Raw genomic sequence first — 55,527 nt, forward strand, 5'->3', positions numbered from 1 at the left:
CTTCAGGCTGATGTCGTCGTTGGCCCGCACCTCTTCCCCTCCCAGATAGTATATCTTATGGATATGTCTCAGCTCAATAAGTGTTTCCCTCTGACTGGTATTGTCCATGTGTTCCTGGTTCCTCTCTGTCTTACTTCCGGTTTCTTCCGGGCATACTTTAACGGTTCTGGCGGCCTCCGGAGCCGCCCCGGTTTTGTCCGCCCATGTTTCCGCCTCCGCCCGGAGGGCCGCCCATGCCGCCGTCCATCATCATCATAAAGCTGCTGCTGTTTTTGCTGGATTCAGCCACATAGACCACGTCTCCTTCCGACAGGCCGCTTGTGATTTCCACGTATGTGTCGCTTGCCAGTCCTGTTTCCACCTTCACAGACCGGAAACCGGCAGGCACCGGCCCCTGCTGCTCCGTCACTGTGTCATCCTTCACATAGACCTGGTTTCCCCTCATCAGGGCATCCACCGGGATGGCCAGCACATCATTGGCCTCCTCAAGAGTAATAACTCCGTCCACATTCATGCCGGGCAGCAAATCCCCCATATCATCCAGGGTAACAGTCACCGGGTAGGTGCTGACACCGTTGGAATATGTGCTCTCCAGGCTGACGTTGGTCACTGTGCCTGAGAATGTCTGTCCCTCAAAGGCGTCTGCTGAAACCTCTACCTTCTGGCCTACCTTTACTTTCTTGATATCCAGCTCGTCTATGGACATCTCAAATGTCAGGCTGGACAAATCGTAGATGGTGGCCAGCACCGTGGTGCTGGAGCTGTTTTTGGTGATATTGTCTCCCACCTTGAAATTCTTGGTGATGACCTGGCCGGAGATTGGCGCCTTTATGGTGTAATTATCATAGCTGTCCTGGGTGCTGTCCAGCTTGTTCTGGGCTGATTCCACGCTTTCCTCCGCCTTGTCCAGGGCGTCCTTGTAGCTCTGAATCAGCTTATCCGCCGACTTGTCTGTCATCTTAAAAACAGGGGTTCCTTTTGTAACGTAGTCCCCTACATTTACCAGCAGGGACTCCACCTCCACACTGGTGGACAGGTCCGCATTCATGGTGGTGTCCACCGATGCCTCGAACGCTCCGTCCTCACTGCCTATGAATTCCCCGATCTGGGCCGTGGCTCTTAAGGATGTGGTCAGTCCGCCGGGATTTTGCACCTGTATGGTAACCACACGTACCAGCCGTCCGCCTGTGAGGACGGTTTCCTGGTTAGCCACTGCCTTGACTGTTCCTGCCACCTGCTCTCCTGTATCCGTCAGGGTAACGGCTGCCGGCATCCCGGCTCCTATCATGGCTGCCTCCCCGGACAAAAAAGGAATTCTTATTTCCATCACATCGTCGCTGTAAACATCGGCCAGCTTGGTGTTTCCGCTCACCTTGTCCCCCGCGCTGATATACAGTTCCTTGATATATCCTGTGTCGGTGGCTTTGTAGGTGTTTCCGCTGTAATCGCCCAGGGCGTCATTATAATCTTCCAGGGCGTCTTCATAGGAGGACTGGGATCTGCTCAGGGAATTCACCGAGCTGGTCAGCTGGGACTCCATGCTGGACTTATCAATTTCATAGAGCACCTGGTCCTTTTCCACCTGGTCCCCCTCCTCAAAGCCGGCAGATAACACCTCGCCCTCCACCATGGAAGTAATGCTGTAGGTGTCCTTGGCCTTAAGGGTTCCTGAGGAAGACAGTTCTGAGGAAATGTCCCTGCGCTCCGCCGATGCCGTATTGTGGGACTGTGCCTGGGCAGTGGCTGCCTTTGCCTTCATGCCCCTAAAGGTCATGGCCGCGGCTGCGGCTGCTCCTATTATCAGCAGGATTACCAGGGGCTTTACCCATTTTTTTCTTCCCTTTCTGCCTTTTACTGCCTGTGCCGGGGTGCCGGGTGCTGCTTCCCTCTTATGTCTGCCCGTGGAGAGCTTAAAAAAGCGCTGGACGCCTTTCTTCTTTTCTTCCATACCGCACCTCACCCTTAATATTCTATGGCGTCAACTGCCGTATAGCTGCTGCCGCTCTTATTGCATACCATTACCACCTCATCCCCTACCTCTATGCCGCCGTAAATGGAAAAAAGGTACTGAAGCTCCGAAGAATTCAGATTGATGGTGAGATATCCGTCCTCGTCAATTCCATCCTCCCCAAAGTCCCCGTCCGAATTGTCGTCATCAATCTCCAGACGGATGGAGGTGGGCGTCATCACGTCTGTGGATTTATAATAAATGTTCTTGACCTCGCCCTTTAACAGCACATAGGCGTTGTTTCCCTCCAGATCATCATCGTCCCATCCCCTGGTGGTGTAGGCCCAGATGGTTTTGGACTTCACATTATAGTAGACAACGGCAAAGCCCGCATCCTGCTGGGATGCCTTCACTGCCTCCAGTGTGCTGGCTGTTCCGTTTAAAAATACATTGGCATTTTCCGATCCAAAGGGCACGGACTGGATTACGCTGAAGCCCTTGCGCACCAGTATGGGGCCTTTGCGCTCGTCGTCCAGGATGGTGATGGGATTGATTTCCCCGTCTGAGTTAAGCTCGCAGTCCAGAACAGCCCCGTATATTTCGCTGCTGTCCTTTTTCTTTGTCTTTAACAGGTTGTAAAACAGGTTCATGCAGTCTGTCTGGTTCAGCACTTCCTCCGGCTGGCGGTTCATCTCCTCGTTCAGCTCCAGATAGTTGAACTTGGAAATGCGCGAGGACGCCAGGTCCCCGGTAAAGTCCTCGTCCGAATACCCCAGCATGGTCAGCGCTGCCTTCACAGCGTCCTTATATGTAATATACTCCTCAGGCTTAAAGAGCCCTCCCAGGAAACCGGTCATCCATCCCTGGGAAGCCGCGATACGGATATAGACAGCATCCGGGTGGGTACCCGGCACATCCGCGAACACGGACACGCTGGAAGAAGGCAGGTTTTCCCGGTAGCTGGAGGCATTCACCAGCATTCTGGCAAAATCCCCTCTGGTCACCTGTCCTGTGTAATCCGTCACATTCAGGATTCCGGTCAGGTTCACCACCTGTCTCCTCATGTCAAAGTTTGCAGACGAAGTATTGGCTGCGGCAGTCACAGGCAGAGCCGAGGTCACTGCAGTAATGGCTGCCAGGGAACCGCACACATAACGGCAGGCTGCAAGTGGTCTTTTCATTGCTTTTGCTCCTCTCAAATCAATCGGTATTATCTTTTATTTTTTATACTCTATCACAGTAATGTGTTCATTTTGTGATAAGCGCGCAAAAAAACGCAAAAACAGCCTGTGAATACACGGATGAATTCCGTTTTTCCACAGGCATTTTTTCAGTTTTTCTTTCTCTCCTATTACATCAAAGGGGCAACGAGGCGCATGAGACGTCCCAGCTTCTTTCCCATCCAGCTGTAATTTTTACAGTCCTCCATCGTGATAAGACTGCATTTCTTAAGGGTCTCCTCAAAATCACGCTCCACGTCAAAGACCACCGGATTGCGGTAAATATAGGCCGCGCATTCAAAATGCAGGTAAAGGCTGCGGAAATCCAGGTTAATGGTACCCACCACAGCCTTTTCGTCGTCGCTGACAAAAACCTTGGCGTGGACAAAGCCCGGCGTGTATTCGTAAATTTTCACGCCGGCTCTTGTGAGCTCCGGGTAAAAGGTTCTGGCCAGCATGTAGGCATACTTTTTATCCGGAATATGCGGCATAATAAGCTTTACATCAATCCCGCGTTTGGCGGCATAGCTCAGGGCATTGACCATCTCGTCGTCCAGAATCAGATAGGGCGTCATAATATGGACGTAGCTCCTGGCCTGGTTCAGTATATCCAGATAAACACGCTCTCCCACCTGCTCCCTGTCCATAGGGCTGTCCCCATAGGGCAGGACGAAGCCGGAATGATCTGAGGACTGGGGATGTTCATAGTCTTTTGGGACCGCGTACTTCCCGTAATCCTCCGGCTGCCTCTCCGTCACATTCCACATCTGCAGGAACATCATGGTAAAGCTCTGTACCGCGTCTCCCTTCAGCATGATAGCCGTATCCTTCCAGTGGCCAAAGCGTACCTTGCGGTTGATGTACTCGTCCGCCAGATTTACACCGCCGGTAAAGGCCGTATGGCCGTCTATAACCACAATCTTCCTGTGATCCCTGTTATTCTGATAGGTGGACAGGGTTGGCTTTATAGGCGAAAACATTTTGCAGCGGATTCCCTTTTTCTCCAGCACCCTGGGATAATGGTACGGAAGAAGCATGAGGCAGCACATGCCGTCATACATGACCCTGACCTCCACGCCCTCCTTTACCTTCTCCTCCAGCACCTTCAGGATACTGTCCCACATGTATCCCCGCTCTACAATAAAATATTCCATGAAAATAAAATGCCGGGCCGCCTTAAGCTCCCTCATGAGAGCCTCAAACTTGTCCTCCCCCAGCGGAAAATATTCCACATGGGTGTTGCCGTAGGCAGGATACCCCGCGTGATCTTTCATATAATCAATCAGATGGCTGCTTCTCCTGCTGGCTTCCCTGATTCGCTCCTGTACTTCCCGGTCCTGCTTCAGGTAAGCAGCCGTGTCGCCTATGTTTTTTTTCAGGCGCCGGGCCATAAGCTTTGTCTGGAACTGCATCTGCACAAATATATACAGCAGGACTCCGAACACCGGAATCACCAGAACCGGTACAATCCAGGCCATCTTAAAGCTGGAATTAATAGGTTCATTGAAAATATAAATGATGACTGCCGCGCTCAAAAGGATGGATATGGCGTATACAATGTGCATGTACTCTTCCAGCCACCGGAAGGCGCCAAACAGGATTCCCACCTGTATGGCCATAAACAGCACCACAAAGGCCGTCCTTCCAAATATAATCCGGAATAATCCCCTCAATTTCTTCATCCTGTCCCTTGTCTCCTCTCATGTAACAAATGATGTACTTTATCGTACAGCTTATCATACGGGTTTATACAGCCCAAAAATCCCTGGTGAAAAACCGGCATCCGCCGACCTGATTCACCAGGGTTTATTCACTGTCTTTATATGGCTGTTACAGCCTTCGGGGCGCCCGTGAAGATTCTGCTGTCCAAATCCGCAATGGTGACTTTCTCTAAATATGCCTGGCAGCACTGGTTCAGCTCACCATAGAGCTCGTCCATGATTCCCGCCATGCCTGACGAAATGAGACAGGCCATATGCGGATTGCCGCTTTTCCAGGAGGCAGCCACAAAGGGGGTATCCAGAGCCTCAGCCACCATGGACAGGTTCACGTCCCTGCTGTCACGGTGGAACAGATAACCGCCGTCCACACCTTCCTTTGTTTTCACAAGATCCGCCTTTTTAAGCTTTGCCATGACCTTACGTATCCTGGCAGCATTGGTACAGACATTTGCGGCAAGACCTTCGCTGGAAAACACAGTTCCCTTGTGATTCAAAAAAACCAGCGCATGCACCGCAATGGTAAATTCACTTGTCACTTTTCCAATTCCCCTTTCCTATCTGCAACAGCCTGCTGCTGTCTTTCATTAAATCATACCATTTTTTTCAGAAAAATGCACTTATTTTTTATTTCATAAACCAATTCATAAGCCAGCTTCCAAGCCGGCTCATGAGCCAAAGGGCATTATGGCCTCCCCTTCTGCGGCAGCTTCTTCTGTCTGCCCTTCCTGGAGGTTTTCTCCCCCGTCTGTCTGGGGAAGCTCCTGTGATGGCGGCAGGGCGGCTGAATTGCGCTGTATCTTAGCGGGTTTTGCTTTATAGGTGCTGGTATAAAGGAAGGTCTCTTCCTCCACCTGTCCATTTTTTGTACGGATGCGGTAGGACTTCCAGACCGAGCCCGGCTGGGCCTGCTCCACTATCTTTTCCTCCCCATAAGCCAGCTCAGGGTTTTCCTCGTAAACAGGCGCCGGCGGTTCCAGCTCCCTGATCTTTTCCGAGCGCATGGAAATACGTTCATTCTCTTCCAGCAGGGGAAGGCCTACAATAGAAAGCTTCAGCTGTTTTCCGTCAAAGGAAGCCCTGAGGCCGATGGAAGTGTTCTGGGTGTTGACAAATTTAAGGTCCGGGCCCGCATAGCCGTCAAAGCTCACCATGGCGTCCTGGCCCTTATCAATATAACCGGGCGCAAAACTGTGGAAATTCCGCTCCGTTGTCTTGTATCCTGAGTTGATAATGGCATGGTACAGCGTGGTGGAAACCTGGCACACACCGCCGCCCGGTTCCTCTATGAGGACTCCGTTCCTGTAGGCGCCTGCGGGCTGGTATCCCTTTTCGCTGGTGCGGTTGCCTGTGGCCAGGTTAAAGGAAAATTCCTCTCCCGGCTTTAACACTACGCCGTCTATGGCGTCTGCCGCCAGCCGGATATTCTGGTTTCTGTTCTTATTATCCGTGGTGGTGGTGGAAAAAGTCCCAATCACTTTGTACTGGTCCCTGGCCTGGGCAGCGGTCCGTTTGGGCGCGATGGAATCAAAGGGCGCCTCTGCCTCCGTCGTAAATTCTCCCTTTCTGACTGCCTCCATCAGCTCCTCCACCAGCTGCTCCTGCTTCAGGCTGCGCCCATACCGTTCCTCTGTATAGCGGTAGGTCTTTGTCTCCTTGTCAAAGGATTCCATCTGGGAATCCACTGCCCCTCTGTCCCATTCCTGGGCCAGCTCTGCTGCCTGCTGCGCAAATGCCTGTTCCATCCGTCCATAGTCCAGTTCATAGCTCTGTGGCTTATCCTTATCCCCGTGTTCTATGGTTTCAAGTATCTCCTCCAGCTGAGGGCCTGCCAAATCTTCCAGGGAAACACTCTCTTCCCCGTTTCTGATCCTCATATCCCAGCGGTACGTTTCCCTGACCCTGGATACGGCCTGTTCCATGGTAAGTCCTGACAGATTTAAGGTTCCAACCCGCACATCTTTCAGGAATTCCGTCTCCAAAGCCTCTGGCATCTGCGTGCTGTCCGGTGTCTCTATACTCACCTGGGTGCCTTTGGCCTCCCGCCCTTTTTCCCTGATTACGGCCGCTGCCCCGTAGACGATGACAGCAGCGGCCAGAGCTGACAGGATCCATGCCTTTTGGACCGTTACCCTTGTCCTTCTTTGGTATTTTCTTCTTATCGCTCTGGCTCTGCTTCTGTTCATCTTACTATCTCCGTTTTCCTTCCATTGTCTGTTCTATAATGTTCTTCATCATATCCTCGTTCAGCTGACCGCTGGCATAACCGAATACATTCCCGTCCCTGTCAATCATGAATGTGGTCGGGTAGGAATAAATGCCGTATGCGCTGAACAGCTCGCCCGTTGTATCCATAAGCACCGGATATGTGTATCCGTTCTCATCCAGGAATTCCTTGATTCCTTCTTCTGACTTTTCATTTCCATATCCCGGTCCTGCCACTCCCAGTACGATAAGGGCGTCATCCCCCTCCGTATCATAGGTCTCATATATTTTCTGTATATCCGGCATCTCTGCCCGGCAGGGCGGACACCAGGTGGCCCAGAAGTTCAGGAATATGGTCTTTCCCTTGTAATCTGACAGGGAATGTGTATTGCCGTACTGGTCCTTAAGGGTAAAGTCAATGGCCGGAAGCACCTCCTGTGCTCCTGCTTCGGCCTGGTCTGCCCCTTCTTCCCCGTCCCCGGCTGTTTCCTCCGGTGCATTGGCCTTATCTGCATCCGATGCAGCGGACGTGTTCCCGGCTTCTACCGGATTTGCCGCATCTGCCGTATCTGTTTTTCCGGTTTCAGCTTCCGTGGCTTCTGTCTCTGCCCCGGATTCGCTGTCAGCGGACTCTGGCTCAGTACCTGCCGTCATGGCCGGAGTTTTATCTCCACCCTCTCCCGGCTCTTTGCTGCCCTGGACGGATGACTGGGTCTGGAATCTGGACAGATATCCTGTCACTGCGTTCATCCTTCCGGTAAACATCAGAAGGCCCATGAATATCATCAGAATGCCTCCCACCTTTACCGTGTATTTTACCACATTGCCATGGGTCTTAAAGAATTCCAGCAGGCTGGTGGTGAAAAGTCCCACTGCCAGGAACGGCAGCACGAATCCCAGGGTATAGACCCCAATCAGGCCAAAAGCCAATGCCTTTGTGCTGGCAGAGGCTGCCATCAGCAGGACGCTGGCCAGAGCCGGTCCCACGCAGGGCGTCCACGCAAAGCTGAAGGTGAATCCCATGATTAAGGCTGTTATCGGCGACATGGCCAGCATATCCAGCTTAAAAGGCAGCCTGTGCTCCTTTCCCATGGCTCCGCTCTTACCAAAAAATCCCAGCTGATAAAATCCAAAGAGCACCACCAGAATTCCTCCCACTCTGGCAAAGAGAAGCTGGTTGCTCTTAAAGAAGGTTCCCAATGTGGAGAACCCCAGTCCCAGGAGGAAGAAGGCAAAGCTGACGCCGATGACGAAACAGAGGGTGTGAAGCATTACCTTTCTCCGCTCATAGTGCATGCGGCCGTCCTCACCGCGCTTGCCGGTTCCGCCGGAAAGATACCCGATGTATAAGGGTATGAGGGGCAGGACGCAGGGGGAGAAAAAGCTGACCAGTCCCTGTATGAATACCGTCAGAGCCGGTACACTGATATCTAATGAAAATCCCATAGGTGTGTCTCCTTTTTATGTTTTCTGTGTGATGTTTTTCCTGTGGTTTATATGTGCAGCATGGTATCTTTTTCTATAATGCCTTTCTGTCATGCCTTGTTATCATACCGCAAACAAATCATTGAAAGCCTCGCTCATAGTGGGATGGGTGTAGATTGTATCCCTCAGCACCTGATACGGTACCTTTGCATCCATGGCCAGCTTAACCATATTAATCATCTCATAGGATTCCTGACAGAACAGGTGGGCTCCCAGGATAAGTCCTGTCTCCTCATCAATGACTGCCTTTAACAGCCCGGCCGGCTGTTCCAGTACCTGAGCCTTTGGAATGGCCGCTGCCGCCAGCCTGGCCACCTTCACCTTATACCCCTTTTCCACTGCCTCTTTTTCACTTAAGCCCACTCTGGAGAAAGGCGGTATCAGGAAAACGCTGTAAGGCACTGCCCCTCTCTCCTTCAATGTATAGCTTCCATCCCCCAGGACCTTTGACTTTACGATTCTGAAGTCATCCAGGGAAATGTATGTAAACTGCAGACCGCCCCTCACATCGCCCATAGCATAGATATGGGGCGCCGTAGTGGTGAGGGAATCGTCTGTGACAATCCCGCCTCTGGGCCCAATCTCCACACCGGCTGCTTCCAGATTAAGTCCTGCTGTGTTGGGCCTGCGTCCGGTGGCTACCAGAACAGCCTCGGCTTCCAGCTTTTGAACTTCCTTTCCGTTATCCACTGCCACCAGAGCTTTGCCCCCGGCCTGCTCCAGAGCCTTGACCTTGACCCCGGTCATGACACGGATGCCCCTGGACTCCAGGGACTCCCTGACAGCTCCCGCGATCTCCTCATCTTCCCTGGGAAGGAATATATCTCCATCCTGAAGTATGGTCACTTTTGAGCCAAAACTTGCATAGATGGAAGAAAATTCTACTCCAATGTAACCGCCGCCGATAATAACCAGCCTGGAAGGAAGTTCGGTCAGGTTCAGCAGGCCTTCACTGGTATAAACATAAGGATTCCCTTTTAATCCCTCAATGGGCGGGATGAAGGCGGATGAGCCTGTGTTAATGAATATCTGCTCTCCTTCCACCTGGAAGGTCCTTCCGTCCTTCTCCACCTCCACCACATGAGGCGACTGGAAACTGGCGGTTCCGTCAATCACTGTAATATTGGGATTGCTGTCCAGCTTCTGGTAGTTCTTTCCACGAAGCCTGGCTGTCAGGTCTTCCTTCTGTTCCATAGCGGCTTTATAGGCGGCAGCCTTCTCCTCAAAGGAACCTCCCTTGGCAGCTGCCAGCCCTGCCCTATACACCAGCGATTTGGTAGGAATACATCCCACATTAATACAGGTGCCGCCGTACATCCTGTCAGACTTTTCAATAAGGGCCACTTTTTTGCCGGCCGCCCCAAGGGCTCCCGCCATTGTCTTTCCGCCTTTACCAAACCCAATGATAACTGCGTCATATTTTGTCCTGTTCTCCATCATATTCTCCGCCATAGCGATTCTCCTTATCTATATGTAATATCATTTGTTACAGTTCTTACTGTAACTATACATGATACAGTTATCTTTGTCAAGCATTTTATTTTACTATTTTCCGGGTACTTTTGCAGGCAGGACGCATCCTGACAAATTTTTTAAGAGATCACAAAACAGAGGCAGTCCATATGCTGTTTGCAGAATACAATATGAAAGATGCATTTGTAACTATAAAAGGAGCCGATCCCCCTCACATTTATGTGTACCGTAAGCGGGCGGCTCCTTTTGTCAATTTCTTAATCTTCTAACGCCTGGCGGATATCCTCAATCACGTCGGCGGCGGACTCCAGTCCCACGCTGAAACGAATCATGGACGGGTCCACGCCTGCCTCCACCAGCTGTTCGTCCGTAAGCTGACGGTGGGTATGGCTGGCCGGATGAAGAACAGCTGTCCTGGAATCAGCCACATGGGTTTCGATGGAGCACAGCTCCAGCTTATCCATGAACACGGAAGCTGCCTGACGCCCACCCTTTAAACCAAAGGAGATAACGCCGCAGGTACCCTTTGGCATGTATTTCTGAGCCAGCTCATAGTACTTATCCCCTGGAAGTCCCGGATATTTTACCCAGGCCACATCTTCCCTGGACTGAAGGTAGGAGGCCACCTTAAAGGCACTCTCACAGTGTCTCGGCACCCTTAAATGAAGGGTCTCCAGGCCAATATTAATCAGGAATGCATTCTGAGGGGACTGGATGGAACCCAAATCCCTCATAAGCTGGGCTGTGGCCTTCTGGATATAAGCCAGCCTGCCAAATTTCTGGGTATACACAATGCCGTGATATGACTCATCCGGCTCTGTCAGGCCCTTAAATTTGTCATGATGGGCCTCCCAGTCAAAATTTCCGCTGTCCACAATGCATCCGCCTACTGTGGCCGCATGGCCGTCCATATATTTTGTGGTGCTGTGCGTCACAATGTCTGCGCCCCACTCAAAGGGACGGCAGTTAATAGGGGTTGCAAAGGTATTGTCCACAATCAGAGGTACACCATGGCTGTGCGCCAGACGGGCAAACTTCTCAAAATCAAGTACTGTCAGGGCAGGATTGGCAATGCTCTCTGCAAATACCACTTTGGTGTTAGGCCTGAACGCCTTTGCCAGTTCCGCCTCATCCGCATCCGGATTCACCAGAGTGCACTCCACTCCCATCTTGGGGAAGGTAACGGTAAACAGGTTGGTGGAACCGCCGTATATGGTGGAGGAGCTGATTACATGGTCTCCCGCCTGGCAGATATTCAATATAGCATAAAAGGTAGCTGCCTGTCCCGAAGAAGTGAGCATGGCCCCCACCCCGCCCTCCAGCTGGCAGATCTTTGATGCCACTGCGTCATTGGTTGGGTTGGCCAGCCTGGTATAAAAATAGCCGTTTTCCTCCAGGTCAAAAAGCCGTCCCATCTGCTCACTGGTGGTATATTTAAAGGTAGTGCTCTGGTATATGGGAAGCTGTCTGGGCTCGCCGTTCTTCGGCTCCCAGCCTCCCTGTATGCAGATTGTGTCTAATGATTGTTTGCTCATGTTTCCTGTGTCCTCCTTATGGTCAGGTTCTAAATGGTGATGAGATTATATTCCTTATTGCCAAGTCCCAGCTTCACAGCATGGTCAATACAGGTCTCCCAGTTGGTATCCGGGTGCGTATTGATGAAATGGTCATGGCTGTGATGATCCTGCTCCGCCAGAAAACTTCCGGCAAGCACGGGCTGGCTGTTTACCGCGTCCACACAGGCCATGTCCAGGGCCACCGGGTCAAATGAAGCAAACATACCCACGTTAGGCACAATGGGGGCGTCATTCTCCGAATGACAGTCACAGTTGGGGGATACGTCCACCACAAGACTCACATGGAAATTCGGACGTCCCTTCAGCACTGCCAGGGTGTACTCGGCAATCTTCCGGTTCAGTATATCATTGGCCTCGTCGCACATGGAGTCCACCGCATCCACGGGACAGGCTCCGATACAGCGGCCGCATCCAACACACTTGCTTGTATCAATGGAGGCTTTGCGTTCAAGGACCGTGATGGCGCTGTGGGCGCAGTTTCTCTGACAGGCGCCGCATCCGATACATTTATCCGTATGTACAAAAGGCTTACCAGCGTTGTGCATCTCCATCTTGCCGGCTCTGGAGCCGCTTCCCATGCCCAGGTTCTTAAGTGTGCCTCCAAAACCGGTTGCCTCATGCCCCTTAAAGTGGGTCAGGGAAATAACGATGTCCGCGTCCATAATGGCCCGGCCAATCTTTGCCTCCTTCACGTACTCTCCGTCAATGGGAACCAGGGCTTCATCCGTTCCCTTAAGGCCGTCGGCAATAATCATATGACATCCTGTGGTAAAGGGATTATAGCCATTCTCATAAGCAGCGTCCAGGTGGTCCAATGCATTCTTCCTTCTTCCCACATAAAGGGTATTGCAGTCGGTTAGGAATACTTTGCCGCTTTGGGACCGGATTAAATCCACCAGGACCTTGGAGTAGTTGGCACGCAGGTAAGCCAGGTTTCCGGGCTCGCCAAAGTGAATCTTGATTGCAGTGTATTTGTTGTTAAAGTCAATATCCATCATGCCGGCTTTTTTTACCAGCCTCTCCAGCTTCTGCAGGAGATTTTCCGTAAGTGTAGTCCTCATGTTGGTGTAGTATACATTTGATACTGCCATGATGTCCTCCTTCTAAATCATTATCCCGTTTATTATACTTCAAACCCTGCATTTATTCAATCCTGTATGTGGGGGCAAGGGCACCAAATTTTTTCGGGTAATCTTTTCCCGGGATTCTTCGTACATGTTTTACCGCGGCGCCACAATATCATCGGCACAAACAGAAAAAGACCCTGCGTTAAAGCAGGGCCTTCTGTACGGCTTCATCGTGCCGTGATGATGGAACCGTTTATATTCCTTTCAGCTTTTTCCGGTAAATCAGATAGGAATACACACTTGGAATCAGGACCATTGCCATGAAAACCAGGAAGAACAGGGATGCCAGATGAAAAAATCCCATAATCAGCATCAGTATTCCCCCTGCCGTCCATACATAGCCGGCCATGCGGTGAGTCCTGTTCCAGTTATCCTCATCTGCCAGGGTCCACGGAAGTTTGATTCCCATGGTGTAGTTCTGTCTGCATTTGGGCAGGTAATTGCCTGCCGCCACGAACATCAGTGCAATGGGAATGCTTACCATGCTTCCCACGTTGATATCCACACCGATGCCGGACAGAACAATCACAAACTGGACCATCACCGCCAGCAGCACCACAAACCAGCGGGTAATCTGCTTCAGTTCCCTGGAGCGGCTGATGTTTTCACGTTTGGGGTCAATCCGGTAAATCACATTTACCATCACTGCCATGAGAAACATAAAGGCCGGTATGCCGAAAGCGGCCATATTGCGGCTGGAATAACCATCTGCCACATTGTCCGTCCCCCAGTGGGTGGGAACCAGATCCGGCAGGCGGTTATAAAAACAGACGGAAATGATAAAGGGCACAAGGGCCGTAAGCCAGTACATTATATCCCACTTGGAGATCTTCCTGTTATTTTTTTTCATGTTTGTCTTCCTCCATTAATGAATGCATCCAGGAAAGAACTTCCTGAAATACAGTGGTATTAAGCTCGTAATAAATATATTTGCCCGATTTCCGGTCCTCTATAAGTCCCGCCTGCCTGAGTATATTCAGGTGATGGGAAATAGTTGCTCCTGTTGTGTCAAAATGTTCCACAATCTGTCCCGCGGTCATGCTTCCCTGCTTTAACAGGTTAAGTATCTCGCGGCGGGTGGGGTCGGACAGGGCTTTGAATGTGTCACCGAAGGACATGGACAAAATTCCTCCTTTCGCTTTGCCTGATTTTATGTATTTTTATTGTGAGGCGGGGGCGGCTGTATGGGCGGCTGCAAATCCGGCTTCTTCCCATTTATACATTTAGATGTTTATCAAAACATCTAAATGTATATTAACAAAATTACCGGGATATGTCAAGAGGGAGAAAAGACAAATGCCCGCCGGACATCAGTCCCGGGCATATGTCTTTCCTCCCAAATAATCAGCAGCAGCTCTGCTGTCGTCTTATTTTTCCATTTCAACCGCCAGCTTCAGATTAGCCTTCTCATATTCATTGAACACGCCTGCGTCAAAGGAATCTGCGGGGTATTCCCCTGAATACCAGGTAAATGTGCTGAAAAAATAATTCCAGAAATCACTCTTAAAAATATATCCATGGCGGGCATAAATCTCGTTGCGGAATACCGCTGTCAGTTCCGGCCTCCAGCTAATCTGCTCCATTTCCTCCATGGAATAATATCTGGCATCGGAATCAAATACAGGTGAACCATAGTCATCAGGCACTGCCCCCGCAGGGTATATGCCTGTGCCTCCTTCCTCAACCTCCATTTTGTAAGCCGATATAACGTAATGCAGTGCTTCTGCCGTAGGGGCTTTTGCATCCTCCTTATAGGAGCCATGATAATCCCATATGATTTCATTGGATAAAAACTGATATCCTTTGGACACCTGCTTCAGGGTTACTATGCTTTCCAGATTAAACTGGCTGTATCCGTCGGAAAGACACCGTATCCTGTATATCCCGCCATCCACCTCGCCGCTGGGGCAGAAGAAACTTCTTATGTTGGTATCGCCGTGTTCCGCATAATACCGGTCATAGGGAGCCAGGTAAATCCACCCAATCCCTGTTTTCATCTGTTCCAGCGTCAGTCCGGTTTTCTCTGTGAGAAACCCGTTCATCTGCTCCGTACCCAGCCTCACCAGGTCTGTGTAAAGCTCCGGCTGTCCAACGGTTTTCAGGTACATTTCCCTTTCTTCCTCTGTTAACGGGGACTGTTCCAGGCCGGCTCCGGAATAAAACACTTCATTCAGGTTTATATATTCCGGGCTTTTGTAGTCTGACATAAGAAATCCGTAGTTGCCGATCCGGTTCAGATATTCCTCAAAACCGCGCAGCTCCTCTTGCGTCAGAACCCGCCTTGGTTCATCTGCCCAGGGTTGGTCTGCGTCATGAGCCGGGACAGAGGAACTGTCCGGCTCCCCGTTACCTTCCTGGCTTCCAAAGCTGTCCGGCTCCGCCTTACCTTCCTGGCTGCCCAAGCTCTCCGGTGCGCTGGCATTATCCTGCATCCCATGATTTTCCGCGCCTGCCCCGGTATTACTTATATGGCTCCCTGTATCTGCGCGGCATGCCGCCAGACCCAGCATTGCTGACAGGATAACCATGGCCAGCACGCCTTTTAGGCATATGGTTATGATACGCTGCTTTTTAATCCATTTCATGAAACATTGCCCTCCTTACTGCCTCTGCTCTCATCTTTTTTTCCGACCGACGCTGCCTTATAGGCCCGCTTTGCCTCATACATGGATTCGTCTGCATGTTTTAGCAGGCAGGCTGTATCGGTGCCGTCCTCAGGATAAAAGGCGTATCCGTCCGAAAAACGCACTTGTATGCGTTCTCCGTTATCCAGCTCTGCCGTACATGTTTCCATGGTTTTTCTAAGCCCGGCCTCATATTCCATCAATTGGTTTCGTGAACTGCATTTATATAGGAACAGCGCAAACTCGTCCCCGCTGAGGCGGGCTGCAATACAGTTGCTCCAGCCGCAGCCTTTGAGCAGGCCCGCAATGGCTGTCAGGTAACGGTCCCCATTTTCATGGCCGTACTTGTCATTGACCTGTTTCAGGTTATCCGCGTCAGCCATGAGCATCATGCCATGGTCTAACTGCTCCGGCTCCCTGAGCAGCTGTTCCATATGGCGGTAAAATGCCCTTCTGTTGTACATGCCTGTCAACAGGTCAATGTCCCGCTCACGCTCAATCTGCTTCTTCTCCATAACATCATCTGTCACATCTGCAATCATGCCGAGAACACTGTTCTCCCGCTCAAAGGATTCCAGTCGGATATAGTGCAAATCAGAGCCCTCCAACTGGTAAATTCTCTCTTCCCGCTCCACCGGACGGCTTCTCAGGTCATCCATCTTTTGCTCGAATAAGCAATGGTCTGCCAGAAGCTCCTCTGCTTCCTGGTCCTTAAGCCTGAGGATGCCTGCCAGACGGCTGGTCGCCATGACGCGCTTCATATCCCGGTTATATTCATATACGCCTATGGGAACCCTGACCATCTCCAGAATTTTTGATATCTTGTTGGTGGTATCCAAAAGACTCTCTACCATTTTGTTGATTTGGAAGCTCAGTTCCCTGAATTCCGGCGTGCTGTCCACCTCTACCCTGGTGTCCAGATTTCCCTTGGTTATTTTTACCAGGTTATTGTGTATGGAGGATATTCCTTCCAGAATATAGCGGTCTATGTCTTTGGAAATGAACGTGATCATCAGCAGGGACAGTCCTATGAGATATACTGCCACCATAAGGGTGCTTCTGTTCACTTCCCGGTACAGTGAAGCGCTGGTAGCGGACATGCCCAGTATAACGGAATTGCTCTTTCCAAAAACGCAGTAGCTGTCCTTCTGGTTTAACACTGCCCTGACTGCCCGGTTGGTGACGGAAAGCTGGTCCGGGTGAAGTCCTATCTCCTGGATTTGTTTTCCCACCAGTGTTTCATCTGTGGATCCCAGTATGGTTTCGCTTTCAGGATCTATGGCGTATACGGTGGAGTCCTTTTCTGATGTGACCAGGGAGAATATGTAGGACAGCTCAGTCAGCTTCATGGAATCCAAAACCGTTGTCGGCTCTAAGCCTACCTGTATAATGCCCTTTCGGTCTTCACGCCAGACCGCCGCATACTGCATCAGCTTTCCCTCTGCTGTGTTGGGAGTTATGTCCTGGCACATCTGGAGATCATAGTTCTCTAACATTGGCAGGAAAAACTGCATTTGCTGGCCGGAGTTAAAGTTAAGGCCAAAGTATTTGGGCTCGGATCCGGCGTATAGATTGCCTTTTGTGTCAAATAAGTGGAACTCGTCTACCTGCAGCAGGCGGGCTATCTTTTCCATCTCCTGCTGGTCTCCCGTGACCTGGGGACGGTCCTGCAGGATGTAGGCGATTGCTTTGGCCCGGATGAAACATTGCTCTTTCAGGTTTTCTCTTTCTTTTTCTGCCTCTTTTTCGTTTTGGTCCAGTATCTGGCCTACCTGCCAGAACATTTCCCGGGCGCTGGTATACATTTCGTTTTGGGCATTGTGGATTTCTATGCAATAGTTGATGAGGAGGGTGGTCAGCATGGCTGTCAGGATTACGATGCATAGCCGCTTGCGGATAATCTGCTTCATTTGGGGGGCGCCCTCCGTTTCTTTGGATAGTTGGGATTTGGGGGTGGGGAATGGGGTGGGGGGGATGGGTAGGTGATAGTGCTCTGAGTTATAGGATAGCATATTTTGGGTGGGGGGACAAGAGGGGACGGGGGTTGGGTTGGGTGATAATTATTTTATGGGGGTGGATGAGGGGTGGGGTGGAATGGGGTGGGCTGCCTGGCCGGGGGCCAGGGACGCTTGGGGGCGGAATTAGGTATGGGAGGGAGCGGATCCGCCGGGCGGCAGCCCTGGAAACGCCTCGGCGTTCCCAGGGCTGTGGGGCGTTCGCCCCATAAAAAGCCGGATAAAAAACCAGGGGGGGAAGAGATAATGCATTCTTCCCCCCTGGTTTTTTGTCCGGCTTTTTGCCCGGCTCATTGCTATAGCATTTTTTGCATTTCGTCTGCTACAAACTGTACTTTGGTTCCTACTATTACCTGTACAGATGTCTTGCTGGGCCTCATGACTCCGGCTACGCCTGCGGATTTTATCTTTTTCTCGTCTACTAATGTGTAGTCTTTTATCTCTAATCTCAGCCTTGTAATGCAGTTGTCTAATGTTACTACATTTCCTTTGCCGCCTAATCCTTCTAATATAATGGCTGCTACCTTGGTGAAATCGTCGTTTGCTAATACGGCTGTCATTTCTGCGTCTAAATCTTCTTTCTCACGTCCTGGTGTTGGAAGGTCGAATTTGGTGATGACGGCGCGGAATACTACGTAGTAGATAACTGCGAATACAACACCCTGTACTAACAGCATAAATGGCTGGTTGGCCATTGGAAGCCTGCAGCTGAAGATGAAGTCCGTTACGCCTGCGCTGAAGCAGAAGCCTGCGGTCCAGTGGAATGCGGCTGCTACTGCTACGGAAATACCGGTCAGAACGGCGTGTACAAGGTACAGTCCGGGAGCCAGGAACATGAAGGAGAATTCCAGAGGCTCGGTAACGCCTGATACGAAGGATGCTACTGCTCCTGCAATCAGGATACCTGCCGCATACTGCTTCTTCTCTGGCTTTGCTGTCTGGTACATTGCAAATGCAGCTGCCGGAAGGCCGAACATCATTACCGGGAAGAATCCTGCCTGGTACATACCGGTAACTCCCTTGATTCCGCCTTCTGCGAAGCCCCAGAATTTGTTGATATCAGCAATTCCTGCAATGTCAAACCAGAATACTGCGTTCAGTGCGTGATGCAGTCCGGTCGGAATCAGGAGACGGTTTGCAAATGCATAGAGACCCGCGCCTACAGGACCAAGTCCCATGATATGCTCGCCAACCCATACAAGGGCGTTGAACAGCATCGGCCATACAAAGTACAGGATGGCGGACTCTGCAACCATTACGAAGGATGTAACGATGGGCACACAGCGCTTTCCTGAGAAGAAAGCAAGTGCGGTCGGCAGCTGCGCGCTGCTGAACTTGTTGTAACAAACGGACGCTGTGATACCGGAAATGATACCGATAAACGCGTTGTCAATCTTGGAGAAGGCCAGAGGAGCTTCTTCTGCGCCCATCATTGTGGCAACAACTCCGCTGTTAAGTACTGTGGTGACAGTCAGAAATGCAACCAGACCTGCAAGACCTGCCGCACCGTGCTGGTCCTTTGATAAACCGATTGCCACACCTACTGCAAACAGCATGGGCAGCTTGTCGATTACGGCACTGCCAATCTTCACCAGCGCAAAACCAATAATCTGGATGATACCGGTTACGTCACCGCCCTGCATGGTGGCAGGACACATGGCATAGCCAATACCCATCATAATAGCTGCAACCGGCAGAACGGCAACAGGAAGCATGATGGCCTTACCTAGTTTCTGCAAATACTTCATCATAACATAAATCCCCTTTCTTTTTTAGAGCCTCCTTCTATACTTTTCCCGTAGGAGTACTCTGAATTACATTTTGATAAATACTCTATTCAAACCTGTTTCCAGGCTTAAATCACTGTTACATTTTTTTGGACAGTTTCCGCGCCTGCCCGCCGGTCCCCCGCCAATGTGTCAGGCACCGGTTTCCAGGACAGCTTCCACTTCTTTCATGGCAGCTTCCTCATCGGGTCCGTCGATGCGGAAGATGACCTCATCTCCTGCCGTGGTGTTCATGGCCATGATGCTCATGACATCCTTCCCGTCCGCCCTGCGGTCCCCGCAGATGATTTCCACGGTGGATCTTACATGGAGCATCCTGACCATAAGCATGGCGGCCGGCCTTGCGTGAAGCCCCATTTCGTCTTTTAAGATAAAGCTCCGCTCTGTCAACTCGTCCCCGCCTTTATTCCTTACAGTTTGATGATGGCTGTTTCTCCGGCCCTTACTTCCATTCCGTTCACACATTCCATCTTTGGAAACTGAGGCGTGTTGCAGATAATAACCGGCGTAGTCACATCATAACCAGCTTCCTTAATCTTATCTATGTCAAAGTCTAAAAGGAGGTCGCCCTGCTTTACCTTATCCCCTGCTGCCACATGAGCATCAAAGTACTGCCCCTTAAGCTGTACCGTGTCAAGTCCGATGTGGATAATCAGCTCCGCGCCGTTGTCTGTCTGCATGCTGATGGCATGCTTTGTGTCAAATACCATGGTCACCAGTCCGTCTGCCGGCGCAACCACCCTGCCGTCCGACGGTATGACTGCTGTTCCCTTTCCCAGGATCTCCTGGCTGAAAGTGGGGTCGCTTACCTGGCTCATGGGAATGGCTGTTCCATTGACCGGCGCTGCGATTATCTTCTCTTCCTTTTCTTCTCCCCCGAATAACTTCTTAAGTGATCCAAACATCCTTGCTGCTCTCCTTTCACGTCCCCCAAGGGACCTGCAAAATAATTATTTAGTCCTGATACGTTTAATGTGCAGGGCCAGGTAAGCCACTTCTTCCTCTGTTACCTGGTGCCTGTACTGCAGCTTGATGAGCGCCTGTATTTTCTGGCTGCAGGCATATTCCTCCGGATACAGACGGTCAATGACCTCCTGGAACTCCAGGTTATCCAGATTCATATGCTCCCCTGTAAATACCCGCTGGGCCAGAAAACGCAGATGAGTGATGAACCTCTCATAGCTGAGGGACTGCTCATCCAGCTCTATACTAAAATACTCCCTGACCACCTCCAATACCTGCTGTATCAGATTGGTGATCTTAATTGTATCACCCATAGGTGCATCATACTCCGCATTGACGATGTGAAGGGCAATGGAAGCTGCCTCGTCCACCGGGAGCTTTACTCCCAGGTCCCTTTCAATCATGGCTATGGCATATTCGCCAATGAGATATTCCGCGTGGTAAAAGCTGCGTACCTCCCTGATTAAGGGATTGGAAAACATCATCTTCTGTTTGTACCGCTCCAGTGCAAAGTTTATATGATCCGTAAGGGTGATATACACATTTGGGTTAATAGGCCGGTTAAGAACCTCTTTGGCATAACCAATGATTTCTGCCGATATCTGTACATGCTCCATGGGAAGGTTCTCCAGCAGTTCCTTAAACTTATCCATGGTGTTCTGACTCTCCAGGCGGAATATCTTCTCCACCTTTTCCTCGTCAATGGTATTGCCTTCCTTTGCTTTGAAGCCGACGCCTCTTCCCATGACGATGATCTCCCTGCCCTCTTCATCGCAGGTGCTCACTACATTATTATTGATTATTTTAGCTATTTTCATAATTGCTCCTGATGAAAACAAAAAAACCAACTTTGTTAAAGAGACCCATGTGCGCATACGCACGGGTACACATCATCCCCTTAACAAACTTGGTTTTGCCTGCCGAACAGTAACAATCCTTATTAATTATTTAATTATAACTTCCAAAGATTTACTTCACTAACAGCATCATAGCAAATCTTAAGATAAAAGTCAACAATATTTTATATAATTTTTATATTTGCCCCCACTCCTGTTGTCAGAATTCCCAACACAGCCCTTGTCATGACTTGACATACATGTAAATAATACCTGTAACAGCCAGATAAAACCAGGTGGCAGGATTGGAAAACCAGGTGGTGAAAAATGACAACATCATGTACATGGCAATCTGGGCATAGATTACATGGCCTGCCGGACATGACATCTTCCGCCTGCGCCTTACCAGAAAGTAACATGCTGCTCCCAGGAGCGCGCCCAAAAGCACCATTCCGAAAATGCCGAAATCATAGTAGGCGTCATAGAACAGGGTAAGGGTGGTCAGCTCCTTCTTTGTCACAAAGAGAGGAAAGCTTACCAGGACCGGGAACAGGAATTTAAGTCCCGTAAGAGCCCACACCGGAAACAGCATGCGAAGCCCAAGGCTGTGGGATTCCAGCTGCTCCACCAGACAGTTAAAATTATCGTAGTTATTGGCAATATACATATAGGGCTGTGTGATGAATATTGGCATATGGCTGTTCTTCATCTCAAAAATGCCGTTCAGGTATTCCACGCTGTGGCTGCGCATAACCGTTAAGAGCAGATAGGCCGGAATCATACAGGCCATCAGCACGCCCACATAGACCAGGCTGAAGGTGCCGCTCATGGAAATATAGGTAAATGCGGCCATGCCCACGGCCAGAATCAGCTGGAACCTGGACACGCAAAGCACCGGCACGGCCAGGGACAGCACCACCATAAGCAGTCCCAGCCAGAATCCCTGATCTCTGGTCAGCCCTCTTCCCCTGCGGGATATCATAAGGCTGTACACCACGAACAGACTGGGCACCAGCACGCAGGAAACCGTAAAATAATGGACACCGCTGACATGGAAATAGGAATAGGCATGGGGCACACCGTATGAGAACAGCGGCACAAAACCCAGCTTCCACGCCTCAAAGAAAAAAGCGAGGAAGGATATGACCACCAGCGCAGCCATGGAATGAAGCAGCCGCTTTGCCTGCAGCGGAGATTCAGCCGAGGCATAAAAACGGTATACAGACTGCATGTCCGCCGCGCTCCATCCATCATATATCCTGTGCAGCACCTCAAACACAATCCAGAAGGTGAGCACCGCCAGTCCCAGGCAGACCCATGTCCGGAGGTCCCAATCCGTCTGAAGGCGGCTGAGCTTAAAGCAGGATATTCCCTGCCCGCCCACAAAAAAGAGGCAGAAAAGCCCCCGCAGGTGAATCAGGTTGCCCGTCTCCCTGTAATCCTTTATATACAGCCACAAGGCTGCTGTAATTAAAACCAGCCCAGACAGCATATAAAAATGCTGCCGGGCCAATATGAAGCTTATGATATAACAAACCAGATAAACTGCCATTAATCTGTAACCTTCTCCACAAAATCTCTCATGTATTGTTCTGTTTCTGCTGCTGTGGCAAAGCTCATGGCCTTGTCAGCCACTGCCTGAAGCTCCTCCACACTGTACTGGGTAACCATCTTCCTGGCTTTCAGAATGGCGGATGCGCTCATGCTGAATTCATTGAGTCCAAATGCCAGAAGCAGCGGAATCATCATGGGGTCGCTTGCAGCCTCGCCGCACATGCCTACCATAATGCCCGCCTCACGGCCGCAGGCAATGATATGCTTAATACTTCTGAGCACAGCCGGATTAAAGGTGGAATAAAGATAGGATACCTTTTTATTGCCCCTGTCAACAGACATGGTATACTGGGTCAAATCATTGGTTCCGATGCTGAAGAAGTCCGCTTCCTTTGCAAAGATATCTGCAATCAGGGAAGCTGCTGCTGTCTCCACCATAATGCCCACCTGGATGTCCTTGTTGTATGCAATGCCCTTTTCATCCAGTTCCTTCTTGATTTCCTCCACCAGTGCCTTTGCCTGACGGTACTCTTCAATGCATGTTACTAACGGAACCATAATACGGATGTTGCCGAATGCGCTTGCCCTTAAAAGCGCCCTCAGCTGCGGCTTATACACATCCTCCCTGCGGTCCAGACAGAAACGGATTGCCCGGTAGCCCAGAAATGGATTCTCGTCCTTCTCCAGGCCCATGTATGGAATCTCCTTGTCGCCTCCGATATCCAGGGTACGGATGATAACCGGCTTTCCGTTCATAGCGGCTGCCACCTTCTTATATGCCTCGAACTGCTCTTCCTCTGTAGGCATGGCGTTTCTGTCCATAAACAAAAACTCGGTGCGGAACAATCCGATGCCCTCTCCGTCATACTGGAGCACCTTGTCCACGTCCTCGGGCTTTCCAATGTTAGCCACGATTTCCACCTGCACGCCGTCCTTTGTGACAGAAGGCTTGCCGATATACTTCTCCAGCTCCTTCTTTTCCACCAGGAACTGTTTTCTCTTCTCCTCGTAATCAGCCGTCACAGCCTGGTCCGGGTTCACATACACTTCGCCGGTGCTGCCGTCCAGCACCACCTGGTCCCCGTCCTTGACGCCGTCCATAAAGCCTGTGACAGCCACCACAGCCGGAATCTCCAGAGCCCTAGCCAGGATTGCGCTGTGGGAGGTCTTGCCGCCCAGCTCCGTGACAATACCGGTTACATTGGCGGGATTGATTCCCGCGGTCATGGACGGGGTCAGATCCTTTGCCACTATGATGCTGCCTTCGGGCAGGGAGGAGATGTCCACAGACTGGATTCCCATAAGCATCTGCTGCATACGGGTCTTGATGTCGCGCATGTCCGTGGCTCTCTGCTGCATCAGCTCGTCTCCCATGGAGGCAAACATATCCGCATACATGTTGCACACATTCTCAATGGCGTATTCACTGTTTACGCCGTCATTCCTGACAGAGTTCTCAATCTCTCCTGTCAGCATAGGGTCTGCCAGAAGCATCATATGTCCCTGCATGATTTCCGCTTCCTTCTCTCCCACCCTGGTTGCCAGGTCCTCTGCCAGTTTCTCTGTGGCCTTGATGGTCTCGTCCAGCGCTCCCTTAAAACGCTGCACCTCCTCTTCCACATCGTTTACCGCCTGCCTGGTAATCACCAGCTGGACTTCTTCCACAATCACTGCTTTTCCAATTCCAATTCCTGCAGAAGCGCTTGTTCCCTTGTACATCCTCTTGTACCTCCTTATTAAAAATTCATTTATACTCACAACCTTTGGTTGCCGTCAATCTACTCGCCTAACCCGGCCTCCACGATACCAACCATGGCTTCCAGTGCTTCCTCCTCATCTGGCCCCTCACAGACGAATTCAATCTCGTCTCCAGATTTCACGCAAGCCCCAAGGACGCTTAATACACTCTTGGCATTGGCCGTGGTGGTGCGCACCTTGAAGGATATTTTTGATTTATAACGCAGCGCCTCCTTGCAGAGGACTCCCGCCGGACGCAGGTGCAGACCGGATGGATTCTTGATTACAGTTGTTTTGCTTACCATTATGCCTCTCTCCTTGCTTTTTGTTACTGACCGGGCTCTGCCTTGGACGTACTGGCAGGACCTTCTGATGTCTCACTTTCTGTCCCTTCCTGGCTCTCATCTGTACTGGCCGCAGTACTGTCAGCCGACGGCCCTTTTTCTGTCACAGTCACCTGGATACGGTCGTAGCTCACCAGTTCATAGGCATCGCCCAGCTGGAACGTAATCTCCCCGCTGTTCTCTCCCGGAACCATATCCTCCACATCCATCTCAGCGCCCAGAGCGGCAGCCGAAAGCTGGTCCAGATCTTCCTTCAGGCCTCTTATGACCACATTCACAGAATCCCTGTCATACTGGTATTCATAATCGCTGTGGTATCCCACCCGCTTAATCTGGCTTGTTTTAAGCTCAAATGTCCTGCTCTCCAAAGCCTCCACCTTGATGACAACCTTCACCTCTTTGGATGACTCGTCCGAAAGGTACACTCCCTCCGGCAGATACTGGCTGATATCCAGAGTAACTTCCTTATCCCCTGTGGCTCCGTCCATATTCAGCTCAGAGCTTGGGATGGTAATGGAATTAATATTTGCCAAATCGGATTTCAGACCATTGACAGCCACAGAAGGACGGCTGCTCTCTATCCCCGTATACCGGTATCCATCCGCCACCCTGCCCTCCGGCTCAAAGTTCAGCACCAGGCTCTTGCGCTTGAGAATCGGCATGGTATAATCCACACTGGAGCGGCTGAATGTGATGCGCTCGTCAGTGGGTATTTCATTTTCATTGGCGTCAAAGCACACCACAGGAGCGCTGTCTGACAGGTTGGAGTCAGCGCCGTCCACATTGATCACAATTCCCACCGCGCTGATCTGCCCCACCACGGACATGGGACCACTGACATTTATATAATTCGGTGAAACAGAAGGTGTTCCCTTATCGTATCCTTCGGCAGCTTCCCCTATGACCTTGGCCCTAATCTCAAAGGACTTGCGCTGCAGATCCTCTGTCTTGACGCGGATAACTCCCGGCTTTGCCACCGGAGTGTCCAAAAGACGTCTGTTGTTCTTAACCTCTATCTTCACCGGCACTGCGCCCGTGGGTTCATATATATCGGCCAAATCTATATAGGCCCTGAAATCCGAGGCGCTGATGCCTGCCTTATCCAGTGTCCTTACACGGTAGCTGACGGTAACAGTATCCTTATCCGTCAGCAGCTCATATGTCTTGCCGTTGGATGTCAGGATTCCTTCGTTGACAATATCTAACGGCACCTCCTTTGAATCTGAGTCCTCCGGGTTATTGATATTCACCACTGCCAGCCAAACAAAAAATGCCAGGAAGACAGAAAGTACTTTAAGCCCAATATTGTTAGACAGCTTTTTTTCCATTCTTCAGCCTTCCCTTCCATATTTTCAATCGGTTCAATGAAACAGTCTCCTCTTTCACATTGGAAAGTACCTTTTTGAGGCTTTCTGCATCTGGTATCCTGGACAGCACTCCTCCTTCTGCTACCGATACCCTTCCGGTTTCCTCCGACACCACGATGGTAATACTGTCCGTAGATTCACTTACACCCACAGCGGCCCTGTGGCGCGTGCCCAGGTCCTTGCTGATGCTCATGTTATCAGTCAGCGGCAGATAACAGGTGGCCGCTGTAATGCGGTTGCCCCTGATAACCACTGCCCCGTCGTGAAGAGGTGTGTTGTGTTCAAAAATATTAATCAGCAGCTGGCTGGTGACCAGGCCGTTGATTTCAATTCCCGTCCTCTCTATCTCCTTAAGGGAAGAACCGCGCTCAATCACCATCAGGGCGCCTGTCTTTACCTTGGCCATCTCAAAAGTGGCCCGTACCAGCTCGTTGATGGTCTTGTCGTTAAAGCCCTGGTTATCCTTGCCCTCGTCAAAAGAAAAGAGATAGGACATGTAATTGCGGCTTCCCAGCTGTTCCAGAGCCTTGCGAAGCTCAGGCTGGAATATAACCAGAAGGGCCGTCACCGCAATGGTAGTGGTATTCTCCAGAATCCACAATATGGTAGTCAGATGAAGCACGGCGGCAAACAGCACAAACACCAGGATAACCAGAAGTCCTTTTAACAGGTTCCAGGCCCTGGTGTTCTTAATCCACACCAGAAGTTCATAGACCAGAAAGGAAATAATCACGATTTCCAGAATATTCCCCACTGATATCCTTGGCAGCAGCGACAGCCAGGATGTCACTTTTACCAGTATTTCCGCCATACTCTCACCTCCTTACGTTCACTTTTTTTCATTAATAAGAATTTCTCTCCCTTGTGCCGCGTTTATGGGTACTGATTTTCTGTACCTTCACATCCGGGGTGCTCACGGTCATCTTGGGCACCGCCTTCACATAATAATAATAATCATCGTCCTCGAACTGCACATATTCGGTCCGGGTATAATCCACAGACAGGACAAAAAAATTGAACACAGCCGCTATGGCTGCCGATAAAACAAGTCCCAGAATCATCTGACCCACGGGAACAGATACCCCAAACACGAAATCTCCCACAAATATGGCCAGAAGCTCCGCCACGGCACCTGCCACAATGGCAACCACCCATGCGTAATCCATGGACAGCCTGCGTATGAGATACACCACAATGATTCCCACCGCGCAGGTGGCAATCATAACCATCATGGTCTGGTTAAAGAGCACGGATTTAAGAATCTGGCTGTATTTCTGTACAATATCCACGGAGCCGTCGCTGGCAGCCAGGATGCCCGCATTCTGCTTCACATATATGAGCAGGTAATACAGGAACACGCCGCATCCGACGGGAATCACAGATGCCAGGCTTCCACCCAGTCCAACCAGCAAAGGAACCACATAGGGAATCTTAAACAGGAAGGCAAGGGGTGTCAGAACCATCAGATAACTGTCCCCGGGCTTGAATCCGTAGTAAAGAATGGCAATGGTCAGTATGAGCACAATGGCAATCAGGGCCATCTCCAGTGAAACCGCATATACATGGGCAATCATCAGGCAGCCCGCCAGGAACACGATGGCGCCGTAAGGCAGGAATGCGCTGACCAGACAGACCGGAAGAATAACCAAAGGACTTTTAAGCTTTGCCATATATCCGATATTCGTGTTAAGGCTTACCATGGTGCAGAGCGCAAACAGGAAGCGCACTACCGGCTGTATTCCGTAACTGTAGCGGTTGTAAAATCGTTTCAGATGTTCTTTCCATAGCAGAAGACTTGTCATCGAACCCTTCCTCCTCTGTTGTCCTTGGTCCTGTCGGTCCTGTCTTTGTTGTCGTACTTCTTGACCAGGTGTCTCAGTCTGGAGGCATACATGGTCTGGGAACGGGACGCGTAGTCGTACCTTTTGGAATATACTATCCAGGTCACAAACAGGTAAAACGCCAGTCCCCCCACATAAAGGATGCCCCAGTTCCTGCCGCACTCAAGCAGTTCTTCTATGCTCATGCCGCCCAACAGCACGTCCAGTTTGTAGAGGATCCACAGAAGCAGCATCAGCAGGTAGCAGAAGGTATAACCGAAAAAGGAGCGGAACATCTGTCCGCCGACATAATCCTTTTTAAAATAACGGTTAATGGGAAATATCTTCCTGCCCTCATTCTTTTCAAATATGGCCAGCCCAGTCATATATCTGACCTTTTCTTCGTTCAGCATACAGGTACCTCTTAGGCTTTTTCATAACATATCAATTTAGTATACCACAACTTTATCAGATTTGCGACACTATAAATCAATTTTTATGATTTTGTAAGGAACTGGAATTTGCCTTAAGAAACCGCCCTATTTTCCCACCAGCACCACCACGGTTCTGGGACGAATCCTGAATCCGTCTGCCCCCAGGGGACCCGGACAAGGCGTATCCTCCCAGGTGTCTGCCGCCAGCTCCCATTTCATTCCGTCCGGTAGTACAGGCAGCTCCACATCAAGCTCCTCCCAATATGCATTGGACGCAATGTACACGGTCTGAGGGCCTTTTCCCTCCTCCCGGCCGGCAAACATGACTCCCACATAGCGCTCGTACTCCGCAAAGGAACTGCACCAGGGCTTTACTCCGTGAAAGCTCACATCCGGGAAACCGCAGGCCCCGCCGCTCACATTGGCGCGCACCAGGCGGTGGGTCTTACGGAACCGTATCATATATTGGAAGAAACTAAATATATCCCTATACTTCCCCAGCCGTCCCCAGTCCAGCCATGAAATTTCATTGTCCTGGCAATAGGCATTATTATTGCCGAACTGGGTGTTGCAGAACTCATCTCCCGCCAGAAACATAGGGATTCCCCTGCTGCACATGAGAAGGGCGCAGGCGTTTCGCACCATGCGCCGCCTCAGGGCTTCCACCTGAGGATCGTCTGTTTCCCCCTCTGTGCCGCAGTTCCAGCTGTTGTTGTCATTGGCACCGTCCGTGTTGTTCCATCCGTTTGATTCGTTGTGCTTTACATTGTAGGAAAACAGATCGTAAAGGGTAAAACCGTCATGGCAGGTAATGAAATTCACGGATGCGTTCTTCCTGTCATGGTCCGCATATATATCCCTGGAGCCGGCGATTCGCAGGGCAGCCGCCTGCGCCATGCCCTGGTCCCCCTTGATATGGCGGCGCATATCGTCCCTGTACCTGCCGTTCCACTCTGCCCAGCGGTTCCAGGACGGGAAGGTCCCCACCTGATAAAGACCGTCCGCATCCCACGCCTCGGCTATGAGCTTGACATCGCCCAGAATGGGGTCAAAGGCAAGACTCTGAAGCAGGGGCGGCTTGCTCATGGGCGTGCCGTCCTCGTTGCGCCCCATGATGGAGGCCAGATCAAAGCGGAACCCGTCAATCCGGTACGCCGTAACCCAATAGCGCAGGCAGTTGAGAATCATCTGCTGGACAATGGGATGATTGCAGTTTAATGTATTGCCGCAGCCGCTGAAATTGTAGTAGTATCCCTCAGGAGTCAGCAGATAATATATATTATTGTCAAATCCTTTAAATGAAAAGAAGGGCCCGTTTTCATTCCCTTCCGCCGTATGGTTGAATACCACATCCAGATAGACCTCTATCCCGTGCTGGTTGAACACCTGTATCAGGTTTTTAAGTTCATTGCCCTCCCGGTTGTACTCTGTACCGGCCGCGTAGCTGGTATTGGGCGAAAAAAAGCTTACGGTGTTGTATCCCCAGTAATTATAAAGCTTACGGCCGTCCACCTCCCGGTAATCCTGCATCTCGTCGAATTCAAATATGGGCATCAGCTCCACCACGTTCACACCCAGCTCCAGCAGATAGGGAAGCTTTTCCACCAATCCCTCAAAGGTTCCCGGATGAAGTACGGCTGAGGATCCATGCATGGTAAATCCCCTTACATGAAGTTCATAAATGATTAAATCCTCCATGGGGGTCAGGGGCTGGGCCATATCCGCCCAGTCAAAGTCATCCCTGACCACCCTGGCCTTATAGTGCTGGCATCCCGGCAGCGGTTCCCCCCACCGGCTCTGTCCGGTAACCGCCTTGGCATAGGGGTCCAGCAGATACCTGGTCTTATCAAATATAAGCCCTTTTTCCGGTTCATATGGACCGTCCACCCGGTACGCATACTCAAATTCACCGATATCCAGCCGGAACACAATCATGGAGTACACATTGCCGATGCGGTAATGCTTTGGAAAGGGCAGGACCGCATAAGGCTCCTCCTCTGTCCGCCGAAACAGCAAAAGCTCAATATCTGTGGCTCCATGGGAATACACTGTAAAATTGACTCCCCCGGGTATGGCGGTGGCTCCGTTGATCTCATAGAATCCCGGCCTGACCGCGTATCCTCCCACGTAATCCATGGGTACCAGGTGAATGGTGCCGGGCAGGGCCAGATGGTCGATACAGTTTGTTTTTTTGTCCCATGTTATGCCGTCTGCGGGGCCGGCAGCTTTCTTTCCCTTATCCTCCATACATTCCTCCTATATGCGCCCTTGTCAGGCTGTTTCAGGTTCAGGCACTGTATTAACAATATACAACATCCCAGGGTATATTACAAGACTTGGAAAAAGCCGCCGGACCCAAACTGGTCCGGCGGCTTCTTCCTTCTGTCTGTTTACACGCTGACAGCTCATCTTATTCTATTTCTAATATCTTTCCCACTTTATCTTTTCCATGGGCAGCTCATCCAATTGATGGGCAGGCGCCTCTGCATCCGGCATTCCAAGGGTAAGGATGGCTTCCAGCTTATAATTTTCCGGAAATCCCAGGCGTTCCCTTACATATTCCTCCGTGGTTATCTCATCCGCGTTCCTGAGCCTGCCCTGGACCCAGCAGCTGCCGATCCCCAGGCTGGATGCCATCAGATGCATGTTTGCCATGGCAACGGAACAGTCCTCAATCCACACGTCCTGCTCCTTTTCGTCGCCAATGACAACGATAGCGCACTGTGCTTCCTTCAGCATTTTCACGCCTCCCGCCCTGCATCCGGAGAGATCATCCAAGGTCTTTCTCTGGCGCACCACGATAAACTCCCACGGGCGTTTTGCCTTTCCCGACGCCGACAAAAGGCCTGCCTGAAGCACTTTCGTAAGACTTTCCTCCGGAATCTCCTCACCGCTGTAGTTCCTGATGCTGCGCCTTCTTCTCATAATCTCTAATAAATCCATGGTCTTCTTCCTTTCTGCTGCTGCATCCATATGATGCCGGCTTACAGTTTCAGATACGCTTCCAGCACATCCTTCATATCGCAGGTCATACCGTAATCCGCGATATTAAAGATCGGCGCGCTTTCATCCTGGTTGATTGCCACAAAGAGCTTGGTATCCTTAATGCCCTCCGTGTGCTGGATGGCGCCGGATACACCCAGGGAAATGCATACCTTTGGCCGTATCGTAAACCCGGTCTGTCCAATCTGATGCTCAAACGGTATAAATCCGGTGTCTGCCAGAGGCCTGGTGCCTCCGATTGCTGCTTCCAGCTTTTCAGCAAACGCTTTTAAGAGTGTAAAGTTTTCCTCGCTCTCAGCGCCGCGTCCGCCCACTACCACCACCTCTGCCGCAAGGATACTGTCCGTATCATTCATTGCAGGGGCGCTTGACATCACCTGAATCCCTGATTCAGGAAGGGTGATATCTTTGTAATATGTGACATCTGCCCTTCTGCCCTCCTGGGCCTCACAGGGGGTGTACACACCCGGCCTTACCGTCATCATCTGGGGATAAACCCCTTCCTTTGTCACGATGGTGACAAATACGTTTTCCCCAAAAGAAGGTTTGTTCTGCTTGATGAAAAAGGTCCCGTCCTCCCTGGTATCCACGGCTAATTCCGTACAGTCCGCAGTCATTCCGCAGCCAAGGCGGGCAGCCACTCTGGAAAAAACGGAGCGGCCCGTGGGGGTAGCCGGAATCAGAACACTGGACGGGTCTATGCGCTTCAGCATTTCCGCCATAGCCTGGCTTACCGCATCGTCCTGGAACAGGCAGTTCCTGTCTGTCTCAACGGCATATATCTCGTCAAACCCAAGCTGTTCCAGCTGGGACACCAAAGCCTTGCAGTCCTCAGCCAGGACAGCGGCCTGTATCTTTTCTCCGGTGGTCTCTTTGATACAATGAGCTGCGCGGACCAGTTCTGCCACAACGGGTTCTAAGTTCCCATTATAATTCTCTGCAAAAACACAAATTCCGTTCGCCATCTATTCCTTTCCTTTCTCAATCTCAATCAGTTCCTTGAGCTTGGCTGCCAGTTCCTCCGGAGTACCGGAAAGCATCTGGGCTCTCCTGGTACTCTCAGGCTGAAATGAATCCGTCACCATTGTGGGAGATCCCGGAAGTCCAATCTCATCCGCCGCCATCTTAAGGTCTGCATTGGTATATACCTCCAGGGGCTTGTTTTTGGCAGCCCTCTTGGAGCGCAGGGTCGCCAGACGCGGTTCATTGCTTCCGAAGCACACGCTCACCAGCGCGGGCAGGGCCGCCTTAATCTTCCACTCCATACCCTGGTACTTTTTCACAGCCGTGATACAGTCCTTGTCATCCTCATCATATGAGAGTCCCTGTATTTCAGCCACATGTGGGATGCCCATGTATTCCGCCACCATGGCTCCCACCTGTCCGGTGGCGCCGTCAGCAGACAATGCGCCGCTTAAAATCAGGTCGAATTTCCCGTATTTCTCAATGCTTCTTGCCAGCACCTTGGCTGTGGCAATGGTATCTCCTCCGGCAAGGCACCGGTCTGTGATGAGACAGCTCTCATCACAGCCCAGGGCCATAGCGTCCCTTAATGCTTTCTCCGCGTCAGTGGGGCCCATGGTGAACACGGCCACCTTACCGCCGGTCTGCTCCTTTAAGACCATGGCGGCCTCTATGGCGTTCAGGTCCGCAGGATTGATCATGCCTTCTGAACTGGAACGGATCAGGGCATGGGTTTCTGGGTCAACGGAAACATCGTTGGAAACAGGAACCTGTTTTATAAGAACCGCTATATCCATATTTTCTCCTCTCCGCCGCTTTCTTATTTTAACAGACGCTCAAACGCCCAGTCTTCCAATAATGGTGTCTTTTCTCCGCGCATAATGAATTTTGCAAGGTCTCTGCTGGCGGCAGGTGCCTCGATAACGCCGTTCCCGCCGTAACCGGTTGCCAGGATATAGCCCTCCACCGGTGTCTCTCCCAGAATCGGAAGGAAATCCTTTGGCTCCGCACGGTATGAAAGCCAGGATGATACCAGTCCGCTGTCCACGATTCCCGGTACCCTGCACTCTAACTGATCTAACAGGAAGTCAATGAAGTAATCATCGGTTCCGCCTGTGGCCGGAAGTTTGTCCGGATCCCACTGGCCTGCGTGCATAGGATTGCTTAAATCCATGGAAAGATGGGACTTGCAGATAAAGATGTTGTCTCCTGCGCGCAGGGCGTAGAAGGCCGGGTATTTAAGCACAGGGAAGGTATAGCCTAATTTCTTGCCTGGAGGGCATAAGAAGAAGGCTTCTGCCTTTGTATGCCAGATCGGCACGTCCATGCCTACCATCTCGCCGGTAAATTTGCTCCATGGGCCGGTACAGTCCACAACATAGTCAAATTCATAATCCTGTCCGTCATCTGTCTTAAGGCCTTTTATTTTATTGCCCTCTTTCAGAACTTCCGTCACCTTTACACCGGTCTTGATAACGCCGCCGTTTTTCTGCATCTTCTTTGCATAGGTGTTGGAGATCATGGTTCCGTCAAAGTATCCGTCATCCTGTGTGTAGCCTGCGCCCAGGATATTGTCTGTGGAGATGTCAGGAAGGATTTCCTTGATTCTGTCCTTGTCCGTTATGTACTCGCCTGTATAACCGGCTGCCTTTGCCAGGGCGATGCCTGTCTTAATGGTGGCCTCTACCTTCTCATCTGTTGCGACCACCAGAGTACCTGTTTTATCAAATCCGGCGGAACCCTTTTCTTCTGCTTCCATCTTTAAATATGACTCAAAGCCATACAGCCTTACGTCCCAATATCTGTTTCTTAAGGAATCGTCAAAGAGACATACGGTTCCAGCGGACTTTGCTGTGGAAGCTCCGCCGATGGTATCCTTCTCAAACACAATAACCTCTGCATTGTCATAAAGACTCAGATGATATCCGAGACATGTTCCGGAAATACCTCCGCCAATAATACCAATTCTTTTCTTTTCCATAACTTTACCTGCCTTTCACATTTTTATTTTTTTATCACAAGGTTTATATATCATCTACACGAAGGACTGTTTCCAGCAGCACCCTGCACCCCTGTCCGATATCCCGTCCCTCTGTAAATTCATATCTGGAATGGCTGATTCCCCCCACGCTTGGCACAAATATCATGCCTGTGGGAAAGACCGTTGTCATGAGCAGTGAATCGTGGAAGGCCCCGCTTGGGACTTTCGTGTAAGGAATATCCAGTTCTTTGACAGAGGCTTCAATGGCATCCTTCACCCATTCGGTCATGGGCGCCGGCTCATGGTAGGAGAACCGGTTAAAGCTGTATTCTTCCCCCATCGCCTCACAGATTTCCCCAAGGCACTCTCTCAGCTTCTGTTCTATGGTTTCCATCACTTTCTCATCCTGGTCGCGTATCTCCAGGTGGAAGAACGCCTCTCCCGGAATCACATTCACTGAGTTGGGCACCACCTTCATGGTTCCCACGGTTGCCACTGTAAACGGATTACCGTAAGCAGCTACGATTTCCGGAACCCGGGCCACGAATCTGGCCGCAGCCACCAGCGCGTCCTTTCTGTCCTCCATCACCGTGCTCCCGGCATGGTTGGCCTCTCCCGTAATCTTGATTTCAAACCGGCTCACTCCTGCAATGGATGTCACCACACCTACGGGAATCTGCTTCTTGTGAAGGGACGCCCCCTGTTCCACATGCAGTTCCAGGAAACAGTGCACAGAGTCTTTGGACCGTCTGGCATTGCCCAGGTCAGCCACCTTTAATCCGCAGGCCTTAAGCACATCCCCTCTGGCCTGTCCGTACATATCCTGGTCCTCCTCGCTGACATGAAGGTCCTGTCCGCACATGGCTCCGCTTCCCAACATTCCGCTTCCGAACCGGAAGCCCTCCTCATCCGTGAATACCACAATCTCCAGCGGATGGCGCAGCTTTCTGCCGCTCTCAATCAGTGTCTGGCAGACCTCCAGGCCGGCTACGCAGCCCAGCGCCCCGTCATACCTTCCGCCGTCCGGCACCGTGTCCAGATGGGAGCCTGTCATGATGGCAGGCAGTGTTTTATCCTCTCCCTCCAGTCTGGCAATCAGGTTTCCGGCAGCATCCATCTCAGGTTCTATTCCCAGCTTCCGGAAATAGTCCATGAAGATCTCCCGTCCCTTCCTGTCCTCCGGCGAATATGCCATGCGGGTGAATGTTCCGTCTTCCTGGGCTCCGCATTGGTACAGCTCTTCCAGCCGTCCGAGAACCCTGTCTAAATTGATATCCATTTAACCCCTCCTCGCTTCTATTCGTTGTCAATCTTGCACACACCGTTTATTTCTTTCCTGAACTTCTTATCTATATTGCACATTATAGATAATATTTTAACAGATTGCATCGGAGCAAACTGATAAAAATGGAGAGATAATTTATCTAGTCTGGATAAACTATCTCTCTATGGTATATTATAGGCTGAATTCTCACAGCCACAAACCCCTGCTGCTATATAAAATCCTTGTTGTAATTCTCTATCATCTTATACACTACCAGCCCAATCCGCACCGCCAGCACCTCGTTGGCATTGTCAAAATCAATCCCGGTCAGCTTCTCTATTTTTTCAATGCGGTAAACCGCTGTCTTATAGTGAACATAAAGATCCTGGGCCGTCTTGGAAAGGTTCAGATTCCGGTCCAGATACGCCCTCAGGGTCGTAATCAGATCATCCCTCTGGGGTTTCTTATAGTTATAAAGCTTCTGAAGCCCTTCCGGCACATACTCCAACAGCATGGAAGGATCGCTTAACTGGCACAGCAGCTTAAATATGCCCAGGTCCGCAAACAGCATAACCTGAGGGCCTCCGTCCTCCGGCGTCTCTCCCGCCACATCCACGAACATGAACGCCTCGTTGGCTTCTTTAAAGCTCTCCGGAAGATTGATGATGCCGTCCACCACTCTGCCTGCTCCCGCTTTGATTTTAAGATACTTGTTATATCTGGCCACGTCCGCCTGAACCTGTTCCGCTATCTTTTTGATGCTTTTGCGGTATTCCTCCTGGGTCTGTTCCCTTTCCACCTCCTGTATCACCACGATTTTATCGAGATCGTTATGTATTTTGGCTTTGGATATACGGCTTCGGATTAAATCGCTTAAGACATCAATATCTTTTACCTTTGCCTTAAAGTCTCCCCTGGCCATGCTTTCGTTTGTCATGCCGAATACAATCACACGGTAGCTGCCATTGATGTCGACCCCCAGCAGGCTGGTATTCTTCTGGAGTTCTCCCATGGAATGGATTTTTCCATTGAGAATATTGTGTATAATATCATTCTGGAACTTCTTCTCCAGCTCCGTCACCGCGTACTGTCTGGAAAACTCAAAGCGCAGGGCCGTAATGGCGCTCTCTGCAGCTATGCAGTCCATGGTCCCAAAGGGCTGGTTTAACTCTGTCACCACCAGGTATATCTTCTCCCGGAAACTCATCTTCACCTGGATCAGGCACTGGGGGACCTCTCCCTTCTGCCTCATATAGGTGTAATTGGAATAAGTGCCCGGATCAAACGGCACCGCGTCCCTGCTGACGGCGAACTCCCTTGGCGCCTGGTCCGTAGCCGCCAGGCAGGTCAGGTTCTGGTTGTACACGGCTACCGGGTTGCGGATCAGCTTGGAGAGCACATCCAGTATCTCATCCACACCTTTTCCTGTGGAATCAGGAGCTATGGCAAGGGCTGCGAAATTGTCGTGGGTCGTCTTAAAATACTTAAGCCTGGTAACCTCCTCGTTAAAAAGCCGTTCCATGATCAGACTCATGACATCCCGGAAGGAAACCTCGAACGGCACCTCCAGAACCGGAATGTTATGTTCCTGGGCAAACGCGAACAGCAGTTCAATCTTGGTGTCCGCATTCTCCACCTTCCTGCCCCGCTTTAACACAAGGGCACTGACACTCTTTCTGCTCAGCTCGTTAATATACGTGCGGAATTCATCTACCGTACAGGATCTGAAAGCATACAGACCTGTCAGAAGTACCTCCCCGCCGTCAATAAACTTTACGATGTCCGGCGCCTCAATGATTGTCACACCCTTAATTTCCTTGTCCAGTCCCCTGTCGCCTGCAAGTACCTTGATATCCTTCATTTCCTCTGCCAAAAGAAGTTCTCTTACTGTTAATCCCATCTTTTTCCTCACCGCCATCATTTGTCCTGCCAACACTACCTCCTAATTATAGCACAAACAGACACAGACGTATAATAAAATATCACGTCTGTGTCCTTTTGCTATTTATATGCTATTTCATGACCTTTTCTTTTGCCAGCTTCTCCATAACCACTGCTGCTTTGGCCAGGTCGCTGTACTTGGTGAACTCAACCGGGCAATGGCTCCGTCCGTCCTTGCTCGGCACAAACAGCATGACTGTGGGAAGTACCTGGCCGATTTCCAGGGCATCATGGCCTGCGCCGCTTAACATCCTCTTGCAGCTGTAGCCCCGCTCCCCGCATTCTTTCTCCATGATATCCAGCATTTCCCCTGAAAGCTCCACAGGAGTTATGGTCAGTTTGTTCTCCATGTCAAAACTGCCGCCATACTCACCAACCGCCCGTTCAAGAGCCTTTCTGATCCTGTTTGTAATATCATTTATATTGTCGTTATTTCTGGAGCGGATATCCACTGTGAACTCCGCTGTATCCGCCACAATGTTCATCCCGCCCGGTATGGTGTTCACATATCCCACCGTAGCAACGGTTCCGTCCGCTTTTTCCCTGGCCCAGTCAGCAATTCTTGAGATAACCTTTGCCGCCGCGTCCACCGGGTCCATCCTCATATCCATGGGTGTGGTTCCTGCATGGTCGGCCCTTCCGTGCACCGTCACCATGTAGCGCTGAATGCCTACGATACAGTCTACCAGTCCAAGCTCTGTGCCTTCCGTATCCAGGACCGGTCCCTGCTCGATATGCGCCTCCAGGAAGCAGCCGATTTTTCCGTCTTCCCAGACAGCTTCTTTGATCCGCTCCGGATCCATGCCGTATTCCTTCATGGCCTCATAGATGGATATACCGTCTTTGTCACGGAATTTCTTCATATAGTCCACATCCCTGTGGCCAAGGATGGCTCCCGAACCAAAATAGCCGGTTCCAAACCGTGTTCCCTCTTCGTCACAGAATCCAACCACCACGAAATCTCTCTTAGGTCTGATTCCTTCTTCTAAAAGGAGACGTGCCACTTCAATGGCGCAGATGACGCCTGCTATCCCATCATAGTCTCCGCCGTTATATACAGAATCATAGTGGGAGCCCATCATGACACAGGGTAATTCGGAGTCCTCACCCTTTAATACCCCAATCACATTGCCGGCAGCGTCTTCCCTCACATCAAGTCCGCTCTCCGTCATCAGCTCCTTTAAATACTCTACGGCCTTCCTGGCCTCTTTTGTGAACGGCAGCCTGGTGCAGCCGTTTCCCGGTGTTGCCGTAAACTGTTTTAAATGCTCCAAATCCCTGGCAATCCTGCCTGTAATCTCCTCAATCACCATTAGTAAACCCTCTCTATTCTTTTTTAGAAACCAACTTGGGTTTCCTCTTATTTCTTTCTGTCTAATACATATACCTTAAACGGCGAGTACAGCATAGCCGCCACCAGCAGGATAAATCCCAACAGGCATGCCCCGTCTCCCTGCATCTTAAGTCCTGTCAGTATCAGGGCAAAGGCCGCCAGGATGGCTGCAAAGGCCACTGTGAGCCTGCCCCCTTTTGTCTTGAAAAATTTCTCTGTCTCCATATGTCATCCTCCTCTGCCCCGGCACTGCCTGCGCGTTATGAAACAGCCACTGATAAAAATACGATAATACCGATTGCCAGCGTCATAATGGTCGTGAAGGGTATGATTCTCTTTAGCACCTGTCCCTCGCTTCCCAGGATTCCCGCTGTGGTAGTCCCCAGGATGATATTGCTGGGGCTGATGGCGCTTCCGATAGAGCCTCCCGCTGTCTGGGCTCCCAGGATTGGCGCCTGATTCAGATGAAGCAGATTGGCTGTGGTTACCTGAAACTCTCCAAAGAGTATATTAGATGACATATTGCTTCCGGTCATGAACGATCCCACCATTCCCACCAGAGGCGCCAATATGACATAAGTCTTACCAAGTACCCTTGCTATTCCGTCCGCCAGCACGCTGGTCTGCCCTGTTCCGCCCATGATTTTGGACATAATGACCAGACCGATGATAGCGATTCCCGACGGCATGGACATGGTTATGGAACGGACAAACACACGCTTTACGCCTCCCGGACGAATCCATCCGTGCCTGCCGAAATACACCAGCCCTGCAATGGATGACAGAAACAGGAACATACTGGCATGGGTAAAGGGCCGCAACGGCGAAAACAGTTCCGTAGCCTGGTTGACGAATCCATACCCCGTGGAAGTCTCTGGAAATGAAAATCCAATGGACACCTGGTTCAGGAAACGATTTACCGGAGGCACCACTAACACCACCATGGTAACCACCGTCAGCAGGATATAAGGCACAAATGCCTGTACCAGCGTCATGCCGTCCGGCGTCTCCTCCGATGTGCCTGACGCAGCACCACGGTCCATAATCCGGCTGTCCTCCACACTCCACTCCTGTCTGTACATCTTCATTCTGCCTATCAGTATCAGGGCCACCAGGGAGAGACAGGCCGGAAGGAAGCAGGCTATGGTTGTATTGACCCGGGTCAGAAGCAGTTCTCCCCCTCCCTGAATCAGGGACAGGATAAGGAGGGCCGGAAGTCCCTTCCTCACAGCCTTTCCTTTTCCGTAGAACCAGCATATCACCAGACCAATCACCACATTCCACATCCAGATGAACACACCTGCCCAAAAGGCAGCCGCCAGATAGTCAGGCGTACCGGGCACAAGTCCGGTGGACATGGCCAGGGCATCCCAGGCAGCTGCCAGGGTACCGAAGGTATTGCCCCATGCCTGCCCCAATAAAGGTATGATGACTGCGAATACGGGAACTACTCCAATGCCCATGAGCAGGGGAGCTCCCACTGCCACCGGTACACCGAATCCTGTAATTCCCTGGAGAAAGCTCTCCAGTATCCATCCCAGGGCCAGCACCATCAAAAGTTCATTGGGCAAAAGCTTTCTCATCCCGTTGCGGATTACAAGAAAGGCCCGGGCTTCATCCGCCACCTGGTACAGAAGAATCGCAGTCCATACAATCAGCAGGATAATAAGAGCGCTCCATATTCCTTTTGCACTTTCCGCTGCCAGCAACCTGATATCAGCTTTATAGAATACAATGCCGGTAATAATCGTAATGGCCAGCCCCACGGGGGCTGCTTCCGTAGCCCCCCACTGGAACTTAATCATTAACAGCAGCAGGACAATGATTGGCAGACATGCCATTATCCACATAAACAGATTTGTTGGTACGTTCATATTTTATCTCCCGATTACTTATGTATTACTGTCCCCGTGCTGCCGGCGATTCCTTCCGCCGCCTTGTCAAGCAAGGTGATAAGTGTACGCCTGCCTTCCCCAGACTGTGCGAAACGGATGGCTGCCTCGATTTTCGGAAGCATGGACCCCTTGGCAAACTGCTCCTGGGCAATGTACTCCTTGGCCTTATCTACTGTAAGGTCACTGAGCCATTCCTGGTTCTCCCTGCCGAAATTGATGGCTACCTTTTCCACAGCGGTCAGGATAATCAGGTAATCCGCCTCCAGCTCCGCTGCCAGCAGGCTGCTGGCATTGTCCTTGTCAATGACGGCGTTGACTCCCGAGAGCCTGCCATTGTCATTCACCACAGGAATACCGCCTCCGCCGCAGGTAATGACAATATGGCCGGCGTCCACCAGCGTCTCAATGGTCTTGAGCTCCCGGATTTTCATGGGCATGGGTGAGGCCACCACGATGCGGTAACCCCTTCCCGCGTCTTCCATGCAGGGAATCCCGTTTTCCATGTTTTTCCTTGCTTCTTCCTCGGTCAGGAACCTGCCGATGGGTTTTGTGGGATTCTTAAATGCCTCGTCCTCCGGGTCCACCTCCACCTGGGACAGGATCGTGGATACCTTTACATCCATGTTCCTCTTATACAGCTCATACTTGATGGCATTTTGCAGGTCGATGCCGATATACCCCTGGCTCATGGCCACACAGGTCGGCAGCGGTGTTTCCTTGTAATTCTCATAGCTGCAGGCCAGCTGGTCCATGGCATTCTGGATCATGCCCACCTGGGGGCCGTTGCCGTGGGTGATAATCAGGTCCATGCCCTGCTGCACCAGGTCAACAATCACCTCAGCTGTCTTTGCCACTGCCTGCTTCTGCTCTTCGATATCCTTGCCCAGGGCGTTACCGCCCAGGGCAATTACTACTCTTTTTTTATCCATAACCCCATCTCCCTTACATCTTAAGCTTAGTCCAAAGAGAACCCCAGTTTTTTCGCGTATGCCGCGATTGCCTTTTCAAAACATGCAATAGGCGGATGTACGGTGCCGGCCCCTATCTGTCCGTAGCCAGCCACCTTATGGGCAATTCCCGTGTTGATGACTGGTGTGATACCCTTTTCCACCACCAGTCTGGCATCAATCCCAAGGCATGTTCCCTGGAAGTTCCAGTTTGGTATGATAAAGTTGGGATTCCGGTCAATGGTGATCTCCGTCATCTCCGTGCTGGTACGAAGCGCGTCCTCGTACCCGCCGGCTCCCACGAATCTGGTAACGGCCGGAGCCGCGATCATGGCCATGCCGCCTACGCCGAAGGTCTCTGTGATGGCGCTGTCACCCATATCCGGGCAGGCGTCCTCACCGTCATAACCTGTAAAGTAGAGTCCCTGGGGCGTGTTGACAGGAGCGGTGAACCATTCATCCCCCATGCCGCTTATGCGGATACCGAATTCCACGCCGTTTCTGCACATGGCAGTGACAATGGTGCCGTCGGTTACCTGCCTTGCGGCGTCCATGACGGCCTTACCTGTTGCCATCATGATATTCAGGAAGAACTGGTCTGTATCAGCCAGGAATTTGATGACGTCATAGCGGTCCTTTTCGTCCATATCCATCTTGGTAATCACCGGGCTGACCTCTTTCAGGAAAGCCAGGGACGCCGCAATATTCCTCTGATGGAACTCGTCTCCCATGGCGATTGCCTTGGCTACAAGAGGATTCACATTCAGTCCGCCTATGGAACGGATGGCCCTTCCAAGGGTTGGTCCCAGCACATCCTTCATCCACAGCAGGCGGTCAACCACCTCCTTGGAATATGCACCGAACCTCAGCACCTTGCCGATTCCCTCATTCATGGTACAGTATGCCTCATTGCCGTCGGTCTGGTTCTCAACCACGAACACAGGCATGTTGGCGGAGGTAATGCCTCCCATGGGGCCAACGGCCTTTACATGATGGCAGGGAATAAAGGTCACTTCACCGGATGCAAGTATCTTTCTTGCTTCTTCCTCTGTAGCGGCCCATCCCTCAAAGAGTGCCGCGCCGACACAGGAACCCTGTACCGGGTCCGGCATGTTCTCAAACCGGATTGGCGGTCCCGCATGGAGAATCACCTTTCCCTCATTCAATTCTTTGATGACAGACTTAGCCGGCACCACATCCCTGATGACAGGCTGGCTGGCAACCACTTTGGCGATAACGGAGCGGTTGGCCTCATCAATATCCATTTCCCGGCAGCTTCTCAGGAAATTCAGGACCTTTATCAGTTCCACGTTGCCCCCGGCGGGCGGCGCCCAGTCATACTGGACCACGTCACATCCAAAGGCTTCTATGACCTCAGCAAAGCTCTTAAGGCCCACATTGATGACCCTTGGCTTCTGTGACAGAAGTTCAAGGAGTTTTTCCGATGCTTCCGTTTTCTGGATCCGGGCTGTTGTCTTGGGGCGGATTTCCTTCACCGGCTCTTCAAAGTCCAGACCGATGGCGCGGATTGCCGTATGTACAGCCAGCTTATTATTCTCACATACAATGACCCCTGCTTCCTTCAGTGTTTCCACGGCCTTGTCATAACCCTGGAAATCCCTTCTTGTCCCGCATACAGTGGCCACAAAGAATAATTTTCTCCCTTCCTCCCTGGCCTTGTCGCGAAGGCGGATAATTGCAGGGAGGAGGGCCCCGGCCATATCCTCATGGGAACCGTAACCCAGCATGATGTCCAAAAGGATAACGCCTGTGGACCCGTCGTCTATCGCCTCCTGCATGCACTCAATGCGCTTGGCAGGATCAATCATGGGATGAGGCTTGCCCTGGGTGTATACATCGTCTCCCAGGTCCACCACGATATGTCCGTCGGTCTTTAACATAAAACCTTCTGCCTTCTGGGGCGGAACCTTAAGGTTCAGGGCATCCTTGATTAACATGGCAGCTTCCCCTGCCAGGGTGCCTCCTGAGTAGTATGCCTTGATTGTCTTCTTTTCCTCTGCCGCGAAGAAGCTGGAGGAATCCACCTCCACGCTGCCCTCTGCGATATCCTGGCCCCTCACCAGACCCACGGCCAGGCGGGCGGCTTCATCCAGTGTATACGCATGGTAGAAGTTTTCCTCATGGTACTCCGGCTTCTCACCCAGGAACAAGGTGACAACCGGTTTCTTAAAGTTGCTCAGCCGGTCGGAAATCCTGTCCCTCACTGCCTTTGCCGGAGGCTTGGATATGATGATCAGCACTTTCACGGTATCATCCTTTTCCATGGCCTCAATCATATCCATCATGGTAATTCCGCCTACTTCAGTGGACAGATCCCTGCCGCCGGTGCCGATGGCGTTTTTAACGCCCTCTCCCAGACGGTCTATGATGGTGGTCAGCTCCTGGATGCCGGTGCCTGACGCTCCGATGATGCCGATGGGTCCCGGAGCCACGTGATTGGTAAACGCAATGGGCACGCCCTGGATGATTCCGGTACCGCAGTCCGGCCCCATAACAGCCAGCCCCTTTTCATGGGCCTTTTTCTTTAACTTAATCTCATCCTCCAGCGTAACATTGTCGCTGAACATGAATACGTTCATGCCCTCATCCAATGCCCGGTCAGCCTCCAGCGCCGCATAAGCGCCCGGTATGGAAATCACCGCCAGATTGGCATCCGCCAGCTTTCCCAGTGCCTTATCCCAGGACCGGACCGCCTCCGCTCCCTTTTTATCCGACTCTGAAGTGGACTGTTTCTTAAAGAACGCCTCCACTTCCTCCATGATCACGTCAAGCAGCCCGTCGTCATCCACATCAGCCACTACCACCATATCATTGGCGGACGCCTCCTCCAGCTCGCTGGTACTGAGGCCGCTCTGCCTGTAAATGTCCTTGTTGGCAGGAGTTGCCATCATGATGGAAACCTTCTTTACACCTTCTATGGAAGAAATCTGGTTAGTCAAAAGCATAAGGACTACAGAATCATGATAACTCCCTTTTTTTACTATGGTTTTTAACATACGCTCCCCTTCTCCTTATTCGGCAAACCTGTTTTTGTGGTCATATTTATCAAAGTGTACCTTATCGCTCTTTAAATACTCATAGATTTCATCAACTATCTCCACGCCGCCCGTGGCATAGGCTTTATCCCGCCTCATGACTGCGCGCTCACCCGGATAATACACCTTATCAAAGCCTTCTGCGGCCGGCATCTCTCCCAGCTCATCAAGCACCTGTGACATGGACGCCTTGAATGCGTCTAATCCCACGAATCTGGACGGATCCATGACAATGAACATCTGTCCCAGCTCCCTGCCTGCCGACAGGTCATGGTACATCGAACTTACATGCTTCCCAAAGGGAACTCCCAGAAGCACGCCCGAGAAAATGTCCACCATCATCATCAGGCCGTATCCCTTGGCGCCTTCAATGGGTACCAGGGCATTCACAAGGCGGGAATCCGTAACCGGACGTCCCTTGGCATCCACTGCCCATGTGTCGGGAATGGATTCATGCCTGGAGCGTTTGTCCAGTATCTTGCCCCATGCCTGGACCGTGGTAGCCATGTCGAATACAACCGTTCTTTCGTCAGCCGTGGGGGCTGCAAAGGAGATGGGGTTGGTACCGTAGTAAGGCTCTATCCCGCCGTACGGCACTGCCATCGGATCGGACTGGCAGCATGCAATCGCCACCAGATCCGCCTTGGCGGCCATTTCCGTATAATAACCAATGGAGCCGCTATGGGAAATGTTGCGGATGCCAACCACTGCGATGCCGGACTTCTTTGCCATCTCGATGGCCTTTTCCATGGCCAGCACAGACGCCACATATCCGCAGCCGTTGTCCCCTTCAAAGACAGCGGAACAAGGTCCTGTCTCCCTCCACTCAAACTTCGGATCAACCGTGATGCCGCCCTTGGCAATCCTCTCGCTGTAATACTCCACGCGCACAGCCCCGTGGGAGTGATAACCCCTTTCGTCAGACCAGGTGAGGACATCAGCCGTCATATCCGCATGATCCGCCTTCAGCCCCGCCTGCATCAGCTTATTTTTCATTAACCCCTTTAACTCATCATGGGAAAGTTTCATATCTGCACCCCGCTTCTTCTCAATATTCTATAACTGCACGTCTCTGTTGCAATCCTTGGAGTAAATATACGCGAAATCCTCTTCACGTCCCACCGCATAACATGCCTGCGGGCAATATGCGTCCAGGAACATGTAATCTCCGGCCTTTACCGGTACCCAGTCATTGTCAGCCCTGTACATGCCTTTGCCTGACAGGAAATACATTCCGTGCTCCTGGATATGTGTCTCCACGTAGCCGTGGGACGCTCCCAGCTTGAACTTCAGGATGTGCATGTTCATATCAAATCCGAAATTACCTGCTGCCGGAAGGAAATCCTTGATGTGGCAGTTGTCCATTCCCTCATATTCTGTCCAGGGAATATCATTGGCATTTCCCACTACCGTAAATGCGCTGTATCCCTCAATCTTCTCATATCTGCGCTTATATACATACAGCCTGGCTTCTTTGCCGCTCTTGTTTTCAAAGGAAACCTTAACGCTCTCAGGGGAGAAGATATAACCGCCCTCGGTAAGGCTCTCTTCCTTGTCGGCATTCTTGACAACCACTTCGCCGGCCAGTACATAAATGAACGTCTCCAGACCTTCACCGCCAATGCCGCTGTTTTTTCCGCCTTCCTTTACCGTAACCAGATAATCCGCAAAGGTAGCTCCCATGGCAGGTGATCCCAGAATGGTTACGTCGCAGTTCTCATAACCAGGGATGCTGTTCTTAACCAGACCGTCCGGTTCCAGCAGAACATAATTTTCTTTCTTGATTACAGAACGTGTTGCCAGTAATTCCTCTCTGTATCCTACCTGATCATTTAAATAACTCATATTTACTTCCTCGCTTTCATTCTTTGTTAAAGGCCTTTTTGGGTCAACTTTTTTATATTTATATTATTGCAAAACAACGTTCTTTTTTCAATTATGTATTTATGCAAATCTCCCTATGATTTTTATCCATTTTATACCCTATTGCTAATTTTTTCACATCCCACTTTTTTCCGGTCTCATGTTATAATATCTTTAAATATAACTTATCTATTACACAAAGGAGAACACCATTATGACGGAAAAAAGAGAGATAAACCTGGAACATCCAGCTTATCCAAAGTATGCAACTGTATATTCAGAAAAGGATACAGATGCAAAAGCCTGTATCCTTTACTTCCATGGGGGAGGGCTGCTGTACGGCAGCAGGGAGGATCTGCCCCGCAGGCATATAGATACCCTGACCCGGGCCGGATATATCATCGTATCCTACGACTACCCCCTTGCGCCCGCCGCCAGGCTGGATACCATAATGGGTGATGTCTGTTCCTCCATCACCCATTACATAAATCATCCCGAAATATACTGCAGACGCAAACTCCCGTTCTTCCTGTGGGGCCGTTCCGCCGGAGCATATCTCTGCCTCTTAGCCGGAGCCAAAGGTAACCTGCCTGCCGTGCCCGCTGGGATCCTCTCCTACTACGGATACGGATTCCTGTGCGACCACTGGTATGAGACACCCAGCGGATTTTACTGCTCCCTTCCGGCCGTGGATGTGTCCTGCCTGGAACAGGCCGGTGCTGACCTCCACACGGCCGGAAGCCTGGACACCCACTACAGCATTTATGTATATGCAAGACAGACCGGATCCTGGCGTTCCCTTCTGTATGAAGGCAGGGATAAATATTTCTATCTGGACTACACCCTGCGCGCCTGCACCGCCCTTCCCTGCCCCCTTTTCTGCGCTCACGGCACCCGTGACAATGATGTGCCCTACGGGGAATTCCTGGAGCTGTCAAACCGTTTCCGCCCATGGCAGTTCATCGCCTCCTGCGATGGCCACGACTTTGACCGGGATGAGGAAAACCCGTTTACGGAAAAACTGCTGGACGAGACACTGGCATTCCTGGAGGAGAACCTGAAGCTGTCGCCGGCCCAGTGCTGATAACTAGCCTTCCTGCTCCTGGAAAATGGTTCCTGTGCGGAATGATTTTGCGCTCTTCATGTTCTTCATCAGGAAGTAATACACAAGTCCCGTGGGAATCAGGCTCACATACCAGGACAGCTGTACGATGACCAGAGAGCAGAGGGAGCCGATGACGATGGCTATGATGGCCGCCCAGTTGATTCCCTTGAACACACCCTGCTTGTCATACATATGATTGATATTCAGCTTCTTTTTCCGGAGAATGTAATAGTCCACTGCCATTACGGCAAAAATCGGGCCCAGGAATGCGGAGTAGAACTGGGTAAACAGGCTTAAGCCCGCTGCCGAATCATCTGTCACCAGCTTCCACGGCATACAGCATGCCGAGAGGATTCCTACCAGGATGGTGGCGTGGGACCATTTCATGTGGAATGATTCCATCAGTACATAGGATGGCGGAACGATATTGTTCAGCACATTGGTTGTGACCTGGGCAAATGCAATAAACAGCAATGTCACTACTGTGAGGAACTTGCTTCCCATGGTTGTGGAGAACACCACAACCGGGTCGCTGTTGCCGGTAGCAGCCGTCACAAGCAGCCCGATCAGTCCCATAAACAGCGTTACAGGCAGAATGGCAACCGTGTAAATACTTCCGGTAAAGGTGGGTCCCACCTTCCCTTCCAGGTTACGGGAATAGTCGGATGCATTGATGATCATGGTTGAATAGATTCCCAGGAAGGAGGTGGTGGCTGCCCAGAAAGGCATGCCCCATGTTCCCTTGATTCCGGAGAACACATCATCAATCTCAGTTGCGAACTGTGTCTTGACCACATACAGCATGTAGGCCAGTATTGCGATGATGAATACACAGGAAATATTTTCCAGCCACTTGATACCCTCAAATCCCTTGATGGCCAGGGCAACCTGCAGCATTGTAAACAGGGCATAGACCAGGGGAAGGTTGCTGAAACCGAACAGGATGCTCAGACAGCTGTTGATGGCTCCCGCTCCCACCCAGCTCTGGAAACCAAACCAGATAATGGCAGGAATACCTCTTAACAGGCCGGGCACCTTGACGCCGGTGGTGCCGAAGCTGCTCCGAAGCTGTACCGTGTAAGGAATACCGTACTTATGCCCGCAGTTGCCAATGATTACCAGGGCCACCGCGATGACCAGACATCCGATAACCATGGCAAGGATGGCCTGCCCCACTGTCAATGCCCCTATCAGGCCGGCGCCCATGGAGAAGGTACCGATGGATACGCACCCTCCCATAAAGCTTGCCGCGTAGGAAAGGGGCCCCATAATACGTTTTTTTGTCGGCTGCAGATCCGGATCCACGTTCTTTACCAGTTCCGGATTTAAATTCAAATTTTCTACCATATTACTCATACTTTCTCCTTTTCCGGGGAGTGTCTGAAAATCACATTCTGTCAGCTCAGTCTCCTGACCAGGGTCCCCACACCTTTTTCTGCTGTAATCTTTCCGTCTTCAGCCACCACATTGCCGCGGATGATGGTGCATACAGGCAGTCCCCTGCCCTTCATTCCCACAAACGCGGAAATCTTGTTTACATACAGGAGGGATTCGCTTGTAATCTCCCACTCCTTTTCCGGGTCAATAATCACAAGGTCCGCGTCAAATCCCGGAAGTATGTCACCCTTTTTCCCGTATATGCCGAATGCTTTTGCCGGATTAAGGGCCATGGCTCTTGCCAATACCCTGGGATCCACGCCCCGCTTTACGCATCCCTCGTTAAACGCTACCTGGAAGCCGCTCTGGATACCGCTGATGCCGCCCCATACGTCAAATACATTCTCGATTTTATTTCCCAGGATCTCTTTGAATTTCTCATCGTAGGAGCAGGGAGAATGATCACTTGCTATACCGCTGAAGGTACCGTCCTCCACATAGGCCCAGAGACGGTCCACATCTTCCTTGGAACGCAGGGGAGGCGCGCATTTGAACAGAGGTCCGTTGGCAAGGACATCCTGGTCCGTCAGGCTCAGATAATGAGAACATGTCTCCGCCGTCACATCATAGCCCGCCTGCTGGGCCTCCTTTATCTTCTGGGCCACGTCGGGACTGCTCACATGGCAGATATGTACCTTGCACCCCGTTGCCTTGGCAATCTCAATCATATCCACCGTGGCAACCATCTCCGCAATCACCGGCCTGGAATCCAGAAAACCCTGCCAGTCCATACGTCCTTCTCTTTTCATCCTGGCTTCCTGCCATTTAATCATGGAAAAATCTTCGCAGTGGAAGCCGGCACGTCCGCCAAATTCCTTAATCCTCTCCATGGCTTCATAGGCCTGCCCGTAGTTTAAGGAGCTGTAATCAGGTGATACCGGTCCGATAAACGATTTGAAGGCAACACAGCCCTTCTCATGCAGGCCTTCCAGTTCGTCAAAATTATCCGGCACCAGGCCGCCCCAGAAGCAGTAGTCCGTATATGCGTTACAGTCCACCTTCTCCACTTTCCTGTCAAAAATTGCCGCGTTCGTCATGGCCGGTTCATTTTGAAGGGGCATGTCGATGATGGTGGTATAACCTCCCATGGCTGCCGCCGCTGTCCCATGTTCATAATCCTCCCGCCATTCATACCCCGGATCATTGAGGTGGGCATGGGTGTCAATGGCTCCTGGAAACACATATTTTCCTTTTGCGTCAATCACCTTTGCAGCCTCCGGCTCCTGTCCGGCCTCCAGCAGGGCGGCAATCCTGCCGTCCTTTATGCCGATATTCCCCTCTGTCACTGCCTGGGCGGTAACAATCCTTCCATTTTTCACTAACAGATCATACATAAGCTTTGCCTCCTATTTACTTCTCCAGGGAAGTTCCTTTCCTGAAACGTTGGCAGGACGGCATATGCTTCATGCAGAAATAATATACCAGTCCTGTAGGTATGGTTGCCGTAAAGAAGGATATGTCTACATTGACAAGTCCGATTACCGCGCCCACTGCCGTTGCAATGATGGCAGCCCAGTTGATTCCTGAATGGGTTCCGTTATCATCGTAGAGGTCATCCAGGGCCGCTCCTTCCATCTTTCCCCTGTGCAGGATGTAGTAATCCGTGATCAGCACGGCAAAGATCGGGCCAAAGAAAGCGGTGTAAATCTTAACAAACAGATCCAGTCCTGCCGCGGAGCTGTCGTTGGTCAGGATCCACGGACAGGTACATACAGCCAGGACTCCCACCAGGATCACGGCCGTCCTGTGCTTCATCTTAAATGCGTCCATAAACGCATAGGCAGGGGGCACCACGTTGCTGGCCAGGTTGGTGGTCATCTGGGCAAAAAGGATGAATCCAAGGGTTGCCACCAGCAGCACCTTGTTATGTACCATCTGTGAAAATGCGTTGATAGGGTTTGCAATCCCTGTTGCCGTGGAAGCCATTGCGCCGATAAGTCCCAGAAGGACAGTGGTTGGTACCATGGCAATAAAATAAGCAACACCGCGCTTTCCTACGGAAAAACCGCCCTTTAACTCTCTGGAATAGTCGCCGGCATTGAGCATAACCGTGGTGCTGTTGCCAAAGAAAGCGATGATGGCAGCGATGAACGGCATTCCCCATGAACCCTTCCTGCTGATGAGCTTATCACCAATCACGCCCCAGTACTGGGTCACGCATACAAATAACATATAGAGCATGGCGCTGACGATTACCACGCCGCCGATGTTCTCCACCCATTTGATTCCGTGGAAGCCCTTTACTGATAATATAATCTGGACCACCTGGAACAGTAGGAAGAACAGCACAACATTGTCATATCCGAATATGGCAATGGATATCTGGTTGATGGCGGAGCCGCCCAGCCAGGTCTGGAATCCGTACCATACAATAGCGGGAAGCCCACGGATCATAACCGGTACAATGTTTCCCTTTGTGCCGTACGCGCTCTTAAGCTGAACCGCATAGGGCGCGCCTGATTTGTAGCTGAAACGGTCATTTGCACAGATGCCGATAACCAGTATGGTGGATCCAATCAGCACCGCCAAAAATACCTGCATCAGGTTAAGCCCCTTGTCCAGCTGGGCAGACCCCATGGTCAATGTGCCGATGGAAATACATCCTCCCAGCCACAGCATCAGGTAGGATCCCCACCCCATAATACGGTCCTTGTCCTGAATCGGCGCCAATGAATCTGTTTGCTTATTTACTTCATTTTTTACATCGCTCATAATATCACCCCTTATTTTCTTCTCCTCGTATTAACAGTCATGTACCGGTGTCACGTATTCCCCGTAGCCCAGAGCGTCTTCCCTATAGGTTCCGCCGGAGGCAACCACCTTGCCCCGGATGATGGTGCATACAGGCGCGCCCTTTCCTTCCAGACCGTCGAAGCAGGATACATGCCCCTTGGTCAGCAGTTCATTCTGGCTGCATTTCCAGGCTTTCTCAGGATCAACAATAACAATGTCCCCGTCAAATCCCAGCTCAAAGGCCCCCTTCCGGCCGTAGAGGCCGAATACCCTGGCCGGATTGTAGTCCATCACCCTGGCAATCAGGGTGGGGCTTAAGCCCTTCTTGTTTACCACCATGTCAAACATCATGGGCAGGAAGAACTGGATGGAGTTGAGACCGCCCCATGCATGCCAGATATCCTTTGTGGAATTGTCCTTTTCCTCATCCGCAGCCGGTGAGTGGTCGCTTCCCACACAGGATAATGTGCCGTCCAGAACATAATCCCACAGCCGTTCCATATCCTCTTTCCTGCGCATAGGCGGCGTACACTTGGCCGGAGCGCCCTTCTCAAAGACAAAGTCCTCTGTAAACCCAAGATAGTGGGGACATGTCTCAGCCGTAATGGGAAGCCCTTCGTGGATGGCGTCCTTTACAACCTGCGCCACCATGGGGTGGCTCACATGGCAGATATGCACTCTTCCCCCGGTTGCCCTGGCCATGTCAATCACATTTTTAGTGGCAACATACTCGGTCCACACATCATGGGAATCCAGGAAATCCCTGATTTTCTCTTCGCTGGTCCTTCCGGTTTTTGCCTTTGCCTCCTTTTCCCGTTCAAGCACCTGACCGAACTCTTCACAGTGGAAACCGCACAGGGCCCCGTACGGCTTTAAGATTTCCAGAGCCTTTCTCACATTGCCCATGTTCACGGTTGGGAACAAATCGCCGTTAGGGCAGGTAAACCCTTTGAATGCAGCCACGCCGCATTTGTGCAGGTCCACCAGATCCGCCATGTTGTTCTTCACCGAACCGGGCTGATTGTCATAATCCCCCACAATACCGCCCCACAGGGCAAAATCCACATAGGAGTGCTTGCTGATGCGCCCCATCTTCAGGTCAAAGATTTCCTTATTCATCAAAGACGGATCATTGTTCAAGGGCATGTCAATCAGGCAGGTACAGCCAGCTGCCGCAGCTGCCCTGGAACCGGTCTCAAAGTCCTCCCTGTATTCAAATCCCGGTTCATTCAGGTGCGCGTGGCAATCAATGATTCCCGGATATATGTAGCATCCCTTTGCATCTATCACTTCTTTTGCAGCCGCCTGCGACCCCTTGGCAAGAAAGGCAGCGTAGACCCCGTCTTTTACCGCAATATCAGCTTCATAAATCCTGTCAGGGGTTACCAGCTTTCCGTTTGTTATTACTAAATCATACATTTTTTACCTCCTTACAGACTGTAAATCGTTGACCGTTTCAATACTTACGTTGTATTTTATTAGATACACAGTCAGAAAACAATGACGAGAAAGCGGGGAAAAATTATGTTTTTTTGTCTATCATGTATAAAACTTTATTATTTCAAATTTTGTTTTTGTGTTTTTTTCGATAATCTGGTAAAATTTATTGTTGAAGCATTGTTATAAGTGCAACAAACAGCATAGCACAGGGAGAAAGCAAATGTATCCTACCATCACCGCCATTGCCGCCTACGCAGCACAGCAGCTGGAGGAGTGCCGTCTTTGGACGGTCCACTCCGTCTACAAAAAAACAGTGAATCTTCAGGCAGGAGAGCGCCTTCTGGCCCTGCAGGCCGCATCCTCTCCCATGTCTCCTATCAGCATCATAACAGACATGGATGTCAGGGCTTTTGAAGTTCTACCGGTTAAACCAGGCCAGCAGGTGTCCATTGCCGGCAGCCGCATTATAATATCCTCTCCGGAGCACACAGTGTCTTTTGGGTGCCTGCCGAAAAAAGTCTGCTGCACCCGGTTAACCTGCCCGCCCGGGCCGTTTCCCTGCAAAGAGCTTCTTTCACAGATCCGTCAGGCCATCGCCAGCTCGCAGGCCGGCATATTCCGGCTTCTGTTCTGCGATTCCACGGAAGGACAGGCGATTACAGGCAAAGAGGAATACAGCCTAATTCTGGCCGCGGCCAGAAGCCGAATCCTCCAATGCAGCGAATGTCTGGAACAGCATTTGTACGGAGATGCTGCCAAACACCTGGCAGGACTCATTGGACTGGGAATAGGCCTTACGCCCAGCGGTGATGATTTTCTGTGCGGGGTGCTGGCAGGACTCATCCTGCGCGGAGAAGAAAGCCATCCATTTGCGCACGCTCTCTGCCAGGAGATAACTTCCCGCCGTTTTGATACCAATGATATCAGCCGCGCCTTTTTGGACTGCTCTGTGCAGCACCATTTCAGCCTGGCTGTCAACAGCCTGACAGACCTTCCCTCTGCCGATAGGATTTTAAACGTATTCTCAGCCATTGGGCATTCTTCCGGCATTGATACTTTATGCGGGGTTGCGTACGGGCTCTCCGCGGAGGTATAGGGATGGGGTTCAGACACAACAAAAGCGCAGGCTTCTGTGTCCTCCCCCCCAAAAAGGGGCATCACGACACAGTGCCTGCGCTTATATATAATCTATTATATTTTAAAGTTATTACCGCCTTGTAAGGATAGAATCAATCAGTCCATACTCCAATGCCTCCTCCGCGCTCATGAAATTATCCCGCTCTGTATCCCTGGCTATTTCCTCCTCGGAGCGTCCTGTATTCACCGCCAGAACACGGTTTAAACGCTGCCTGCTTTTCTGCATGTAATCCGACATAATTTTAATGTCGCTGGCAGGGCCCTGGATTCCATTTCCGTGTATGGCGGGCTGGTGTATCATGATTTCAGAATTGGGAAGAGCCATGCGTTTTCCATGTGCTCCTCCTGCCAGCAAAAAGGCCCCGAAACTGGCTGCCAGTCCAAGGCAGATAGTTGAAACGTCGCATTTAATATACTGCATGGTATCATATACAGCCCAGCCAGCTGTCACAGAACCTCCCGGACTGTTGATGTACAGCTGGATATCCTTGTCCGGATCCGTGGATTCCAGAAACAGCAGCTGGGCTATAATAAGGCTGGCAGAGGTGTCGCTGACCTCCTCGCCCAGAAAGATAATACGGTCCGACAGAAGCCTGGAATATATATCATAGCTTCTCTCTCCTCTTCCTGTCTGTTCAATCACATAAGGTATGGTGCTCACGCTGCAATCCCTCCCATTCCTCTGTCACAAACTCCATATATTGTAAAACAGGAAGCTTTATGCATTTGAATCCGTTTCTTTGCAGGCAGATAGATCCCCCGTTTTCTGTACGCTCCGGGCGGACATAAATATACCTGTTTAAATGCGAGAGAAAATGCCTGCTGGGACTGGTACCCGGCATCGTAGGCTATCTGCGTGATGTCCATATCCGTATCCACCAGCTTCTCAGCCGCCATGGTAAGCCTGCGCTCCTGCACATATTTATGAATCGTGTCTCCCGTCTCTTCCATGAATATCCGGTTCAGATGGAACCTGGAATAACCTGCATGCTCCGCTATCTGCTCCAGATTCAGCTTCTCCTCCAGGTGTTCCTCAATATAATCAATGACCTTTCTCACTGTATGCTTTTGATTCTTCATTCCGCCACCTCCTGGTCTGGTTCATTTTATTATAACAGGAGGCAGCCGGATTGTCTTAATAAAAGGTTCTATACTGAATGTTGGGGTGTGCTGAAAAGCACACTTCCAACATTCT

At 51.1% G+C, this 55,527-nt stretch carries 47 protein-coding genes (1 of these 47 cut by a window edge); 2 read left to right on the plus strand and 45 right to left on the minus strand.

Going from position 1 to position 55,527, the window contains the following annotated elements; translation table 11 throughout:
* From LI015_RS11485 to allE, 39 genes are all read right to left on the minus strand, one after another.
* Positions 1 to 108, minus strand: the start of a protein-coding gene (locus tag LI015_RS11485) for an ABC transporter ATP-binding protein (RefSeq protein WP_002564555.1). It extends 615 nt beyond the left edge of the window; the window shows 108 of its 723 coding nt (coding positions 1-108); it begins with the start codon at positions 106 to 108; the stop codon falls past the left edge of the window.
* A gap of 49 nt (positions 109 to 157) precedes the next feature.
* Positions 158 to 1,948: an efflux RND transporter periplasmic adaptor subunit gene (locus LI015_RS11490; RefSeq protein WP_227125066.1), complete on the minus strand. Its 1,791-nt coding sequence runs from the start codon at positions 1,946 to 1,948 to the stop codon at positions 158 to 160.
* 14 nt (positions 1,949 to 1,962) lie between these two features.
* Positions 1,963 to 3,129, minus strand: coding sequence for an S-layer homology domain-containing protein (locus LI015_RS11495; RefSeq protein WP_002564557.1), 1,167 nt, complete (start codon positions 3,127 to 3,129; stop codon positions 1,963 to 1,965).
* Between the two features lie 170 nt (positions 3,130 to 3,299).
* Positions 3,300 to 4,850, minus strand: coding sequence for a cardiolipin synthase (gene cls, locus LI015_RS11500; protein WP_002564558.1), 1,551 nt, complete (start codon positions 4,848 to 4,850; stop codon positions 3,300 to 3,302).
* A 137-nt stretch (positions 4,851 to 4,987) separates the two neighbouring features.
* Positions 4,988 to 5,425, minus strand: coding sequence for an RrF2 family transcriptional regulator (locus LI015_RS11505; RefSeq protein WP_002564559.1), 438 nt, complete (start codon positions 5,423 to 5,425; stop codon positions 4,988 to 4,990).
* A gap of 129 nt (positions 5,426 to 5,554) precedes the next feature.
* Entirely contained in the window at positions 5,555 to 7,072 is a 1,518-nt protein-coding gene (locus LI015_RS11510) for a VanW family protein (RefSeq protein ID WP_227125079.1), read from the minus strand.
* Between the two features lie 4 nt (positions 7,073 to 7,076).
* A complete protein-coding gene (locus LI015_RS11515; RefSeq protein ID WP_227125081.1) occupies positions 7,077 to 8,537 on the minus strand; it encodes a redoxin family protein in 1,461 nt (486 codons plus the stop codon).
* Between the two features lie 102 nt (positions 8,538 to 8,639).
* Positions 8,640 to 10,028 (minus strand): FAD-dependent oxidoreductase, encoded by a 1,389-nt coding sequence (locus tag LI015_RS11520; protein WP_227125083.1) that lies wholly within the window; start codon positions 10,026 to 10,028, stop codon positions 8,640 to 8,642.
* Between the two features lie 278 nt (positions 10,029 to 10,306).
* On the minus strand, positions 10,307 to 11,584 hold the full coding sequence (locus LI015_RS11525; RefSeq protein ID WP_227125086.1) for an O-acetylhomoserine aminocarboxypropyltransferase/cysteine synthase family protein: 1,278 nt from the start codon (positions 11,582 to 11,584) through the stop codon (positions 10,307 to 10,309).
* Between the two features lie 29 nt (positions 11,585 to 11,613).
* A complete protein-coding gene (locus LI015_RS11530) occupies positions 11,614 to 12,717 on the minus strand; it encodes a DUF362 domain-containing protein (protein ID WP_002564564.1) in 1,104 nt (367 codons plus the stop codon).
* A 229-nt stretch (positions 12,718 to 12,946) separates the two neighbouring features.
* Entirely contained in the window at positions 12,947 to 13,603 is a 657-nt protein-coding gene (locus tag LI015_RS11535) for an SdpI family protein (protein ID WP_002564565.1), read from the minus strand.
* Positions 13,590 to 13,871 carry an autorepressor SdpR family transcription factor gene (locus LI015_RS11540; RefSeq protein ID WP_002564566.1) on the minus strand — a complete coding sequence of 94 codons (282 nt, stop codon included), beginning with the start codon at positions 13,869 to 13,871 and terminating at the stop codon, positions 13,590 to 13,592. The genes LI015_RS11535 and LI015_RS11540 overlap by 14 nt, the downstream gene beginning before the upstream one ends.
* A gap of 249 nt (positions 13,872 to 14,120) precedes the next feature.
* On the minus strand, positions 14,121 to 15,338 hold the full coding sequence (locus tag LI015_RS11545; RefSeq protein WP_227125088.1) for a YARHG domain-containing protein: 1,218 nt from the start codon (positions 15,336 to 15,338) through the stop codon (positions 14,121 to 14,123).
* Entirely contained in the window at positions 15,335 to 17,287 is a 1,953-nt protein-coding gene (locus LI015_RS11550; RefSeq protein ID WP_227125098.1) for a sensor domain-containing diguanylate cyclase, read from the minus strand. Before LI015_RS11550 ends, LI015_RS11545 begins: the two co-directional genes overlap by 4 nt.
* Positions 17,288 to 17,688: 401 nt before the next feature.
* Positions 17,689 to 19,143: an N-acetylglucosamine-specific PTS transporter subunit IIBC gene (nagE, locus tag LI015_RS11555; RefSeq protein ID WP_002564569.1), complete on the minus strand. Its 1,455-nt coding sequence runs from the start codon at positions 19,141 to 19,143 to the stop codon at positions 17,689 to 17,691.
* A 168-nt stretch (positions 19,144 to 19,311) separates the two neighbouring features.
* Entirely contained in the window at positions 19,312 to 19,569 is a 258-nt protein-coding gene (locus tag LI015_RS11560; RefSeq protein WP_054355046.1) for an HPr family phosphocarrier protein, read from the minus strand.
* Positions 19,570 to 19,589: 20 nt separating this feature from the next.
* Entirely contained in the window at positions 19,590 to 20,084 is a 495-nt protein-coding gene (locus LI015_RS11565; RefSeq protein ID WP_002564571.1) for a PTS sugar transporter subunit IIA, read from the minus strand.
* 45 nt (positions 20,085 to 20,129) lie between these two features.
* The gene (gene licT / locus LI015_RS11570) at positions 20,130 to 20,960 is read right to left on the minus strand and encodes a BglG family transcription antiterminator LicT (RefSeq protein WP_002564572.1); all 831 of its coding nucleotides are present in this window, start codon (positions 20,958 to 20,960) and stop codon (positions 20,130 to 20,132) included.
* A 262-nt stretch (positions 20,961 to 21,222) separates the two neighbouring features.
* Positions 21,223 to 22,530, minus strand: a complete 1,308-nt coding sequence (locus tag LI015_RS11575; protein WP_002564573.1) for an O-antigen polymerase — start codon at positions 22,528 to 22,530, stop codon at positions 21,223 to 21,225.
* Complete coding sequence (ptsP, locus tag LI015_RS11580; RefSeq protein WP_002564574.1) at positions 22,530 to 24,251, minus strand: phosphoenolpyruvate--protein phosphotransferase; 1,722 nt, start codon at positions 24,249 to 24,251, stop codon at positions 22,530 to 22,532. The genes LI015_RS11575 and ptsP overlap by 1 nt, the downstream gene beginning before the upstream one ends.
* Before the next feature lie 59 nt (positions 24,252 to 24,310).
* Positions 24,311 to 24,574, minus strand: coding sequence for an HPr family phosphocarrier protein (locus LI015_RS11585; protein WP_002564575.1), 264 nt, complete (start codon positions 24,572 to 24,574; stop codon positions 24,311 to 24,313).
* Positions 24,575 to 24,597: 23 nt separating this feature from the next.
* Positions 24,598 to 25,941 carry a CdaR family protein gene (locus LI015_RS11590; protein ID WP_002564576.1) on the minus strand — a complete coding sequence of 448 codons (1,344 nt, stop codon included), beginning with the start codon at positions 25,939 to 25,941 and terminating at the stop codon, positions 24,598 to 24,600.
* Positions 25,922 to 26,791: a diadenylate cyclase CdaA gene (gene cdaA / locus LI015_RS11595; protein WP_002564577.1), complete on the minus strand. Its 870-nt coding sequence runs from the start codon at positions 26,789 to 26,791 to the stop codon at positions 25,922 to 25,924. Before cdaA ends, LI015_RS11590 begins: the two co-directional genes overlap by 20 nt.
* A gap of 31 nt (positions 26,792 to 26,822) precedes the next feature.
* A complete protein-coding gene (locus tag LI015_RS11600) occupies positions 26,823 to 27,782 on the minus strand; it encodes a hypothetical protein (RefSeq protein WP_002564578.1) in 960 nt (319 codons plus the stop codon).
* On the minus strand, positions 27,779 to 28,213 hold the full coding sequence (locus LI015_RS11605; protein WP_002564579.1) for a hypothetical protein: 435 nt from the start codon (positions 28,211 to 28,213) through the stop codon (positions 27,779 to 27,781). Before LI015_RS11605 ends, LI015_RS11600 begins: the two co-directional genes overlap by 4 nt.
* Before the next feature lie 126 nt (positions 28,214 to 28,339).
* On the minus strand, positions 28,340 to 30,481 hold the full coding sequence (locus LI015_RS11610) for a glycogen debranching protein (RefSeq protein ID WP_195633148.1): 2,142 nt from the start codon (positions 30,479 to 30,481) through the stop codon (positions 28,340 to 28,342).
* 174 nt (positions 30,482 to 30,655) lie between these two features.
* Positions 30,656 to 31,177 (minus strand): nitroreductase family protein, encoded by a 522-nt coding sequence (locus LI015_RS11615; RefSeq protein ID WP_002564581.1) that lies wholly within the window; start codon positions 31,175 to 31,177, stop codon positions 30,656 to 30,658.
* A gap of 41 nt (positions 31,178 to 31,218) precedes the next feature.
* Complete coding sequence (locus LI015_RS11620; RefSeq protein ID WP_117627425.1) at positions 31,219 to 32,202, minus strand: electron transfer flavoprotein subunit alpha/FixB family protein; 984 nt, start codon at positions 32,200 to 32,202, stop codon at positions 31,219 to 31,221.
* Positions 32,203 to 32,997: an electron transfer flavoprotein subunit beta/FixA family protein gene (locus LI015_RS11625; RefSeq protein ID WP_002564583.1), complete on the minus strand. Its 795-nt coding sequence runs from the start codon at positions 32,995 to 32,997 to the stop codon at positions 32,203 to 32,205.
* Positions 32,998 to 33,020: 23 nt separating this feature from the next.
* Complete coding sequence (locus LI015_RS11630; protein ID WP_002564584.1) at positions 33,021 to 34,181, minus strand: NAD(P)/FAD-dependent oxidoreductase; 1,161 nt, start codon at positions 34,179 to 34,181, stop codon at positions 33,021 to 33,023.
* Between the two features lie 43 nt (positions 34,182 to 34,224).
* On the minus strand, positions 34,225 to 35,460 hold the full coding sequence (locus tag LI015_RS11635) for a Zn-dependent hydrolase (protein WP_002564585.1): 1,236 nt from the start codon (positions 35,458 to 35,460) through the stop codon (positions 34,225 to 34,227).
* Between the two features lie 214 nt (positions 35,461 to 35,674).
* Positions 35,675 to 37,363, minus strand: coding sequence for a PucR family transcriptional regulator (locus LI015_RS11640; protein ID WP_002564586.1), 1,689 nt, complete (start codon positions 37,361 to 37,363; stop codon positions 35,675 to 35,677).
* Positions 37,364 to 37,457: 94 nt separating this feature from the next.
* Positions 37,458 to 38,699, minus strand: a complete 1,242-nt coding sequence (locus tag LI015_RS11645; RefSeq protein ID WP_002564587.1) for a M20 family metallo-hydrolase — start codon at positions 38,697 to 38,699, stop codon at positions 37,458 to 37,460.
* A 47-nt stretch (positions 38,700 to 38,746) separates the two neighbouring features.
* The gene (locus tag LI015_RS11650; protein WP_002564588.1) at positions 38,747 to 38,944 is read right to left on the minus strand and encodes a hypothetical protein; all 198 of its coding nucleotides are present in this window, start codon (positions 38,942 to 38,944) and stop codon (positions 38,747 to 38,749) included.
* 35 nt (positions 38,945 to 38,979) lie between these two features.
* On the minus strand, positions 38,980 to 40,593 hold the full coding sequence (locus LI015_RS11655; RefSeq protein ID WP_117627424.1) for an L-lactate permease: 1,614 nt from the start codon (positions 40,591 to 40,593) through the stop codon (positions 38,980 to 38,982).
* Between the two features lie 14 nt (positions 40,594 to 40,607).
* Positions 40,608 to 41,543, minus strand: coding sequence for a carbamate kinase (gene arcC, locus LI015_RS11660; protein WP_002564590.1), 936 nt, complete (start codon positions 41,541 to 41,543; stop codon positions 40,608 to 40,610).
* Between the two features lie 26 nt (positions 41,544 to 41,569).
* The gene (fdrA, locus tag LI015_RS11665; protein ID WP_118017865.1) at positions 41,570 to 44,578 is read right to left on the minus strand and encodes a DUF1116 domain-containing protein; all 3,009 of its coding nucleotides are present in this window, start codon (positions 44,576 to 44,578) and stop codon (positions 41,570 to 41,572) included.
* 15 nt (positions 44,579 to 44,593) lie between these two features.
* Positions 44,594 to 45,646 (minus strand): ureidoglycolate dehydrogenase, encoded by a 1,053-nt coding sequence (gene allD / locus LI015_RS11670; protein WP_002564592.1) that lies wholly within the window; start codon positions 45,644 to 45,646, stop codon positions 44,594 to 44,596.
* 27 nt (positions 45,647 to 45,673) lie between these two features.
* Positions 45,674 to 46,462: a (S)-ureidoglycine aminohydrolase gene (allE, locus tag LI015_RS11675; RefSeq protein ID WP_002564593.1), complete on the minus strand. Its 789-nt coding sequence runs from the start codon at positions 46,460 to 46,462 to the stop codon at positions 45,674 to 45,676.
* A 232-nt stretch (positions 46,463 to 46,694) separates the two neighbouring features.
* Here allE and LI015_RS11680 point away from each other — a divergent pair, with 232 nt between their 5' ends.
* Positions 46,695 to 47,564: an alpha/beta hydrolase gene (locus tag LI015_RS11680; protein WP_227125102.1), complete on the plus strand. Its 870-nt coding sequence runs from the start codon at positions 46,695 to 46,697 to the stop codon at positions 47,562 to 47,564.
* 3 nt (positions 47,565 to 47,567) lie between these two features.
* On the opposite strand, the gene LI015_RS11685 is transcribed toward LI015_RS11680, so the two are convergent.
* From LI015_RS11685 to allB (LI015_RS11700), 4 genes are read right to left on the minus strand one after another with little or no spacing between them, the layout of a single operon-like run.
* Entirely contained in the window at positions 47,568 to 48,941 is a 1,374-nt protein-coding gene (locus tag LI015_RS11685) for an NCS1 family transporter (protein WP_002564595.1), read from the minus strand.
* 41 nt (positions 48,942 to 48,982) lie between these two features.
* Positions 48,983 to 50,356, minus strand: coding sequence for an allantoinase AllB (allB, locus tag LI015_RS11690; RefSeq protein WP_002573368.1), 1,374 nt, complete (start codon positions 50,354 to 50,356; stop codon positions 48,983 to 48,985).
* A gap of 16 nt (positions 50,357 to 50,372) precedes the next feature.
* Positions 50,373 to 51,734, minus strand: a complete 1,362-nt coding sequence (locus tag LI015_RS11695; RefSeq protein WP_002564597.1) for an NCS1 family transporter — start codon at positions 51,732 to 51,734, stop codon at positions 50,373 to 50,375.
* A 30-nt stretch (positions 51,735 to 51,764) separates the two neighbouring features.
* A complete protein-coding gene (gene allB, locus LI015_RS11700; RefSeq protein WP_002564598.1) occupies positions 51,765 to 53,174 on the minus strand; it encodes an allantoinase AllB in 1,410 nt (469 codons plus the stop codon).
* A 241-nt stretch (positions 53,175 to 53,415) separates the two neighbouring features.
* On the opposite strand from allB (LI015_RS11700), the gene LI015_RS11705 reads away from it, so the two are divergent.
* Positions 53,416 to 54,291 carry a DUF2877 domain-containing protein gene (locus LI015_RS11705; RefSeq protein ID WP_002573370.1) on the plus strand — a complete coding sequence of 292 codons (876 nt, stop codon included), beginning with the start codon at positions 53,416 to 53,418 and terminating at the stop codon, positions 54,289 to 54,291.
* A 111-nt stretch (positions 54,292 to 54,402) separates the two neighbouring features.
* Here the strand turns inward: LI015_RS11705 and LI015_RS11710 are convergent, their stop codons facing one another.
* Both LI015_RS11710 and LI015_RS11715 read right to left on the minus strand, forming a co-directional pair.
* Positions 54,403 to 54,993: an ATP-dependent Clp protease proteolytic subunit gene (locus tag LI015_RS11710; RefSeq protein ID WP_002564600.1), complete on the minus strand. Its 591-nt coding sequence runs from the start codon at positions 54,991 to 54,993 to the stop codon at positions 54,403 to 54,405.
* Complete coding sequence (locus tag LI015_RS11715) at positions 54,990 to 55,412, minus strand: helix-turn-helix domain-containing protein (RefSeq protein WP_227125104.1); 423 nt, start codon at positions 55,410 to 55,412, stop codon at positions 54,990 to 54,992. Before LI015_RS11715 ends, LI015_RS11710 begins: the two co-directional genes overlap by 4 nt.
* Positions 55,413 to 55,527: the final 115 nt, after the last annotated feature.

Source organism: Enterocloster sp. 210928-DFI.2.20, assembly GCF_020554465.1.
Classification (GTDB): domain Bacteria; phylum Bacillota; class Clostridia; order Lachnospirales; family Lachnospiraceae; genus Enterocloster; species Enterocloster bolteae.

Coding starts and splice junctions, on each gene's coding strand:
- LI015_RS11490 (WP_227125066.1), bottom strand. CDS start 1,948: ATGGAAGAAAAGAAGAAAGGCGTCCAGCGCTTTTTTAAGCTCTCCACG.
- LI015_RS11495 (WP_002564557.1), bottom strand. CDS start 3,129: ATGAAAAGACCACTTGCAGCCTGCCGTTATGTGTGCGGTTCCCTGGCA.
- cls (WP_002564558.1), bottom strand. CDS start 4,850: ATGAAGAAATTGAGGGGATTATTCCGGATTATATTTGGAAGGACGGCC.
- LI015_RS11510 (WP_227125079.1), bottom strand. CDS start 7,072: ATGAACAGAAGCAGAGCCAGAGCGATAAGAAGAAAATACCAAAGAAGG.
- LI015_RS11515 (WP_227125081.1), bottom strand. CDS start 8,537: ATGGGATTTTCATTAGATATCAGTGTACCGGCTCTGACGGTATTCATA.
- LI015_RS11520 (WP_227125083.1), bottom strand. CDS start 10,028: ATGGCGGAGAATATGATGGAGAACAGGACAAAATATGACGCAGTTATC.
- LI015_RS11525 (WP_227125086.1), bottom strand. CDS start 11,584: ATGAGCAAACAATCATTAGACACAATCTGCATACAGGGAGGCTGGGAG.
- LI015_RS11530 (WP_002564564.1), bottom strand. CDS start 12,717: ATGGCAGTATCAAATGTATACTACACCAACATGAGGACTACACTTACG.
- LI015_RS11535 (WP_002564565.1), bottom strand. CDS start 13,603: ATGAAAAAAAATAACAGGAAGATCTCCAAGTGGGATATAATGTACTGG.
- LI015_RS11540 (WP_002564566.1), bottom strand. CDS start 13,871: ATGTCCTTCGGTGACACATTCAAAGCCCTGTCCGACCCCACCCGCCGC.
- LI015_RS11545 (WP_227125088.1), bottom strand. CDS start 15,338: ATGAAATGGATTAAAAAGCAGCGTATCATAACCATATGCCTAAAAGGC.
- LI015_RS11550 (WP_227125098.1), bottom strand. CDS start 17,287: ATGAAGCAGATTATCCGCAAGCGGCTATGCATCGTAATCCTGACAGCC.
- nagE (WP_002564569.1), bottom strand. CDS start 19,143: ATGATGAAGTATTTGCAGAAACTAGGTAAGGCCATCATGCTTCCTGTT.
- LI015_RS11565 (WP_002564571.1), bottom strand. CDS start 20,084: ATGTTTGGATCACTTAAGAAGTTATTCGGGGGAGAAGAAAAGGAAGAG.
- licT (WP_002564572.1), bottom strand. CDS start 20,960: ATGAAAATAGCTAAAATAATCAATAATAATGTAGTGAGCACCTGCGAT.
- LI015_RS11575 (WP_002564573.1), bottom strand. CDS start 22,530: ATGGCAGTTTATCTGGTTTGTTATATCATAAGCTTCATATTGGCCCGG.
- ptsP (WP_002564574.1), bottom strand. CDS start 24,251: ATGTACAAGGGAACAAGCGCTTCTGCAGGAATTGGAATTGGAAAAGCA.
- LI015_RS11585 (WP_002564575.1), bottom strand. CDS start 24,574: ATGGTAAGCAAAACAACTGTAATCAAGAATCCATCCGGTCTGCACCTG.
- LI015_RS11590 (WP_002564576.1), bottom strand. CDS start 25,941: ATGGAAAAAAAGCTGTCTAACAATATTGGGCTTAAAGTACTTTCTGTC.
- cdaA (WP_002564577.1), bottom strand. CDS start 26,791: ATGGCGGAAATACTGGTAAAAGTGACATCCTGGCTGTCGCTGCTGCCA.
- LI015_RS11600 (WP_002564578.1), bottom strand. CDS start 27,782: ATGACAAGTCTTCTGCTATGGAAAGAACATCTGAAACGATTTTACAAC.
- LI015_RS11605 (WP_002564579.1), bottom strand. CDS start 28,213: ATGCTGAACGAAGAAAAGGTCAGATATATGACTGGGCTGGCCATATTT.
- LI015_RS11610 (WP_195633148.1), bottom strand. CDS start 30,481: ATGGAGGATAAGGGAAAGAAAGCTGCCGGCCCCGCAGACGGCATAACA.
- LI015_RS11615 (WP_002564581.1), bottom strand. CDS start 31,177: ATGGATTTATTAGAGATTATGAGAAGAAGGCGCAGCATCAGGAACTAC.
- LI015_RS11620 (WP_117627425.1), bottom strand. CDS start 32,202: ATGGCGAACGGAATTTGTGTTTTTGCAGAGAATTATAATGGGAACTTA.
- LI015_RS11625 (WP_002564583.1), bottom strand. CDS start 32,997: ATGGATATAGCGGTTCTTATAAAACAGGTTCCTGTTTCCAACGATGTT.
- LI015_RS11630 (WP_002564584.1), bottom strand. CDS start 34,181: ATGGAAAAGAAAAGAATTGGTATTATTGGCGGAGGTATTTCCGGAACA.
- LI015_RS11635 (WP_002564585.1), bottom strand. CDS start 35,460: ATGGATATCAATTTAGACAGGGTTCTCGGACGGCTGGAAGAGCTGTAC.
- LI015_RS11640 (WP_002564586.1), bottom strand. CDS start 37,363: ATGGCGGTGAGGAAAAAGATGGGATTAACAGTAAGAGAACTTCTTTTG.
- LI015_RS11645 (WP_002564587.1), bottom strand. CDS start 38,699: ATGGTGATTGAGGAGATTACAGGCAGGATTGCCAGGGATTTGGAGCAT.
- LI015_RS11650 (WP_002564588.1), bottom strand. CDS start 38,944: ATGGAGACAGAGAAATTTTTCAAGACAAAAGGGGGCAGGCTCACAGTG.
- LI015_RS11655 (WP_117627424.1), bottom strand. CDS start 40,593: ATGAACGTACCAACAAATCTGTTTATGTGGATAATGGCATGTCTGCCA.
- arcC (WP_002564590.1), bottom strand. CDS start 41,543: ATGGATAAAAAAAGAGTAGTAATTGCCCTGGGCGGTAACGCCCTGGGC.
- fdrA (WP_118017865.1), bottom strand. CDS start 44,578: ATGTTAAAAACCATAGTAAAAAAAGGGAGTTATCATGATTCTGTAGTC.
- allD (WP_002564592.1), bottom strand. CDS start 45,646: ATGAAACTTTCCCATGATGAGTTAAAGGGGTTAATGAAAAATAAGCTG.
- allE (WP_002564593.1), bottom strand. CDS start 46,462: ATGAGTTATTTAAATGATCAGGTAGGATACAGAGAGGAATTACTGGCA.
- LI015_RS11680 (WP_227125102.1), top strand. CDS start 46,695: ATGACGGAAAAAAGAGAGATAAACCTGGAACATCCAGCTTATCCAAAG.
- LI015_RS11685 (WP_002564595.1), bottom strand. CDS start 48,941: ATGAGTAATATGGTAGAAAATTTGAATTTAAATCCGGAACTGGTAAAG.
- allB (WP_002573368.1), bottom strand. CDS start 50,356: ATGTATGATCTGTTAGTGAAAAATGGAAGGATTGTTACCGCCCAGGCA.
- LI015_RS11695 (WP_002564597.1), bottom strand. CDS start 51,734: ATGAGCGATGTAAAAAATGAAGTAAATAAGCAAACAGATTCATTGGCG.
- allB (WP_002564598.1), bottom strand. CDS start 53,174: ATGTATGATTTAGTAATAACAAACGGAAAGCTGGTAACCCCTGACAGG.
- LI015_RS11705 (WP_002573370.1), top strand. CDS start 53,416: ATGTATCCTACCATCACCGCCATTGCCGCCTACGCAGCACAGCAGCTG.
- LI015_RS11715 (WP_227125104.1), bottom strand. CDS start 55,412: ATGAAGAATCAAAAGCATACAGTGAGAAAGGTCATTGATTATATTGAG.